The 48,014-nt window shown below is 68.4% G+C and carries 53 protein-coding genes, 1 tRNA gene, 1 pseudogene and 1 riboswitch (1 of these 56 cut by a window edge); of the genes and pseudogenes, 26 read left to right on the top strand and 29 right to left on the bottom strand.

Annotated features, from left to right (window positions below):
• Window positions 1–137: 137 nt before the first annotated feature.
• Window positions 138–374: a hypothetical protein gene (locus AC07DS_RS32270; protein ID WP_479151026.1), complete on the bottom strand. Its 237-nt coding sequence runs from the start codon at window positions 372–374 to the stop codon at window positions 138–140.
• A gap of 364 nt (window positions 375–738) precedes the next feature.
• Between AC07DS_RS32270 and AC07DS_RS32265 the strand changes: the two genes are divergently transcribed.
• Together AC07DS_RS32265 and AC07DS_RS32260 are read left to right on the top strand one after the other, a co-directional pair.
• A complete protein-coding gene (locus tag AC07DS_RS32265; protein ID WP_479151024.1) occupies window positions 739–3,093 on the top strand; it encodes an immune inhibitor A domain-containing protein in 2,355 nt (784 codons plus the stop codon).
• 121 nt (window positions 3,094–3,214) lie between these two features.
• Complete coding sequence (locus AC07DS_RS32260) at window positions 3,215–3,553, top strand: hypothetical protein (protein WP_479151021.1); 339 nt, start codon at window positions 3,215–3,217, stop codon at window positions 3,551–3,553.
• A gap of 72 nt (window positions 3,554–3,625) precedes the next feature.
• Here the strand turns inward: AC07DS_RS32260 and AC07DS_RS32255 are convergent, their stop codons facing one another.
• On the bottom strand, window positions 3,626–4,219 hold the full coding sequence (locus tag AC07DS_RS32255; RefSeq protein ID WP_479151019.1) for a nicotinamidase: 594 nt from the start codon (window positions 4,217–4,219) through the stop codon (window positions 3,626–3,628).
• Window positions 4,220–4,317: 98 nt separating this feature from the next.
• Window positions 4,318–5,664, bottom strand: coding sequence for a nicotinate phosphoribosyltransferase (locus AC07DS_RS32250; RefSeq protein ID WP_479151017.1), 1,347 nt, complete (start codon window positions 5,662–5,664; stop codon window positions 4,318–4,320).
• A gap of 57 nt (window positions 5,665–5,721) precedes the next feature.
• On the opposite strand from AC07DS_RS32250, the gene clpS reads away from it, so the two are divergent.
• The 9 genes from clpS (at window position 5,722) to AC07DS_RS32205 (ending at window position 13,457) form a co-directional block, all read left to right on the top strand.
• A complete protein-coding gene (clpS, locus tag AC07DS_RS32245) occupies window positions 5,722–6,039 on the top strand; it encodes an ATP-dependent Clp protease adapter ClpS (RefSeq protein ID WP_145882532.1) in 318 nt (105 codons plus the stop codon).
• Window positions 6,040–6,051: 12 nt separating this feature from the next.
• Complete coding sequence (locus AC07DS_RS32240) at window positions 6,052–6,657, top strand: DUF2017 domain-containing protein (RefSeq protein WP_479151015.1); 606 nt, start codon at window positions 6,052–6,054, stop codon at window positions 6,655–6,657.
• 353 nt (window positions 6,658–7,010) lie between these two features.
• Window positions 7,011–8,429, top strand: a complete 1,419-nt coding sequence (locus AC07DS_RS32235) for an amino acid permease (RefSeq protein WP_479151013.1) — start codon at window positions 7,011–7,013, stop codon at window positions 8,427–8,429.
• Between the two features lie 144 nt (window positions 8,430–8,573).
• Window positions 8,574–8,996 (top strand): M67 family metallopeptidase, encoded by a 423-nt coding sequence (locus AC07DS_RS32230; protein WP_386580925.1) that lies wholly within the window; start codon window positions 8,574–8,576, stop codon window positions 8,994–8,996.
• A 79-nt stretch (window positions 8,997–9,075) separates the two neighbouring features.
• Entirely contained in the window at window positions 9,076–9,171 is a 96-nt protein-coding gene (locus AC07DS_RS32225) for a putative leader peptide (RefSeq protein WP_315903834.1), read from the top strand.
• 119 nt (window positions 9,172–9,290) lie between these two features.
• The gene (locus tag AC07DS_RS32220) at window positions 9,291–9,569 is read left to right on the top strand and encodes a MoaD/ThiS family protein (RefSeq protein ID WP_145882527.1); all 279 of its coding nucleotides are present in this window, start codon (window positions 9,291–9,293) and stop codon (window positions 9,567–9,569) included.
• Window positions 9,570–9,576: 7 nt separating this feature from the next.
• A complete protein-coding gene (locus AC07DS_RS32215) occupies window positions 9,577–10,527 on the top strand; it encodes a PLP-dependent cysteine synthase family protein (RefSeq protein WP_145882526.1) in 951 nt (316 codons plus the stop codon).
• 261 nt (window positions 10,528–10,788) lie between these two features.
• Window positions 10,789–12,861: a putative Ig domain-containing protein gene (locus AC07DS_RS32210; RefSeq protein WP_479151008.1), complete on the top strand. Its 2,073-nt coding sequence runs from the start codon at window positions 10,789–10,791 to the stop codon at window positions 12,859–12,861.
• A gap of 131 nt (window positions 12,862–12,992) precedes the next feature.
• On the top strand, window positions 12,993–13,457 hold the full coding sequence (locus AC07DS_RS32205; RefSeq protein ID WP_479151006.1) for a hypothetical protein: 465 nt from the start codon (window positions 12,993–12,995) through the stop codon (window positions 13,455–13,457).
• Between the two features lie 7 nt (window positions 13,458–13,464).
• On the opposite strand, the gene AC07DS_RS32200 is transcribed toward AC07DS_RS32205, so the two are convergent.
• Window positions 13,465–13,923: a type II toxin-antitoxin system PemK/MazF family toxin gene (locus AC07DS_RS32200; protein WP_479151004.1), complete on the bottom strand. Its 459-nt coding sequence runs from the start codon at window positions 13,921–13,923 to the stop codon at window positions 13,465–13,467.
• 241 nt (window positions 13,924–14,164) lie between these two features.
• Here AC07DS_RS32200 and AC07DS_RS32195 point away from each other — a divergent pair, with 241 nt between their 5' ends.
• Entirely contained in the window at window positions 14,165–14,917 is a 753-nt protein-coding gene (locus AC07DS_RS32195) for an MBL fold metallo-hydrolase (protein WP_479151002.1), read from the top strand.
• Window positions 14,918–14,990: 73 nt separating this feature from the next.
• Here the strand turns inward: AC07DS_RS32195 and AC07DS_RS32190 are convergent, their stop codons facing one another.
• Together AC07DS_RS32190 and AC07DS_RS32185 are read right to left on the bottom strand one after the other, a co-directional pair.
• On the bottom strand, window positions 14,991–16,256 hold the full coding sequence (locus AC07DS_RS32190; protein ID WP_479150998.1) for a PTS transporter subunit EIIC: 1,266 nt from the start codon (window positions 16,254–16,256) through the stop codon (window positions 14,991–14,993).
• Window positions 16,257–16,487: 231 nt separating this feature from the next.
• A complete protein-coding gene (locus AC07DS_RS32185) occupies window positions 16,488–17,777 on the bottom strand; it encodes a PTS transporter subunit EIIC (RefSeq protein ID WP_479150996.1) in 1,290 nt (429 codons plus the stop codon).
• A 186-nt stretch (window positions 17,778–17,963) separates the two neighbouring features.
• On the opposite strand from AC07DS_RS32185, the gene AC07DS_RS32180 reads away from it, so the two are divergent.
• The 3 genes from AC07DS_RS32180 to AC07DS_RS32170 all read left to right on the top strand — a co-directional run bounded on the left by AC07DS_RS32180 (window position 17,964) and on the right by AC07DS_RS32170 (window position 19,546).
• Window positions 17,964–18,197, top strand: a complete 234-nt coding sequence (locus AC07DS_RS32180; protein WP_328427381.1) for a PTS sugar transporter subunit IIB — start codon at window positions 17,964–17,966, stop codon at window positions 18,195–18,197.
• A gap of 86 nt (window positions 18,198–18,283) precedes the next feature.
• Window positions 18,284–19,021, top strand: coding sequence for a ribonuclease PH (gene rph, locus AC07DS_RS32175; RefSeq protein ID WP_479150993.1), 738 nt, complete (start codon window positions 18,284–18,286; stop codon window positions 19,019–19,021).
• 123 nt (window positions 19,022–19,144) lie between these two features.
• On the top strand, window positions 19,145–19,546 hold the full coding sequence (locus AC07DS_RS32170) for a hypothetical protein (protein ID WP_145882518.1): 402 nt from the start codon (window positions 19,145–19,147) through the stop codon (window positions 19,544–19,546).
• 78 nt (window positions 19,547–19,624) lie between these two features.
• Here the strand turns inward: AC07DS_RS32170 and AC07DS_RS32165 are convergent, their stop codons facing one another.
• The 4 genes from AC07DS_RS32165 to AC07DS_RS32150 all read right to left on the bottom strand — a co-directional run bounded on the left by AC07DS_RS32165 (window position 19,625) and on the right by AC07DS_RS32150 (window position 22,977).
• On the bottom strand, window positions 19,625–20,320 hold the full coding sequence (locus AC07DS_RS32165) for a DUF1707 SHOCT-like domain-containing protein (protein WP_479150990.1): 696 nt from the start codon (window positions 20,318–20,320) through the stop codon (window positions 19,625–19,627).
• Window positions 20,321–20,394: 74 nt separating this feature from the next.
• Window positions 20,395–21,402, bottom strand: a complete 1,008-nt coding sequence (locus AC07DS_RS32160) for an ABC transporter ATP-binding protein (RefSeq protein WP_479151041.1) — start codon at window positions 21,400–21,402, stop codon at window positions 20,395–20,397.
• The gene (locus AC07DS_RS32155; RefSeq protein WP_479151039.1) at window positions 21,360–22,127 is read right to left on the bottom strand and encodes an ABC transporter permease; all 768 of its coding nucleotides are present in this window, start codon (window positions 22,125–22,127) and stop codon (window positions 21,360–21,362) included. Before AC07DS_RS32155 ends, AC07DS_RS32160 begins: the two co-directional genes overlap by 43 nt.
• A gap of 49 nt (window positions 22,128–22,176) precedes the next feature.
• Window positions 22,177–22,977, bottom strand: coding sequence for an ABC transporter permease (locus AC07DS_RS32150; RefSeq protein ID WP_479150988.1), 801 nt, complete (start codon window positions 22,975–22,977; stop codon window positions 22,177–22,179).
• Window positions 22,978–23,908: 931 nt separating this feature from the next.
• Between AC07DS_RS32150 and AC07DS_RS32145 the strand changes: the two genes are divergently transcribed.
• Entirely contained in the window at window positions 23,909–26,740 is a 2,832-nt protein-coding gene (locus AC07DS_RS32145) for a transglycosylase domain-containing protein (RefSeq protein WP_479151036.1), read from the top strand.
• Between the two features lie 9 nt (window positions 26,741–26,749).
• On the opposite strand, the gene AC07DS_RS32140 is transcribed toward AC07DS_RS32145, so the two are convergent.
• From AC07DS_RS32140 to AC07DS_RS32130, 3 genes are all read right to left on the bottom strand, one after another.
• On the bottom strand, window positions 26,750–27,070 hold the full coding sequence (locus tag AC07DS_RS32140; RefSeq protein WP_381656435.1) for a DMT family transporter: 321 nt from the start codon (window positions 27,068–27,070) through the stop codon (window positions 26,750–26,752).
• 37 nt (window positions 27,071–27,107) lie between these two features.
• Window positions 27,108–27,178: riboswitch (guanidine-III (ykkC-III) riboswitch) on the bottom strand.
• A gap of 79 nt (window positions 27,179–27,257) precedes the next feature.
• Entirely contained in the window at window positions 27,258–27,560 is a 303-nt protein-coding gene (locus tag AC07DS_RS32135) for a GroES family chaperonin (protein ID WP_385165896.1), read from the bottom strand.
• A 123-nt stretch (window positions 27,561–27,683) separates the two neighbouring features.
• A complete protein-coding gene (locus AC07DS_RS32130; RefSeq protein ID WP_145882511.1) occupies window positions 27,684–28,013 on the bottom strand; it encodes a DUF3618 domain-containing protein in 330 nt (109 codons plus the stop codon).
• A 92-nt stretch (window positions 28,014–28,105) separates the two neighbouring features.
• Here AC07DS_RS32130 and bcp point away from each other — a divergent pair, with 92 nt between their 5' ends.
• The 4 genes from bcp to AC07DS_RS32110 all read left to right on the top strand — a co-directional run bounded on the left by bcp (window position 28,106) and on the right by AC07DS_RS32110 (window position 30,135).
• Complete coding sequence (gene bcp / locus AC07DS_RS32125; RefSeq protein ID WP_479150986.1) at window positions 28,106–28,573, top strand: thioredoxin-dependent thiol peroxidase; 468 nt, start codon at window positions 28,106–28,108, stop codon at window positions 28,571–28,573.
• Window positions 28,574–28,717: 144 nt separating this feature from the next.
• Complete coding sequence (locus AC07DS_RS32120; protein ID WP_479150984.1) at window positions 28,718–29,371, top strand: HNH endonuclease signature motif containing protein; 654 nt, start codon at window positions 28,718–28,720, stop codon at window positions 29,369–29,371.
• Entirely contained in the window at window positions 29,368–30,039 is a 672-nt protein-coding gene (locus AC07DS_RS32115) for an HNH endonuclease (protein ID WP_479150982.1), read from the top strand. The genes AC07DS_RS32120 and AC07DS_RS32115 overlap by 4 nt, the downstream gene beginning before the upstream one ends.
• 13 nt (window positions 30,040–30,052) lie before the next feature.
• Window positions 30,053–30,135: transfer RNA gene (locus AC07DS_RS32110), tRNA-Leu, on the top strand.
• Between the two features lie 44 nt (window positions 30,136–30,179).
• Here AC07DS_RS32110 and rdgB read toward each other — a convergent pair.
• Together rdgB and AC07DS_RS32100 are read right to left on the bottom strand one after the other, a co-directional pair.
• Window positions 30,180–30,782 carry an RdgB/HAM1 family non-canonical purine NTP pyrophosphatase gene (gene rdgB / locus AC07DS_RS32105; RefSeq protein WP_479150980.1) on the bottom strand — a complete coding sequence of 201 codons (603 nt, stop codon included), beginning with the start codon at window positions 30,780–30,782 and terminating at the stop codon, window positions 30,180–30,182.
• Window positions 30,783–30,824: 42 nt separating this feature from the next.
• The gene (locus AC07DS_RS32100; RefSeq protein WP_479150978.1) at window positions 30,825–32,138 is read right to left on the bottom strand and encodes a DUF445 domain-containing protein; all 1,314 of its coding nucleotides are present in this window, start codon (window positions 32,136–32,138) and stop codon (window positions 30,825–30,827) included.
• Between the two features lie 198 nt (window positions 32,139–32,336).
• On the opposite strand from AC07DS_RS32100, the gene AC07DS_RS32095 reads away from it, so the two are divergent.
• Complete coding sequence (locus tag AC07DS_RS32095) at window positions 32,337–33,671, top strand: SGNH/GDSL hydrolase family protein (RefSeq protein WP_479150976.1); 1,335 nt, start codon at window positions 32,337–32,339, stop codon at window positions 33,669–33,671.
• A gap of 59 nt (window positions 33,672–33,730) precedes the next feature.
• Here AC07DS_RS32095 and AC07DS_RS32090 read toward each other — a convergent pair whose 3' ends face one another.
• Window positions 33,731–34,180 carry a DUF2269 family protein gene (locus AC07DS_RS32090; RefSeq protein ID WP_479150974.1) on the bottom strand — a complete coding sequence of 150 codons (450 nt, stop codon included), beginning with the start codon at window positions 34,178–34,180 and terminating at the stop codon, window positions 33,731–33,733.
• Between the two features lie 153 nt (window positions 34,181–34,333).
• Here AC07DS_RS32090 and AC07DS_RS32085 point away from each other — a divergent pair, with 153 nt between their 5' ends.
• Window positions 34,334–35,296, top strand: a complete 963-nt coding sequence (locus AC07DS_RS32085) for a GlxA family transcriptional regulator (RefSeq protein WP_479150972.1) — start codon at window positions 34,334–34,336, stop codon at window positions 35,294–35,296.
• 111 nt (window positions 35,297–35,407) lie between these two features.
• On the opposite strand, the gene AC07DS_RS32080 is transcribed toward AC07DS_RS32085, so the two are convergent.
• The gene (locus AC07DS_RS32080) at window positions 35,408–35,710 is read right to left on the bottom strand and encodes a hypothetical protein (RefSeq protein ID WP_403963046.1); all 303 of its coding nucleotides are present in this window, start codon (window positions 35,708–35,710) and stop codon (window positions 35,408–35,410) included.
• 116 nt (window positions 35,711–35,826) lie between these two features.
• Window positions 35,827–36,315 carry a carboxymuconolactone decarboxylase family protein gene (locus tag AC07DS_RS32075; RefSeq protein WP_145882501.1) on the bottom strand — a complete coding sequence of 163 codons (489 nt, stop codon included), beginning with the start codon at window positions 36,313–36,315 and terminating at the stop codon, window positions 35,827–35,829.
• Between the two features lie 330 nt (window positions 36,316–36,645).
• On the opposite strand from AC07DS_RS32075, the gene AC07DS_RS32070 reads away from it, so the two are divergent.
• Window positions 36,646–36,939: a hypothetical protein gene (locus AC07DS_RS32070; protein ID WP_479150969.1), complete on the top strand. Its 294-nt coding sequence runs from the start codon at window positions 36,646–36,648 to the stop codon at window positions 36,937–36,939.
• An 11-nt stretch (window positions 36,940–36,950) separates the two neighbouring features.
• Here the strand turns inward: AC07DS_RS32070 and AC07DS_RS32065 are convergent, their stop codons facing one another.
• A complete protein-coding gene (locus AC07DS_RS32065) occupies window positions 36,951–37,493 on the bottom strand; it encodes an MOSC domain-containing protein (RefSeq protein WP_479150967.1) in 543 nt (180 codons plus the stop codon).
• Between the two features lie 191 nt (window positions 37,494–37,684).
• Here AC07DS_RS32065 and AC07DS_RS32060 point away from each other — a divergent pair, with 191 nt between their 5' ends.
• The gene (locus tag AC07DS_RS32060; protein WP_479150965.1) at window positions 37,685–38,530 is read left to right on the top strand and encodes an inositol monophosphatase family protein; all 846 of its coding nucleotides are present in this window, start codon (window positions 37,685–37,687) and stop codon (window positions 38,528–38,530) included.
• A 21-nt stretch (window positions 38,531–38,551) separates the two neighbouring features.
• On the opposite strand, the gene AC07DS_RS32055 is transcribed toward AC07DS_RS32060, so the two are convergent.
• From AC07DS_RS32055 to AC07DS_RS32015, 9 genes and pseudogenes are all read right to left on the bottom strand, one after another.
• The gene (locus AC07DS_RS32055) at window positions 38,552–39,157 is read right to left on the bottom strand and encodes a DUF5753 domain-containing protein (protein WP_479150963.1); all 606 of its coding nucleotides are present in this window, start codon (window positions 39,155–39,157) and stop codon (window positions 38,552–38,554) included.
• Entirely contained in the window at window positions 39,154–39,636 is a 483-nt protein-coding gene (locus AC07DS_RS32050) for a hypothetical protein (RefSeq protein ID WP_479150961.1), read from the bottom strand. Before AC07DS_RS32050 ends, AC07DS_RS32055 begins: the two co-directional genes overlap by 4 nt.
• A gap of 83 nt (window positions 39,637–39,719) precedes the next feature.
• On the bottom strand, window positions 39,720–39,944 hold the full coding sequence (locus AC07DS_RS32045) for a DUF397 domain-containing protein (protein ID WP_479150959.1): 225 nt from the start codon (window positions 39,942–39,944) through the stop codon (window positions 39,720–39,722).
• 417 nt (window positions 39,945–40,361) lie between these two features.
• The gene (locus AC07DS_RS32040; RefSeq protein ID WP_479150957.1) at window positions 40,362–41,192 is read right to left on the bottom strand and encodes a helix-turn-helix domain-containing protein; all 831 of its coding nucleotides are present in this window, start codon (window positions 41,190–41,192) and stop codon (window positions 40,362–40,364) included.
• On the bottom strand, window positions 41,182–41,700 hold the full coding sequence (locus AC07DS_RS32035) for a DUF6879 family protein (RefSeq protein ID WP_479150955.1): 519 nt from the start codon (window positions 41,698–41,700) through the stop codon (window positions 41,182–41,184). Before AC07DS_RS32035 ends, AC07DS_RS32040 begins: the two co-directional genes overlap by 11 nt.
• Window positions 41,684–41,896 carry a hypothetical protein gene (locus AC07DS_RS32030; protein WP_479151033.1) on the bottom strand — a complete coding sequence of 71 codons (213 nt, stop codon included), beginning with the start codon at window positions 41,894–41,896 and terminating at the stop codon, window positions 41,684–41,686. Before AC07DS_RS32030 ends, AC07DS_RS32035 begins: the two co-directional genes overlap by 17 nt.
• A gap of 242 nt (window positions 41,897–42,138) precedes the next feature.
• Window positions 42,139–42,292, bottom strand: a pseudogene (locus AC07DS_RS32025) (haloacid dehalogenase); the annotation flags it as partial.
• A gap of 35 nt (window positions 42,293–42,327) precedes the next feature.
• Window positions 42,328–42,570, bottom strand: a complete 243-nt coding sequence (locus AC07DS_RS32020; protein ID WP_479150953.1) for a DUF397 domain-containing protein — start codon at window positions 42,568–42,570, stop codon at window positions 42,328–42,330.
• Entirely contained in the window at window positions 42,570–43,415 is an 846-nt protein-coding gene (locus AC07DS_RS32015; RefSeq protein WP_479150951.1) for a helix-turn-helix domain-containing protein, read from the bottom strand. The genes AC07DS_RS32020 and AC07DS_RS32015 overlap by 1 nt, the downstream gene beginning before the upstream one ends.
• A 202-nt stretch (window positions 43,416–43,617) precedes the next feature.
• On the opposite strand from AC07DS_RS32015, the gene AC07DS_RS32010 reads away from it, so the two are divergent.
• Window positions 43,618–44,280 (top strand): ATP-binding protein, encoded by a 663-nt coding sequence (locus tag AC07DS_RS32010; protein ID WP_479150949.1) that lies wholly within the window; start codon window positions 43,618–43,620, stop codon window positions 44,278–44,280.
• A 4-nt stretch (window positions 44,281–44,284) separates the two neighbouring features.
• On the opposite strand, the gene AC07DS_RS32005 is transcribed toward AC07DS_RS32010, so the two are convergent.
• Window positions 44,285–47,449: a DEAD/DEAH box helicase gene (locus AC07DS_RS32005; RefSeq protein ID WP_479150947.1), complete on the bottom strand. Its 3,165-nt coding sequence runs from the start codon at window positions 47,447–47,449 to the stop codon at window positions 44,285–44,287.
• Between the two features lie 155 nt (window positions 47,450–47,604).
• Between AC07DS_RS32005 and AC07DS_RS32000 the strand changes: the two genes are divergently transcribed.
• Window positions 47,605–48,014, top strand: the beginning of a protein-coding gene (locus AC07DS_RS32000) for an MrcB family domain-containing protein (RefSeq protein ID WP_479150945.1). It continues 703 nt past the right edge of the window; only the first 410 of its 1,113 coding nucleotides appear in the window; its start codon is at window positions 47,605–47,607; its stop codon lies off the right edge, out of view.

The raw sequence follows: 48,014 nt of genomic DNA, 5'->3' as shown, positions 1-48,014 counted from the left end.
AGAAGGAAGAGCGGGGGGGAAAGAAGGAGGGGGGGGAAGGGGGGGAAAAAGAGGGACAACCAAAAAAAAAAAAAAGACAACCCGGCCCACCCCCCCACGCCCCCCCCCCTCTCGTGTGCGCCGTGCGGGCGCGTCGTTCACAACCTGGTCGGGACCCGCTCGCTCTCGTGCGCGGTCTCGGCCGGCGGCGCGATCGTGCGCGGCCTGGGCAGTGGCACCGTCATCGCGACGAGCAGCCCGAGCCCGAGCGCGGCCAGGGCGATCACGGTGACCCCGAGGCCCGAACTCGTCTGGGACAGCAGCAGCATGGCGAGCGTCGAGAAGATCACGGTGCACGAACCGTAGGCGAGCTGTGCGGCGGTCGGACGAGGCATGGCAATCGTGTCCTCGGAAGAAAGGTGGGGGCGCCATTCGACTCTCATCGCGTGCATGCCCGAGCCGGACGCGTGGTAAGCGTGACCTAACCCACGGTACCGGTGCACGGGGGGCGCACGGAGTCATGGGGTCCGGGAAGTGGACGGGTGCGCGCGCCCGTTGACCGACAGGTACGCACGTTCGTAAAGCGAACGCACGCTCCGCATAGTGCACTTGTCCTGCTCAAGTCAAGGTCTGTCTTTTCTTCTAAACCTCTAGTCAAATGTCGTCACTTGATTACACGCGTTGATCGTGCGCGCACGGACCCCTTCCCATGACCGAGGACCCCCCTGTCCGTGCGTGCGGCGCGGGGGAGGAACTCAAGTGACCAGCAGACCCTGGATGTTCAGAGCTGCCGCCATCGGTGTGGCGCTCGCCACGGCCTCCGCCACCTTCGCGACGTTCGCCGTCGCAGAGGCGAGCACCACGGCCCGCCCGGCTGCCGCGAACCGGCACGACCCGGCCCCGGTGAAGCAGCAGTCGCACGACCTCGACGGCCCCATGAGCAAGACGCAGAAGGCCCAGCGCCAGGAGGCCCTGAACCAGCTCATATCGGGCAAGGTCAAGGCCAAGGACCGCAACGGCTCGAAGGTCGTCCAGCTCAAGAGCAAGAAGGGCGACAGCAAGTACGTCGAGCTGAGCCGCGAGAAGACCGACAAGATCTTCACCATCCTGGTGGAGTTCGGGGACCAGACCGACCCGAAGTTCGGCGGCACCCGCGGCCCGCTGCACAACACGATCGCCGCGCCGGACCGCAAGAAGGACAACTCGACGGCCTGGCAGAAGGACTACAACCAGAAGCACTACCAGAACCTCTACTTCGGCACCGGCAAGAAGACCGAGTCGCTGAAGAAGTACTACGAGAAGCAGTCCTCGGGCCGCTACTCGGTCGCCGGTGAGGTCGCCGACTGGGTCAAGGTGCCCTACAACGAGGCCCGTTACGGCAACAACGCCTGCGGCTCCACCAACTGCCCGAGCGTGTGGAACGTCGTCAGCGACGGTCTGAACGCCTGGGTCGCCCAGCAGAAGGCGGCCGGCAAGACCGACGCCGCCATCAAGGCGGACCTGGCCAAGTACGACCAGTGGGACCGCTACGACTACGACGGCGACGGCAACTTCAACGAGCCCGACGGCTACGTCGACCACTTCCAGATCGTGCACGCCGGCGAGGACGAGTCCGCGGGCGGCGGCGCGCAGGGCAAGGACGCGATCTGGGCCCACCGCTGGTACGCCTTCGGCACCGACGCCGGCGCCACCGGCCCCGACAACAACAAGCTCGGCGGTGCGCAGGTCGGCGACACCGGCGTCTGGGTCGGCGACTACACCATCCAGCCGGAGAACGGCGGCCTCGGTGTCTTCGCCCACGAGTACGGCCACGACCTCGGCCTGCCCGACGAGTACGACACCAGCGGCGGCGACAACTCCACCGGCTTCTGGACGCTGATGTCCTCCGGCTCCTGGCTGGGCACCGGCAAGGAGTCCATCGGCAACCTGCCCGGCGACATGAACGCCTGGGACAAGCTGCAGCTGGGCTGGCTGAACTACGACAGCGCCAAGGCCGGCGTCTCCTCCTGGCACAAGCTGGGCGTCGCCGAGTACAACACCAAGTACCGCCAGGCTCTGGTCGTCACGCTGCCCACCAAGGCGGTCAAGACCGAGATCGTCACCCCGGCGCAGGGCGCGACCCAGTGGTGGAGCGGCAGCGGTGACAACCTCAAGAACACGCTGACGCGTTCGGTGGACCTCACCGGGAAGACCTCGGCCGCGCTCACCCTCGACGGCTGGTACGACATCGAGAACGGCTACGACTACCTCTACACCGAGGTGTCGACCGACGGTGGCGCCAACTGGACCGCGGTGGACGGCACGGTGGACGGCCAGGCCATCCCGCGCGACGGCTCGGGCAAGCCGACCCTGACCGGCACGGTCGACGGCTACAAGAAGCTGTCGTACTCGCTGGACGCCTACGCGGGCAAGAAGATCGATGTCCGCTTCCGCTACCAGACCGACGGCGGTGTGGCCCAGAAGGGCTTCGCGGCCGACGAGATCTCGGTGACCGCGGACGGTACGGCGCTGTTCTCCGACAACGCCGAGACGGCGGACGCCGGTTGGACCGCGGCCGGGTTCTCCCGCATCGGCGCGTCCTTCACCAAGGACTACAAGCAGTACTACCTCGCCGAGAACCGCCAGTACGTGTCGTACGACAAGACCCTGAAGGTCGGCCCGTACAACTTCGGCTTCACGTCGCGTCCGGACTGGGTGGAGCACTACCCGTACCAGAACGGTCTGTTGATCTGGAAGTGGGACACCTCCCAGGCGGACAACAACACCAACGCCAGTGAGCACCCGGGCACCGGTCTGATCCTGCCGGTCGACGCGCACTGGAAGGCGCTGAAGTACTCCGACGGCACGCTGCTGCGCAACCGCATCCAGGCCTTCGACTCGCCGTTCGGCCTCGACGCCACGGACGCCTTCACGCTGCACAAGGCGGACAAGGCCACCAAGATCAAGTCGCAGAAGGGTGTCTCGGTCTTCAACGACCACACGAGCACCTACTACGACGGGTCGAACCCGACCGGCGGTGTCAAGATCACTGACACCAACACCAAGATCAAGATCACGAAGCAGGCCAAGAACGGCTCGACGATCGAGCTGGAAGTCGGCCCCGCGGTGAAGTAGCGGATATTTCCGCAGGTCAGAAGCGTATCGGCGGTGACCCCCTGGCGGGTCGCCGCCGATCGTGTTTAGGTGCGTCCTGTGGCTCGCTTATTGACACCGACCGAAACGGGGATGTGACCGCATGGCCGCAGGAGGCTTCTGCAAGCTGCCGAACGGCACCGTGGTGGTGGCACTGAATCTGCCCAGCCCCGGCCCCGCCGGCGGCTCGACCGCGGTGCGTGTCCTGGTCCACGCCCAGAACCGCGCCCGGGCCCTGACCCGCCTGCGCAACCTGGGCCTGCGCGCCGTCTACCTCCGGGGCAACGCCGCGCCCCCGAGCCCGGACGAGATCACCGCGGTCCTGCACCACCCCGACGGCCTGATATGGCGTACGGCACCCGACAACGGTGTCATCGTGACGGAGCTGTGGCATCCCATCCGAGCGTTGCTTCGCAGGTCGGCGGTGGTGCAGCAGGGCTGAGGGCGGCTCCGCCGGGCGGGCGACGGCAGGTCCTGCGCGGCTCGCCCGGCGTGGCCCCTTCCCGGGCGCCTGCTAGCCGCTGACGACCGGCTTGCCCGTGAGTTCCACGCCGGCCTCGCGCAGCGCCTCCAGGGCCCGGTCGGTCGTCTCCTGGGCCACCCCTGCGGTCAGGTCCAGGAGGACCTGGGTGCGGAAGCCCTCCCGGGCGGCGTCCAGGGCCGTGGCGCGTACGCAGTGGTCCGTCGCTATGCCCACCACGTCGACCTCGTCGATGTGGCGGTCCCGGAGCCACTCGGCGAGCCGGACACCGTTCTCGTCGGTGCCCTCGAAGCCGCTGTAGGCCGCCGAGTACGCGCCCTTCTCGAAGACCGCGTCCACCGCCCCGGAGGCGACCGCCGGGGCGAAGTTCGGGTGGAAGCCCACCCCCTCCGTGCCCGCGACGCAGTGCGCGGGCCAGGAGCGGACGAAGTCGGGGTTGTCCGCGAAGTGGCCGCCGGGCGCGATGTGGTGGTCCCGGGTGGCGACCACGTGGCGGTAGCCGGTACCGGCCGCCTGGCCGATCAGCTCGGTGATCGCGGCGGCCACGTCGGCGCCCCCAGAGACCCCGAGGCTGCCCCCTTCGCAGAAGTCGTTCTGCACATCTACGACGATCAACGCGCGACGCATGATGGGTGTCCTTCGACCGAGGGTTAAGTAACTGAGCCTAGAGACTTTGCGGCCTGTTCGGGAGGGGGCATTGACAGGGAGCGGACGGCGGTCGCGCTCTAGCTACCCGAGCGCCCCTGGACATACTCCGTCGGAATGACGGGTTCCCCGCGGGAGAGCTGTGTAGCGGACAACGGCAGGTTGGCCCGCGCCGCGATGTGCCGCGCACGCGGCACGTCGAGCGGCTCGCGGGCGACCACCTCACCGCTCTTGACCAGCTGCACCAGCAGCTGCCGGCCGGCCAGCCCGTCCGGCACCGGTCCGGTGCCGATCACCTCGGCCTCGGCCACCCCCTCGTCGTCCAGCCGCCGTGCCGCCCACTTGCGTCCGCCGACGGAGGTCTTGCCCCCGGTGGACTTCTTCGCGACCGGCACCAGCGGCGCCGCCGGGTCGGCGGACTCGGCGCGGGCGACCAGCTTGTAGACCATCGAGCAGGTCGGATGCCCGGATCCGGTCACCAGCTGGGTGCCGACGCCGTACGCGTCCACCGGCGCCGCGGCCAGCGATGCGATGGCGTACTCGTCCAGGTCGGAGGTCACGACGATCTTCGTGGCGGTCGCCCCCAGCTCGTCCAGCTGATGACGTACCCGGTGGGCCACCAGGAGCAGGTCGCCGGAGTCGATGCGCACCGCGCCGAGACCGGGCCCGGCCACCTCCACCGCCGTACGGACCGCCTCGGCGACGTCGTAGGTGTCGACCAGCAGGGTGGTGCCCCGGCCGAGGGAGGCCACCTGGGCCCGGAAGGCGTCCCGCTCGTGGTCGTGCAGCAGGGTGAAGGCGTGTGCGGAGGTGCCGACGGTCGGGATCCCGTACCGGAAGCCGGCCGCGAGGTCGGAGGTGGTGGTGAAGCCGCCGACGTACGCCGCCCGGGCCGCGGCCACCGCCGCCAGCTCGTGGGTGCGGCGGGCGCCCATCTCGATCAGCGGGCGGTCACCCGCGGCGGAGACCATCCGGGAGGCCGCGGCCGCGATCGCCGAGTCGTGGTTGAGGATGGAGAGGATCACGGTCTCCAGCAGCACACACTCGGCGAAGGTGCCCTCGACCCGGACGATCGGCGAGCCGGGGAAGTACACCTCGCCCTCGGGGTAGCCCCAGATGTCACCGCTGAAGCGGTAGCCGGCGAGCCACTCCAGGGTCTCCTCGTCCACGATCTCCCGCTCCCGCAGGAAGCCGATGACGTCCTCGTCGAAGCGGAAGTTCTCGACCGCGTCCAGGACACGCCCGGTGCCCGCCACCACGCCGTAGCGGCGCCCGTCCGGCAGCCGCCGGGTGAAGACCTCGAACACGCTGCGCCGCTCGGCCGTACCGGCCCGCAGCGCTGCCTGCAGCATCGTCAGCTCGTACTGGTCCGTGAAGAGTGCCGTCGAGGGAACGTCCACCGGCAGCCCAAGGTCCGCTGTGTTCATGGCAATGGATCGTACCCCCATTTCGTCAGTGTGACGATTTGTGGGGCGCGTGGCAGCATGGAGTGTGTGACGTCACCCGCGCCCGTAGAGATCGAACGCACCGAGTCGGCGGAGGAGGTCTTCGCCGTACCCGAGCCCGACGTCCCCTGGGTCACGATCGTCCACAACGACCCGGTCAACCTCATGAGCTATGTGACGTACGTCTTCCAGGCGTACTTCGGCTATCCGAAGGACAAGGCCACCAAGCTCATGCTCGACGTCCACCACAAGGGCCGGGCGGTCGTCTCCAGCGGTACTCGCGAGGAGATGGAGCGCGACGTGCAGGCGATGCACGGCTACGGACTGTGGGCCACCCTCCAGCAGGACCGGAAGTAGCGAATCCTCTTCATGTCCGGACACTTCGAACACATCCCAGGCGGCGGCGCGGCCGTCGCACTCGACGGCGTCGAGATCTCCATCATCCGGTCGCTGGCCGTCCAGCTCCTGGAGCTGATCGGCCCGGGACCCGCGGCGGACGCCCCCGCCGACCCGCTGGCCGAGCTGTTCGCCGAGGGCCCCAGCGAGCCGCCCAGCGACCCCGTCCTGCGCAGACTCTTCCCCGACGCCTACAGCGACCCGGAGCAGGCGCCCGACTCCCCGGCCGAGGCCGAGGAGCGCCTGGCTCACTCGGCCGAGTTCCGCCGCTACACGGAGAACGACCTCAGGGCCGGCAAGCGGGAGAACGCCCTCACGGTGATCCGCAGCCTGGACGCGCTGTCCCCGGTGGACGAGAGCGGGGGTGTCCTCAAGCTGTCACCGGAGGAGTCGAGGTACTGGCTCGGTGCCCTCAACGACCTGCGCCTGGCGATCGGTGCCCGGCTGGAGATCGCCGACGAGGACGACGCCGATCTGCTCTACCGGCTCCCCGACGAGGACCCTCGCAAGCCGATGGTGATGGCGTATCTGTGGCTCGGCGGCCTCCAGGAGACGCTCGTCACCACTCTTATGCCGTAACTTGTCCCGATTTTGAGCGGACTTCGCGTTCGCTCAGGGGACGCTCAAATCCGGATAACGATCACGTCACCGTTGCGGCCCGGTTTGCCGCTTTAGAGCGTTCTTTGTCCGCTTTTCCCTGTGCGGTGCGCCACATCGTGCTTCTGTGATCAATATTGCGGCCGTGATAAATCTTCACGACCGCCCGGCCGACACCACCCATGTCCGGCCGGGTGCGCCACCGAGCCGGCGACCGTCGGCCAGGCACGAGCGGGCTCGCGAAACCCGCTCAGCTCCATCAATCCGGGGGGATCGAAACCCGATCCGAGGCCGACGAAAGGCCTGGGTCGGCATGGAGAAAGGCGCACCACGACATGACCTCTGAGAGGGTCACCGAAGCCCCTGAGGAGGGCTACGAGCGCGGGCTCGGCAGCCGCCAGGTCCAGATGATCGCGATCGGCGGCGCCATCGGCGTCGGTCTGTTCCTCAAGGCCGGGGCCAACATCGAGAAGGCGGGCCCCAGCCTCATCCTGATGTACGCCCTCGCAGGCGTGATCATCTTCTTCATCATGCGAGCCCTGGGCGAGCTTCTGCTCTACCGCCCGGTCTCCGGCTCGTTCGCGGACTACTCCCGCGAGTTCCTCGGCCCGTTCTTCGGCTACTTCACGGCCTGGACGTACTGGCTGATGTGGGTGGTCACCGGCATGGCCGAGCTGACGGCCGCCGCGATCTACATCAACTACTGGTTCCCGTCCGTCCCGCAGTGGGTGACGGCACTCGTCTTCCTGGTGATCCTCTTCGGGGTGAACCTGATCTCCGTGAAGCTCTTCGGTGAGCTGGAGTTCTGGTTCTCGATGGTCAAGGTCACCGCCCTGATCGGCATGATCGTGATCGGTCTCGGTGTGCTCACCTTCGGCTTCAGCGCCGCCGGTGACACCGCGTCCGTCTCCAACCTGTGGCAGTTCGACGGCTTCTTCCCCAAGGGCATCGGCTCCTCGCTGATGACCCTGCAGGGCGTGATGTTCGCCTACCTCGCCGTCGAGCTGGTCGGCGTCACCGCGGGCGAGTCCGAGAACCCGGAGAAGACCCTCCCGAAGGCCATCAACACGCTGCCCTGGCGCATCGGCCTGTTCTACGTCGGTGCCCTCACCGTCATCCTGTGCGTGGTGAAGTGGACCGAGTTCACCGAGGGCGTCAGCCCCTTCGTGAAGGCCTTCGCCATGATCGGCATCCCGGCCGGCGCCGGCATCGTCAACTTCGTGGTGCTCACCGCGGCCCTGTCGTCCTGCAACTCGGGCATGTACTCCACCGGCCGCATGCTGCGCACCCTGGCCGACAACGGCGAGGCCCCGCGGGCCTTCTCGAAGCTGTCGGCGTCCAAGACCCCGGCGCTCGGCATCACCGTCTCGGTGCTGTTCATGGGCATCGGCGTGGTGCTGAACTACGTCGTCCCGGAGAAGGCGTTCGGCTACGTCACCTCCGTCGCCACCGCGGCCGGCATCTGGACCTGGCTGATGATCCTGGTCAGCCACGTCCTGTACCGCCGCGCGGTCGACGCGGGCCGACTGCCCGCCTCGTCCTTCCCGGCGCCGGGCGGTGCGGTCTGCTCGTACATCGCCATCGCGTTCCTGCTCTTCGTCACCGGCCTGATCGCCTACGACGCCGACTCCCGCGTCTGCCTGTACGTGATGGCGGTCTGGGCGGTCGCGCTCGGCATCGGCTGGCTGTTCCTGAAGAACCGCACGCCGGAGATCGCCGACCGGCGTGAGCCGGAGCTGGAGCAGGTGGGCTGACCACCGGGGAGACCATCCCCAGGACGTCCGGCCGCCGGGAGTACTCGTGGCACTCCCGGAGGCTGCCGCTCAGGACGTCCATCATGCGGGCCGTCCCGTACCACACCTCGGTACGGGACGGCCCCTCTGCTTATCCTGGCGGACATGCTGACCATCACCCAGGCCCTCGTCGACCAGATCGTCGCGCACGCGCGCAAGGACCACCCCGACGAGGCGTGCGGCGTCGTCGCGGGCCCGGCCGGTTCGGACCGCCCCGAGCGCTTCGTCCCGATGCTGAACGCGGCCATGTCGCCGACGTTCTACGAGTTCGACTCCGGCGACCTCCTCAAGCTCTACCGCGAGCTGGACGACCGGGACGAGGAGCCGGTGGTGATCTACCACTCGCACACGGCGACCGAGGCGTACCCGTCCCGCACCGACATCTCGTACGCGAACGAGCCCGGCGCCCACTACGTCCTGGTGTCCACCGCCGACACCGACGGACTCGGCGACTTCCAGTTCCGCTCCTACCGCATCGTGGAAGGTGAGGTCACGGAGGAGGAGGTCAAGGTCGTGGAGGCCTACTGATCCCGCGATTCGGTCAGAATTCATCCACCATCTGAGATCACACTCCGGGAGCGGGACCGGGAATCGATACGATGAGCCCATGGTTCTGAACGACGTGAGCGAGATGACGCCGGGCATTCTGCTCGTGGCGCGGCTGCACGTCGACCTGTGCAGGCTGAACAGCGCCATCTGTTGACGTTCCCCGCCGCCGTACGGCCGTGCCGCGGCGCTCACCCAGTGCCGAACGCCTGGGGGGATCCAGGCGCGCCCACACCGATTCGACGAACCGACCCTTTCCGACAGGAGCCCGCAACCATGGCCATCGAGGTCCGCATCCCGACCATCCTCCGCCAGTACACCGACGGTCAGAAGGCGGTGGAGGGCAGCGGTGAGACCCTCGCCGACCTGTTCACCGACCTCGAGACCCGGCACGCGGGCATCCAGGCCCGCATCGTGGACAACGGCCAGCTGCGCCGCTTCGTCAACGTGTACCTGAACGACGAGGACGTCCGCTTCGTCGACGGCATCGACACCAAGCTGACCGACGGCGACACCGTGACGATCCTGCCGGCCGTGGCCGGCGGCATGGCCTGAGACCGGCATGCGCTACGACTCCCCGCTGGCCGCGGTGGGCAACACCCCCTTGGTGCGCCTGCCGCGGCTGTCGCCGTCCCCGGACGTCCGTATCTGGGCCAAGCTGGAGGACCGCAACCCGACCGGCTCGGTCAAGGACCGCCCGGCCCTGCACATGATCGAGCAGGCGGAGAAGGACGGCCGGCTCACCCCGGGCTGCACGATCCTGGAGCCGACCTCCGGCAACACGGGCATCTCCCTGGCCATGGCGGCGAAGCTCAAGGGCTACCGCATGGTGTGCGTGATGCCCGAGAACACCTCGCAGGAACGCCGGGACCTGCTCGGCATGTGGGGCGCCGAGATCATCTCCTCGCCGGCCGCGGGCGGCTCCAACACCGCCGTGCGCGTGGCCAAGGAGCTGGCCGCCGAGCACCCCGACTGGGTGATGCTCTACCAGTACGGCAACCCGGACAACGCGGGCGCCCACTACGCGACGACGGGGCCGGAGATCCTCGCCGACCTGCCCTCCATCACCCACTTCGTCGCGGGCCTCGGCACCACCGGCACCCTCATGGGCGTCGGCCGCTACCTGCGCGAGCACAAGCCGGACGTGAAGATCGTCGCCGCCGAACCGCGCTACGACGACCTGGTCTACGGCCTGCGCAACCTCGACGAGGGCTTCGTGCCGGAGCTGTACGACGCCTCCGTGCTCACCACCCGCTTCTCGGTCGGCTCGGCCGACGCGGTCACCCGCACCCGTGAACTCCTGCAGCAGGAGGGCATCTTCGCGGGCGTCTCCACCGGTGCCGCACTGCACGCGGCGATCGGTGTCGGCAGGAAGGCGGTGCAGGCCGGCGAGAGCGCCGACATCGTCTTCATCGTGGCCGACGGCGGCTGGAAGTACCTCTCCACCGGGGTCTACACGGCGGCCACCACCGAGGAGGCCATCGAGACGCTCCAGGGCCAGCTCTGGGCGTAGCACGCCTCAAGCGCACGCCAGCCCCCTCCTATGAGGGGGCCAATCCCATCCTATGGAGGGGCAAAGAATTACCTCCGGTACTGCCGGTGGCTCTTCGGCCGGGGCTACGGTCCTCCCGCACCCTGTCATGTCACGCTCACTCGGCATGCGGGGCGTCTGAAGTGTCATGCTCATGACTGCGCGGTACTGCCGCCGCTACGCGCGTCAAGGGCCTGCCCAACCAGTGCGAGAAACCCCACTTCCCCATGGAGGCAGTACCCCATGCGTGAGTCACGCCCGAGCGGGCGGACACGGAGTCTTCGAAGACTCGTCTCCGTCGCCCTCCCCACCCTCGCCCTGACCGTCGCCGGACTGGCCGCGGCGCCGGTGGCCGGGGCCCTGGCCGCCGCCGCTCCCGCGCCCCACATCTCCCGGGCCGCGCAGAACACCAAGGCTCTGACCGCACCCGAGCGGCAGATCTTCCACTCGACCGGCAAGGCCGGGCAGAAGGTCCCGACGACCCATCTGTGCGCCACCGCCGAGCCGGGCCACGCGTCCTGCTTCGCCCAGCGGCGCACCGACATCAAGCAGCGGCTCGCCTCGGCGCTCGCCGCCGCCGCGCCCTCCGGCCTCTCCCCGGCCAATCTGCACAGCGCCTACAACCTGCCCTCGACGGGCGGCTCCGGCCTGACCGTTGCCATCGTCGACGCCTACAACGACCCCAACGCCGAGTCGGACCTGGCCACTTACCGCTCCACCTACGGCCTGTCCGCGTGCACCAAGGCCAACGGCTGCTTCAAGCAGGTCAGCCAGACCGGCTCCACCACCTCGCTGCCGACCAACGACACCGGCTGGGCCGGTGAAGAGGCGCTCGACCTCGACATGGTCAGCGCGGTCTGCCCGAACTGCAGCATCGACCTGGTCGAGGCGAACTCCGCGAACGACACCGACCTCGGCATCGCCGAGAACGAGGCCGTCACGCTGGGCGCCAAGGTCGTCTCCAACAGCTGGGGCGGCTCCGAGTCCTCCTCCCAGACCAGCGAGGACACCCAGTACTTCAAGCACCCGGGCGTCGCCATCACCGTCTCCTCCGGTGACTCCGCCTACGGCGCCGAGTTCCCGGCGACCTCCCAGTACGTGACCGCCGTCGGCGGCACCGCGCTGTCCACCGCCTCCAACTCCCGTGGCTGGAGCGAGTCGGTGTGGCACACCAGCTCCACCGAGGGCACCGGCTCCGGCTGCTCGGCGTACGACCCGAAGCCGAGCTGGCAGACCGACAGCGGCTGCTCCAAGCGCATGGAGGCCGACGTCTCCGCGGTCGCCGACCCGGCCACCGGCGTGGCGGTCTACGACACCTACGGCGGCTCCGGCTGGGCGGTCTACGGCGGCACCAGCGCCTCCGCCCCGATCGTCGCCGGTGTCTACGCCCTCGCGGGCACCCCGGGTTCCGGTGACTACCCGGCGAAGTACCCGTACTCCCACACGAGCAACCTGTACGACGTGACCAGCGGCAGCAACGGCTCCTGCTCCACCTCGTACTTCTGCACCGCGGGCACCGGCTACGACGGCCCGACCGGCTGGGGCACCCCGAACGGCACCACCGCCTTCACCGCCGGCACCAGCACCGGCAACACGGTCTCCGTCACCAACCCGGGCAGCCAGTCGACCACCACCGGCGGCTCGGCCGGCCTGCAGATCCACGCCACCGACAGCGCGGGCGCGACCCTGACCTACAGCGCCTCCGGTCTGCCGACCGGTCTGTCCATCAACAGCTCCTCCGGCCTGATCTCCGGTACGGCGTCCACCGCGGGCACCTACCAGGTCACGGTCACCGCGACCGACTCCACCGGCGCCTCCGGCTCGACCTCCTTCACCTGGACGGTCGGCTCCTCCGGCGGCACCTGCACCTCGGCCCAGCTGCTCGGCAACGCGGGCTTCGAGTCGGGCAACACCACCTGGACCGCGAGCAGCGGCGTCATCACCAACGACTCCGGTGAGGCCGCGCACGGCGGTTCCTACAAGGCCTGGCTCGACGGTTACGGCTCCTCGCACACCGACACGCTGTCCCAGTCGGTGACCGTCCCGGCCGGCTGCAAGGCCAGCTTCACCTTCTACCTGCACATCGACACCGCGGAGACCACCAGCAGCACGGCGTACGACAAGCTGACGGTGACCGCCGGTTCGACGACCCTGGCGACGTACTCGAACCTCAACGCCGCCTCCGGGTACGCGCAGAAGACCTTCGACCTGTCCTCGTTCGCGGGTCAGACGGTCACCCTGAAGTTCAGCGGGGTGGAGGACTCCTCCCTGCAGACCAGCTTCGTCGTGGACGACACCGCCCTGACGACCGGCTGATCCTTACGGCAATCGGATCCCGTACCCGGAAGAAAGCGTTCCGGGTGCGGGATCCGTCCGTGCCGGTGGTACGTCTCATCTGCACCAGGCGACCGGCAGGCCGGCCGGTCACGGCAGAAAGGCGGACCCCCATGCGCCGTACGACGACCGTCGCCCTCGCGGCGGCAGCGCTGCTGCTCGCGGGCTGCGGCTCCCAGAGCGGCGGGGACACCGGCAGCGGCAGCGGCGACAACGGCAAGGTGTCGCCCTCGGCGTCGGCCCCTTCGTCCGGCAGCGGCTGCGTCACCCACGTGGAGCTGACCGCCGCCGACAACGGCCGTACCGTCTGCCTGGCCAAGGGCGGCGAGCTGCGGCTCACCCTCGACGGGACCAGGAGCCGCCCCTGGAAGCCGGTCGCGGCGAGCGGCACCGCCCTGAAGGCGATCAACGCGGGCTTCGTCCTCCAGCCGGGCGACGCGAGCGCCGCCTACCAGGCGGTGGCGGCCGGAAAGACCGAGCTGACGTCCTCCCGCCCGCTGTGCCCCGAGCCCACGGCCTCCGGCCAGGTCTCCTGCAAGGGCATCGAGGAGTGGAAGGCCACCGTGACGGTGGGCTAGCGGGCGGCTAGCCGGCGAGGTGTCTGACCTGGTCCCACAGGACCGGGTCGACCACGCCCACCCGGCGGCGGAAGTCCCACACCGGGACCTCCCGCAGCTCGTCCGTCTGCAGGAAGCTGGGCCGGCCGTGGGCGTCGCCGACGGCGCCGGGCGGCAGCGGGATCACCCCGGCGCGCTCGTCGTGGTACTTGCTGGTGATCTTCGCGACCGTGGCCCGGTTGCCGCGCACGGCCAGCACCAGACAGGGCCGGTCCTTCACCTCGGCGCGGTCCTCGTAGGGCACGTTCGCCCACCAGATGTCCCCCGGGTGCGGACGTGTCGTCACCCGGGCCCGGCCGCCGGGGCGCCCGGGCGGCCGCAGCCGGCGCCCGCCGGGACGGCGGCTCCGGCCCCAGCCGTCGACGAGCGTGGCGACCAGAGCGAGCAGCACCACCGCCGCGAGCGCCAGCCACCATGACGTGTCCATACGGACGACGTTACCGGCGTGCGCTCAGCGGCGCGCGCCCTCTTGTGAGCTACCTGCGCCCCCGGTCCAGCCGAACCGGTGACAGCACAGGTGAGTTCGCCCACAACGGCCCCTGGCGGAGGAGCGACCGGCCCTTTTGCGCCTTACGCTCGACAAACCGCACGACCCCCCTCTGCCCCCTTCCCGACCCCTCTCCCCGCACCCCGCCCATCGGTTTCCCGCCTACGGAGGTTTCTGCTTCATGAAGCTCACCGTCGTCGGCTGCTCGGGGTCGTTCCCGTCCGCGGAATCGGCCTGCTCGAGCTACCTCGTAGAGGCCGACGGCTTCCGGCTGCTCCTCGACATGGGCAATGGCGCCCTCGGAGAGTTGCAGCGCCACTGCGGTCTCTACGACCTCGACGCCATCTTCCTGAGTCATCTGCATGCCGATCACTGCATCGACATGTGCGCGTACTTCGTCGCGCGCTACTACCGTCACGACGGCGGCCGCTGCGACCCGATCCCGGTCTACGGCCCCGAGGGCACCGAACACCGTCTGACCACGGCGTACGCCGACACCCCCTCCGCCTCCTCCATGAGCGAGGTCTTCGACTTCCACACGGTCAAGCCGTCCACGTTCGAGATCGGCCCGTTCACCGTGCACACCGAGCGGGTCCGGCACCCCGTGGAGGCGTACGCCATCCGCATCGAACACGGCGGCAAGTCCCTGACGTACTCCGGCGACACGGGCGTCAGCGAGGCGCTGGACGAGCTGGCCCGGGACACCGACCTGTTCCTGTGCGAGGCGGCGTTCACGCACGGCAAGGAGAACATCCCCGACCTGCACCTCAACGGCCGTGAGGCGGGCGAGGCGGGGGCCCGCGCGGGCGCCCGCCGGCTGGTCCTCACCCACATCCCGCCGTGGACGGACCCGCAGGTCAACCTCGCGGACGCGCGCGAGGTCTTCGCGGGGCCGGTGGAGCTGGCCGCGCCGCGGGTCACGTACGAGATCTGACCCGCCCCCGGACAACGCGAAGGCCCCCGAAGCCAGTACGGCTCCGGGGGCCTTCACGTTGTGCGGGGCCGGCCTACTTGGCCTCGGCCTTCTGCAGTTCGGCGAGTTCCTCGTCGGACTCGCGGCCCGGCGTGGGCAGGTTGAACTTGATGATCGCGAAGCGGAAGACCGCGTAGTAGACCACCGCGAAGCACAGGCCGACCACGACCAGCCCCAGCGGGTTGCTCGCGATGCCGAAGTTCAGACCGAAGTCGACCGCGCCGGCCGAGAACCCGAAGCCGTCCCGCATGCCCAGCGACCAGGTCAGCGCCATGGAGACGCCGGTGAGGACCGCGTGGATGGCGTACAGGACCGGCGCGATGAACATGAAGGTGAACTCGATCGGCTCGGTGACGCCGGTGACGAAGCTGGTCAGCGCGAGCGAGAACATCATGCCGCCGACCACCTTGCGGCGCTCCGGGCGGGCGCAGTGCACGATGGCGAGGCAGGCGGCCGGGAGACCGAACATCATGATCGGGAAGAAGCCCGTCATGAACTGGCCCGCGTGCGGGTCACCGGCCAGGAAGCGCGCGATGTCGCCGCTCTTGCCGTGGTACTCGCCCGCCTGGAACCACGGGAAGGAGTTCAGCAGGTGGTGCATGCCGATCGGGATCAGCGCACGGTTGGCGACACCGAAGATGCCCGCGCCGACGGCGCCCGAGCCCACCAGCCACTCGCCGAAGTTGTGCAGGCCCGTGCCGAGGACCGGCCAGACGTAGCCGAAGACGATGCCGATGAGCAGACCCGCGAAGGCGGACAGGATCGGGACGAGGCGGCGGCCGCCGAAGAAGCCCGCCCAGTCGGGCAGCTTGGTGCGGTAGAAGCGCTGGTACAGCAGGGCCACGACGATGCCCATCACCACGCCGCCGAGGACCTTGGCGTCGACCGGGGCGTTCACCATCTGGACCTTGCCGTCGACGACCGTCGCGATCTTCGGCAGGTTCTTGTCGGTGAACGTGCCGAGCACGTTCTTGAAGACCAGGTAGCCGACCACCGCGGCGAGCGCGGTCGAGCCGTCCGACTTCTTCGCGAAGCCGATCGCGATGCCCACGGCGAACAGCAGCGCCATGTTGTCGAGGATCGCGTTGCCGCCGGCCGCCATGAAGGAGGCGATCTTCGTCAGGAACGCCGGGTAGTTCGGGTCGCCCAGCATGTCCGTGTTGCCCAGACGCACCAGGAGGGCGGCGGCGGGGAGCACCGCCACCGGCAGCATCAGGGAGCGGCCGATGCGCTGCAGCACAGCCATCGCCCCGGCGCCCTTCTTCTTCTCCGCCGCGGGAGCGGCGCTGGCCGTGGTCACAAGTTCCTCCAGGAGGGCAAGGCGCCGCCCGGGAACCATGGAAGGGGACGGCAGCGTCTCTGGTCTACACCACTTAGTGGTGTAGACCTGTTGTACACGATGAAGGCGGCATAAGGAACCCGTGAATCCGCTGTCGTGGGATTACCCGCTGTGCTGGTCGCCGGGCCCGTCTGCGGGGACGCCGAAAGGCCCCCGGACCAGCGGTTCCGGGGGCCTTTCTCGGACGGGGCGTCAGACCTTCGTGACGTCCTCGACCTGGTCCTCGGGTTCGCGGCCGGGTGTTCTGAGGTCGAACTTCGTGATGGCGAACCGGAAGACGGCGTAGTAGACGGCCGCGAAGCACAGGCCGATCGGGATGATCAGCCACGGCTTGGTGGCCAGGTTCCAGTTGATGACGTAGTCGATGAGACCGGCCGAGAAGCTGAAGCCGTCGTGCACCCCGAGCCCCCAGGTCACCGCCATCGAGACCCCGGTGAGCACCGCGTGGACCACGTACAGCAGGGGCGCGATGAACATGAACGAGTACTCGATCGGCTCGGTGATGCCGGTCACGAACGAGGTCAGCGCCACCGAGAGCATCAGACCGCCCACCTCCTTGCGGCGGTTCGGCCGCGCGCAGTGGGTCATCGCCAGTGCGGCCGCCGGCAGCGCGAACATCATGATCGGGAAGAAGCCCGAGGTGAACTGGCCCGCGTTCGGGTCGCCCGCCAGGAACATGTTGATGTCGCCGTGCACGACCTTCCCGTCGGGTGTCGTGTAACTGCCGAACTGGAACCAGATGGGCACGTTCAGGAACTGGTGCAGGCCGATGACGAGCAGCCCCCGGTTCGCGACGCCGAAGACGCCCGCGCCCCACGACCCCGCGTCCCGCAGCCAGTGGCTGAAGCTCTCCAGGGCGTCGCCGACCGGCGGCCAGACCCACAGGCACACCGCCGCGAAGGCGATGGCGACGAACGACATGATGATCGGGACCAGCCGGCGGCCGTTGAAGAAGCCCAGCCAGTCCACCAGTCTGGTGCGGTGGAAGCGAGCCCAGAAGAACGCGGCCAGCAGCCCCAGGACGATGCCGCCGAAGACACCCGGGTTCTGGAACGTGAAGGTGGACACCGTCCCTGCCTGGACCTGGCAGCCGACGTCCGGGATCGTCTTCGAGCCGGCCGGGCACTGCTCCGGGAACTGGTGCAGCACGCCGTAGTAGACGAGGAAGCCCGCCACCGCCGCGAGGGCCGTCGAGCCGTCCGACTTGCGGGCCATGCCGATCGCGACGCCCACGCAGAACAGCAGCGGAAGGCCGATCGAGCTGTCCAGCAGCGCGCCGCCCGCCCCCTTCATCACCTTCGACAGGTCCGTCCAGCCCAGGCCGTCGGACCCGAACACGTCCGGCTGGCCCAGCCGGTTCAGGATGCCCGCCGCCGGCAGCACCGCGATCGGCAACTGGAGGCTGCGGCCCATCTTCTGCAGGCCCTGGAAGAGGTTGTGCCAGCGGGCGCGCGCGGGGCTGACCGTGCTGTCGGCGCTCATGGACGTCCTCCCGGGCCGCTCGACTCGGACGCGGTTTGTCGACCGTACCGGCTGTGGTGTAGACCAGTTGGCGGACGGTTCCGCTGTCGTGATCGCCATCCTTCGGCACGCACGGCATGACCGCTCGCAAAGATGGGCCAACTGTGGGTTACTGCGACAAAGCGGTTCGGATCAGGGAGAAGGAACATGGCCAGCAAGGCTGAGAAGATCGTCGCCGGCCTCGGCGGAATCGACAACATCGAGGAGATCGAGGGCTGCATCACCCGGCTGCGCACCGAGGTCTCGGACCCCTCGCTGGTCAACGAGACCGCCCTGAAGGCCGCCGGCGCCCACGGCGTCGTCAAGATGGGCACCGCCATCCAGGTCGTCATCGGCACCGACGCCGACCCGATCGCCGCGGAGATCGAAGACATGATGTGAGACCCCGTTCGAGCCGGGGTCACCTGTAAGGGGTTCTTCCCACCGTGGGAGGAGCCCCTTCCGTCACTCCGGATAGGCTCGTGGCCATGTCTCGAATCGACGGCCGCACTCCCGAACAGCTCCGCCCGGTCACCATCGAACGCGGCTGGAGCAAGCACGCCGAGGGCTCCGTCCTCGTCTCCTTCGGCGACACCAAGGTCTTCTGCACCGCCTCGGTCACCGAAGGCGTCCCGCGCTGGCGCAAGGGCAGCGGCGAGGGCTGGGTCACCGCGGAGTACGCCATGCTGCCCCGCGCCACCAACACCCGCGGCGACCGAGAGTCCGTCAAGGGCAAGATCGGTGGCCGCACCCACGAGATCTCCCGCCTCATCGGCCGCTCCCTGCGCGCCGTCATCGACTACAAGGCGCTCGGCGAGAACACCGTCGTCCTCGACTGCGACGTCCTCCAGGCCGACGGCGGCACGCGCACGGCGGCCATCACCGGCGCCTACGTCGCCCTCGCCGACGCGATCTCCTGGGCCCAGGGCAGGAAGCTCGTCAAGGCCGGCCGCCAGCCCCTGACCGGCACGGTGTCGGCCGTCTCCGTCGGCATCGTCGGCGGCGTGCCCCTCCTCGACCTCTGCTACGAGGAGGACGTGCGCGCCGAGACCGACATGAACGTCGTCTGCACCGGCGACGGCCGCTTCGTCGAGGTCCAGGGCACCGCCGAGGCCGAGCCCTTCGCCCGCGAGGAACTGAACGCCCTGCTCGACCTCGCCGTCACCGGCTGCACCGAGCTGACCGCGATCCAGAAGGCCGCGCTGGCCGCCACGCTCGAAAAGTAAAGGACGTACCAACACTCGGGGGTGCGGCAGGGCAACCCCCGCCCGCTCCCCGACGTCCGTATGGGTACGGGCGTACGACCACCACCGTGCGCCCGGCCAGCCACCAGGGGAGGGAACACCACCATGGCCGCCAGCCGACGCCGAGGCCGTCTCACCGCCGTCGCCGCCGTCATAGCGACCGCCGCGCTCACCGCCGGCCTCACCACCGGCTGCGACGCCGTGAACAAGGCCCTCGACTGCGTGCAGACCGCCGACTCCATCGCCGACAGCGTCACCGATCTCCAGCAGGCCGTGGAGAACGCCTCGAACGACCCGACGCAGCTCGACCAGTCCCTCGCCTCGATCGACAAGAACCTCGACAAGATCGGCGACAAGACCGACAACGCCGACGTCAACAAGGCGGTCGACAACCTGAACAAGGCCGTGGACAACGTCCGTACGGCGATCAAGAACGGCGACAACACGCCGGACGTCAGCCCGGTGACGGACGCGGCGGGCGAACTGACGAAGGTCTGCACGTCGTAGGCGCCTTCCCGGGGGCGGGGCGCGGACGAGGCCCGGGGCGGAGCCCCGGGGACGTCAGCCCCCACCCCCGGGGACGCATCACCCCTCGAGCCCGCGCCGCTCCTTGCGGTCCAGCCGCTCCTGGCGCCGCTGCTCCTTCAGCCGCTGCCGCTCCGCCCGGGTCACCTTGCGCTCCACGCCGACCCCGCCCCAGAAGGCGAAGCCGCCGATGACCACCCGCGGCGCGCCCGGCCCGGCCTGCTCGTCGCCCCGGGGGTGCTCGAAACCACCCATGACACCGATCCCGCGGACGACGACCTCGACACCCGGCGGGACGGTCACCTGCACCCCACCCATGATCGCCACACAGTTGATGTGGACCTCGCGGTCCGCGAAGTCCGCCTCCCGCAGATCGATCTCGCCGCCGCCCCAGAAGGCGAAGGCGGTGAACTTCTTCGGCACCGTCCAGCGGCCCTTGCGCTGGAAGCCGGACATGACGGCCACCGCCCCCGTGGACGAGCCCTCACCCCCGACGATCCGGCCCGCCCAACTCCCGCTCTCCACCGGCTCCTTGGTGAAGGAGACCGGGGCGGGCGCCACGGCCCCGCCGGCCGGCAGGTCACGGGTGATCGGCGTCAGCTCGGCGTACGTACGCGCCTTGTACGTCGCCTCCAGCCGCTCCTCGAACTCCTCCATGTCCAGCCGCCCCTCGGCGAGGGCGTCCCGCAGGACCTCGGAGACCCGCTCACGGTCGGCGTCGGAGGCACGGAGTTCCGGCACTGCGTCGTCGGTCATGGCAGAAGACTACGAGAAGATGCCCGCGAAGAGATGCCCACGAGATGCCCAGGAGATGCCCGGCGAGAAGACGCCTAAGAGACCGCCTTCTCGGCGTACATCTTCGCGATGACGGCCTCGATGTCCGGCTCCCGCACCGACAGGTCGACCAGCGGATACTCGGCCGCGACCGCCGCCACCAGCGGCGCCGCCGACTGCCCCGCCGGGAACGCCAGCCACTGCCGCGGCCCCTCCACCCGCACCACCCGGCACGACGGCACCTCGATCGGCGGCAGCTCCCGCTCCAGGTCCACCACCAGCGTCCGCTCGCCCTCTCCGGCCTCGTGCAGCCCGGCGAGCGGACCGTCGTACATCAGCCGCCCGTGGTCGATCACCATGACCCGCGAGCACACCTGCTCGATGTCCTGCAGATCGTGCGTCGTCAGCAGCACCGTCGTACCGTGCTCGGCGTTCAGCTCCCGCAGGAAGCCCCGCACCTTCGCCTTCGACACCACGTCCAGGCCGATCGTCGGCTCGTCCAGGTACAGCACCTCCGGATCGTGCAGCAGGGCCGCCGCGATGTCCCCGCGCATCCGCTGCCCCAGCGACAGCTGCCGCACCGGCACGTCCAACAGGGGCTCCAGCTCCAGCAGTTCCACGCAGCGGTCCAGATTCTCCCGGTAACGGGCGTCCGGGATGCGGTACATGCGGTGCGCCAGCCGGTAGGAGTCGATCAGCGGCAGGTCCCACCACAGTGTCGTCCGCTGCCCGAACACCACCCCGATCCGGTGCGCCAGCCGCGTGCGCTCCCGCGAGGGATCGATACCCGCCACCCGCAGCCGGCCCGCGCTCGGCATCAGGATGCCGGTCAGCATCTTGATCGTCGTCGACTTGCCGGCGCCGTTCGGGCCGATGTAGCCGACCATCTCACCGCGCGCCACGGTGAAGGAGATCGAGTCCACCGCCCGCACCTGCCGCCGCTCCCGCTTCAGGAACCCGGTCCTCCTGCGCACCTCGAAGACCTTCTCGACCCCGGCCACCTCGATGAACGCGTCCACCGCTAACTCCCTGTACTCCGATACGACCGAAGGCCCACCCGCCACGCCAGCCCCGCCGCCGCGCAGCACACCGCCGCCACCAGCGGCGGCGCGAACGCCGCCCACTGCGGCACGCCGTCCAGCGGATAGGGCTGCCCCAGCACATAGGCCGCCGGCACCCAGTTGACGAAGGCCAGCGGGAGTATGAACGTCACCCCGCGCACCAACTCCTTGCCGAACACCGTCGGCGGGTACTGCAACAGTGTCTGGCCGCCGTACGTGAACGCGCTCTGCACCTCGGACGCGTCCTGCGCCACGAACTGGAAGGCCGCCCCCGCCACGAGCACCGCGGAGAAGATCACCCCGCCGCAGACCAGCATCCCCGGCACCATCAGCACCTTGACCGGCGTCCAGCCGATGTCCGACGCGACCAGCGCATAGCCCAGCACCAGCGTCCCCTGCATGATCCGGCTGATCCGGCGCAGCGCGAACCGGTCGGCGGCGACCTGCGCCAGCACCGGCGCGGGCCGCACCAGCAGGGTGTCGAGCGTGCCGTCGCGCACCCGGGTGCCCAGCCGGCCCGCCGAACCGATCACCAGGTCCGCGAGCCCGAACGAGGTCGCCGACAGCCCGTACAGGAAAGCGATCTCGGGCAGCGACCAGCCGCCGAGCGCGTCGACCCGCGAGAACATCAGCAGGATCGACACGAAGTCGAGACCGGTCACCAGCAGACCGCCGACCACGGTCATCACGAAGGACACCCGGTAGGTCAGCGTGGAGCGGATCCACATCCCGGAGATCAGCCGGTAGGCGCGCAGCCCCTCGGCCAGGGCGTTGTACTCAGCCACCCTGCACCACCACCCGTCGCGCCGCCGCCGTCTGCACCAGCCGCCCGGCCGCCAGCAGCACCACCGCCCACGCCGCCTGGAAGACGAAGGCCGGCAGCGGGTCCGCCTCGCCCATCAGCACGTCCGCGGGCACCTGGAGCTGCGCCGCCCACGGCAGCACCCGTACGACCTCACCGAGCGTCCCCGGGAAGGCGTTCAGCGGGAGAGTCATCCCCGAGCAGAAAATACCGAGGACCATCAGCGCCTGAAGCGCCCCCGTGCCGTCCAGCAGCCAGAACCCGGTCAGCGCCACCAGGTAGCGGATCCCGAAACTGACGATCATCGCGAGCGCCACGGAGACCAGGAAGGCCAGCCACCTGCCCGGATCGTCCGGGAGCGCCGTCGGGAACACGAGCGCCCCGAAGGCGAACGGAACCACCCCACGCCCGAGCAGCTGGAACAGCGCCCGGCCCAAATCGTTCGCGAGCCACCACACTTGCAGATCCGCCGGCCGGTACAGATCGATCGCGACCTCACCCGTACGGATGCGTTCCATGAACTCGGTCTCGAAGCCGCCCCCCTGAATCGCCAGCGTCGCGTACAGTGCCTGCCCCAGCCACACGAAGGTGACCGCCTGCGCCTGGTCATAGCCTCCGAGGTGCGGTTTCTCGTCCCACAGAGCCAGGTAGGTGTAGACGAGAATCAGTCCGAAGACCGTGTTGGTGAACACCCCTGCCGCAGTGGCCGTCCGATACGTCGCGTACCGTCTGAATCCCCCCGCCGCGACGGCCACGTACAACCGTCCCGCGCCCACGCCAGTCGACCTCCCTGGACCGCTCGACACCGAAGCGCAGGAGCCTAGTCCGGAGGCCCGGTGACCGGCCACGCATTTTCCGCCCCGGATGCGTGCCGGAATCCGGGAACGGAACGCCAGGTGCGAGAGTCTTCAAACCGGGGGCGCAGAAGGCGTACGAGGCGTACGGGAAACGTACGACGCGAAACAGGAGTCCGTGCACGAGATGAGCGACGAGCCGCAGCCGCAGCAGCACACCAAGGGCGGGGCACCGGACGAACCGCTGCCGGCTGAAGGGTCCGGAGAGCCGGGGTCCACCACCCGCGGCCGCGAGGAGCGGACTCCGAAGACGCCCGACAGCGATACCGCCACCGAGAAGGACGGCTCCGGGGAGAACCGTCCCGATCCGGCCGCCGGGTCGGTTCGGGGTGCCGGTGCCGGTGCCGGTGCCGGTGCCGGTGCCGGTGCCGGTGCCGGTGCCGTTTCCGACCAGGCCGCGCGGGCTCGCCGGGCGGCTCAGGCGAGCCGTGCGGGGAGGACGGAAGGCCGGGGACTCCAGGTGGGTGCGGAGGCCGAGGAGTCCCAGCAGCCTCAGAAGCCCCAGTCGTCCGTGGAACAGCAGGGCTCCGACGGGTCCCGTCGGCCGGAGAGGCCCGAGGTGTCCGACAGGTCGCAGGCACCCGGGAAGACCCAGGGTGCCGAGAAGCCCCAGGGTTCTGCCGAGTTCCGCCCCTTCGACAGGGCCCAGGGCTCCCAGGCGTCCGCGGGGTCGCGGCTCCCGGGGCAGTCGCAGGGCCCGGCGAAGCCCGGCGAGCCCCAGAAGCAGGGCGACTCTGCCACGACGTCCCAGCGGGCCTCAGTGCCCCAGCAGTCCGGGCGGACCCAGGCGGGCGACGGTTCGCACGAGTCCGAGCAGCCCAACGCAGCGGAGAGCACCCAGGTCCTCCGGCGTATCAAGGCACCCCGGGCTTCCCAGGAGGGGAACCAGGCGGCCGCCGCCTCCCAGGCCTCCGGCGAGGCTCCGGCTCCCGCCGAGACCACTCAGGTCCTCCGCCGCGTCAAGGCTCCCGGCAAGGCCGAGTCGACCCAGCAGAGCCAGCAGAGCCAGCAGAGCCAGCAGAGCCGGCAGAGCCGGCAGAGTCGGTCGACCCAGCAGAGCCAGTCGCCCCGGCCGAACCGGCCGACCCAGTCGAACCGGCCCGGCAAGGGGAGCGCCGCCGCCGCCGCGGCCGCCGCCGCGAGCGGTGCCGCCATGGCCGCCGGTACCTCCGCCGCTGCCGCCCCGAAGTCCCCGGCCGCCGCGGCCGGAGCCGCAGCCGGCGCTGCATCTGCGGCCGGCGCCCGCGCCACCTCCACCACCCGGACCCCCGACGAGCCCCCCACCCCCCTCGCCGACAGCGGCGTCCCCGGCGTCCCCGGCGGCCCGGGAGGTCCCGACGGCCCCGGCGGCGGCAAGGGCAAGAAGCCCAAGCGGCCCAAGCGGACCGGATGGCGGCGGATCATCCCCACCTGGCGGATGGTGCTCAGCACCTTCGTGATCGGCGTCCTGCTGATCATCGGCCTCTTCTTCCTCGGCTACTCGCTCGTGAAGATCCCGCCGGCCAACGCCCTCGCCACCAAGCAGAGCAACGTCTACCTCTACGCCGACGGCTCCCAGCTCGCCCGCGACGGCACGATCAACCGCGAGAACGTCGACCTCTCCCAGGTCTCCAAGGACGCCCAGCACGCCGTCCTGGCAGCCGAGGACCGCGACTTCTACACCGAGTCCGCCGTCGACCCCAAGGCCATGCTCCGCGCCGCCTGGAACACCGCCACCGGCAAGGGCAGGCAGTCCGGCTCGACGATCACCCAGCAGTACGTGAAGAACTACTACCTGGCCCAGGAGCAGACGGTCACCCGTAAGGCCAAGGAGTTCTTCATCTCGATGAAGCTGGACCGCAACAAGTCCAAGGCCGACATCCTCGAGGGCTACCTCAACACCAGCTACTTCGGCCGCAACGCCTACGGCATCCAGGCCGCCGCCCAGGCCTACTACGGCCGGGACGCCGCCGAGCTCGACCCGGCCCGTGCCGCCTACCTCGCCGCCCTCGTCAACGCGCCGAGCGAGTACGACGTCGTGGCCCACCCCGAGAACAAGTCCGCCGCCCTCGCACGCTGGAACTACGTCCTGGACGGAATGGTCACGAAGGGCTGGCTCAGCGAGACCGAGCGCGCCGGTATGAAGTTCCCCATGCCGAAGGAGCAGACCATCTCCACCGGCCTCTCCGGCCAGCGCGGCTACCTCGTAGAGGCGGTCAAGCACTACCTGACCACCAACAACATCATCGACCCCGACAAGCTGGCCCTGGGCGGCTACCGCATCACCACCACCATCCAGAAGGACAAGCAGGACGCCTTCGTCAAGGCCGTCGACGACCAGCTGATGTCCAAGCTGGACAAGAAGAACAACAAGGTCGACAACGCCGTCCGTGCCGGCGGCGCCTCCGTCGACCCCAAGACCGGCAAGGTCGTCGCCATGTACGGCGGCGTCGACTACGTGAAGCAGTACACCAACGGCGCCACCCGCGGTGACTTCCAGGTCGGCTCCACCTTCAAGCCGTTCGTGTTCACCTCCGCGGTCCAGAACGGCTCGACCACCCAGGACGGCCAGACCATCACCCCGAACACCTACTACGACGGCACCAACAAGCGGCCCGTCCAGGGCTGGAGCGGCGGCCCCTACGCCCCCGAGAACGAGGACTCCAAGTCCTACGGCGACATCACCGTCCGCAAGGCCACCGACCTGTCGGTGAACTCCGTGTACGCGCAGATGGCCGTCGACGTCGGCCCGTCCAAGGTCAAGCAGACCGCCGTGGCCCTCGGCGTCCCCGCCGACACCAAGGACCTCCAGCCCTACCCGTCCATCGCCCTCGGCACCGCCACCGCCAGCGTCCTGGACATGGCGGAGTCGTACGCGACCCTCGCCAACCACGGCAAGCACGGCACGTACACGATGATCGAGAAGATCACCAAGGCCGGCACCGACGAGGTCACGCTCCCCGACAAGTCCGTCAAGCAGGCCGTCAGCCGCGAGGCCGCCGACACCACCACCTCCATCCTGCAGAGCGTGGTCCAGTCCGGCACCGCCACCGCCGCCCAGGCCGCCGGCCGCCCCGCCGCCGGCAAGACCGGCACCGCCGAGGAGGACACCGCCGCCTGGTTCGCGGGCTACACCCCCGACCTCGCCACCGTCGTCTCCGTCATGGGCCAGGACCCGGTCACCGCGGCCCACAAGCCGCTGTACGGCGCCATGGGCCTGCCGCGCATCAACGGCGGCGGCGCGCCCACCCAGATCTGGGCCCAGTTCACCAAGGACGCCCTCAAGGGCAAGCCGGCCACCGACTTCGACCTCCAGCTGCAGCAGGGCGCCGACGTCCAGGCACCCGGCACGCAGGCCCCGACCAACAGTGCCACCACCACCGGCGGCCAGGACACCGGCGGCGCCACCACCACCGGCGGCCACGACAACGGCGGCCCGACCGGCACCCCCACCAACGGCACCACCACCGGCGGCCAGGACACCGGCGGCCAGGACACCGGAGGCACCCCCGGCGGCGGCACCACCACGGACGGCGGCGGTACGACCACCACCGGCGGCGACACCACAGGGGGCGACACGGCCGGCGGCACCACGGCCGGTGACACGACCACCGGCGGAGGCACACCCGCCGGCGGCACGACCACCGGCGGCGGCACACCCGGTGGCACCACAGGCACCACCGGCGACGCCGGAGGCCAACCCTAGGAAGCGGCGTCAGTGACCGCTGGTCGCCTTCAGCCCCACGACGGCGACCAGCAGCAGACAGACGAAGAAGATCCGGGCGGCGGTGACCGGCTCACCCAGCACCACCATGCCGAGCACCGCCGCCCCGGCCGCCCCGATCCCCACCCACACGCCGTAGGCGGTACCGATCGGAAGCGACTTGGCGGCGTAGGACAGCAGCACCATGCTGGCGACGATCCCGGCACCGGTGAGCACACTGGGCACGACCCGCGTGAACCCGTCGGTGTACTTCATCCCGATCGACCAGCCGACCTCGAGCAGACCGGCCACGACAAGCAGCACCCAGGCCACGACAACACACCTCCGAGACGAACGGACGACTCTCTGCGGTGCGTCGTCTTTGCCTGCATCCCGGTACGGCGCGTCTCGTCGGGCTCCTTCGAACATAGCAAAGCAACGACAAAGGGGCTGGTGACAACCGTCACCAGCCCCTTCTCGGCTTCCGGCCAGAGATACTTCCGGCCAGAGATGCCTCTGATCAGAGATACAGGCCCGTGGAGTCCTCGCCGCCCTCGAACCGGTCGGCGGCCACCGCGTGCAGATCACGCTCCCGCATGAGCACGTACGCCACACCCCGCACCTCGACCTCGGCCCGGTCCTCCGGATCGAACAGAACCCGGTCACCGGGCTCCACGGTCCGTACGTTCTGACCCACCGCGACGACCTCCGCCCAGGCCAGCCGCCGCCCGACCGCCGCGGTCGCGGGAATCAGGATGCCGCCGCCCGACCGCCGCTCGCCCTCACCGGCGTCCTGCCGCACGAGAACCCGGTCGTGCAGCATCCGGATGGGCAGCTTGTCGTGCTGAGGGTTGCTGTGCTCGTTTCTGTTGGCGCTCACGCCTCGAACCTACCTGCCTCGGACGGACTCGTACGACCCCGGGCCACCCACTCGTCTCCGCCCTGGTCAGCGCTTACGCCGCCGCGAGCCCACCGCGAGCAGGCCCACGACCCCGACGACGACCAGCGCGACGGGCACGACCCGCTCGAGCCGCGGCGCGCCCTCCTCGTCCACGAACTGTGCCCGCACCTCACTCACCACCCGGTTGACCTGGACGTAGGCCCGCCCGACCGTGTGATCGATATTGGCGACGACCTTGGCCTTGGCGTCCGCGACGATCGTCTGCGGATGCACCCGCACCCCGATCTCGTCGAGCGTCTCGGCCAGCACGTCGCGACGGCGCTTGATGTCCGCCTCGATCTGCGCCGGGGTTCTGGTGTCCGACGTGTCCGCCACCGTACGGCCTCCGAAGTCTCCTGATGCTGTCCCGGACAGTCTGTCAGCTCCGGCCGCCACCGCGCCGCAACGCCCCCCGTTACGCTGGACCGATGAGCGAGCGACTCCAGCCCGGTGACGTGGCCCCCGCCTTCACCCTCCCCGACGCCGACGGCAACGAGGTGTCCCTGTCGGACCACAAGGGCCGCAAGGTCATCGTCTACTTCTACCCCGCGGCCCTGACTCCGGGCTGCACCAAGCAGGCCTGCGACTTCACGGACAACCTCGAGGTCCTGGCCTCCGCCGGCTACGACGTCATCGGTGTCTCCCCCGACAAGCCCGAGAAGCTGGCCAAGTTCCGCGAGAAGGAGTCCCTGAAGGTCACGCTGGTGGGCGACCCCGACAAGAAGGTCCTGGAGGCCTACGGCGCTTTCGGCGAGAAGAAGCTCTACGGCAAGACCGTCGTCGGCGTCATCCGCTCCACGGTGGTCGTCGACGAGGAGGGCAAGGTCGAACGAGCCCTCTACAACGTCAAGGCCACCGGCCACGTCGCCAAGATCATCAAGGACCTGGGGATCTGACTCCCCGCGGCACCCTTCTCGTGCCAGACGGCCCGCACCGGAATACCCCGGCGCGGGCCGTTCCCATTCCGTGCGTGACTGTCCGATAAACGGTTCGTTACTCCGTACGAGCTGCGAACGCGCAGCCGGGACGGAGGGGGCTCGATGGGGGCCAGTGCGTACAGCAAGGAGCGGCTGGAGGAGGCGGCTCGGGGGGCGCGGACGTTGTCGGAGGCGCTGGAGCGGCTGGGGGTGGATCCGAAGAGTTCGAAGCGGCGGTATGTGCTCGGGCGGATGAGGAAGCTGGGAGTGGATGTCTCGCACTTCGAGCGGGAGGGGGTGAAGTGGACGCGGGAGGTGCTTGAGCAGGCGGTGGCCGCCTCCACGAACATGTGCGAGGTGCTCCGACGGCTCGGGCTGGAGGTGGTCGGTGGTCACCACACGCACATCAGCCGGCGGATCAAGGCGTACGGGATCGATACCTCGCACTTCCAGGTGCCTACCCGGCGCGGCGAGGCGCGACGGCCCCGGACGCCCGATCGCTTGCTCGTCGAGCAGCCGCCCGAACACGGCCGACGCATCCAGAGCGACCGCCTCAAGTGGGCGATGACGACCTTGGGCGTACCGGAGCGATGCGCCCTCTGCGGCACGGAGGCGATCTGGCGAGGTCGTCCGCTTCCGCTGGAGGTCGACCATATCGACGGCAACTGGCGGGACAACCGCATCGAGAACCTGCGCTTCCTCTGCCCCAACTGCCACTCGGTGACGGACGATTACCGGGGGCGTGGGAAGGGGCGTCCCATGGGCGGGGCAGCATGAGCAGCGGCGTGCAGTACACACGCGAGCGACTGGCCGCAGCCGCCGCTCAGTGTTCCGACATCGACGAGGTCATCGCCTTCTTCGGTACCAAGCCTTATGGCAACCTTCGGTGCCACCTCTTCCGGCGCTTCGACCACTTCGGGATCGACGTCTCCCACATGCCCCGGCAGAGGCGAGCGAGTACGGTACCGGCCAAACCAGCCGCCGACGTGTTGCGCCGTGCGGTCGAGGAGGCGACCTCCATCGCGGATACGCTCCGCGCTCTGGGAATGGAGCCTTACAACAGCAGACTGCGCACCCTGATCCTTCACTGGGTGACGGAGGACGATCTCGACACCTCTCACTTCCTAGGGCAGGCGCATCAGCGAGGGCGTCCAGGCCCTGTGCCACGCAGGCGTGCTGCGGACATCCTGATCCAGCATGACGGCACCCGTCGGACGAGAACCCATCTCCTGCGCAGGGCGCTCGCGGAAGTCGGCGAGCCGGAGGCATGCGCCGAATGCGGGGTCGGCCCCGAGTGGCTCGGCAGGCCTATGACGCTAGAGGTCGACCACATCAGCGGGGACTGGAGCGACGATCGGCGGGGGAACCTGCGGTTGTTGTGTCCTAACTGCCACGCGATCACCAATACCTGGTGCAGAGGCGGGAGTCGCGCGCATCCCCGGTAGCATGGTCAGCCACGCGGCCGTTGCTGAATGGTATAAGCAGAGGTTTTAGGTGCCTCGGGGCATTTGCCCATGTGGGTTCGACTCCCATCGGCCGCACACACGCCGAGGGGCCGTCCGTCTGGACGGCCCCTCGGCACGTCTTAGCCCAACAACTCCCGAACCACCGGCACCAACCCCCGGAACGCCTTCCCCCGATGGCTGATCGCGTTCTTCTCCTCGGGGCTCAGCTCCGCGCAGGTGCGGCTCTCGCCCTCCGGCTGCAGGATCGGGTCGTAGCCGAAGCCGTTCGTGCCCGACGGGGCGTACCGCAGGACACCCAGCAGCCGGCCCTCGACGACGCGCTCACGCCCGTCCGGCAGGGCCAGCGCCGCCGCGCAGGCGAAGTGGGCGCCGCGGTGTTCGTCCGCGATGTCGGAGAGCTGGGCCAGGAGCAGGTCCAGGTTGGCCTTGTCGTCGCCGTGGCGGCCGGCCCAGCGGGCGGAGAAGATGCCGGGGGCGCCGTTCAGGACGTCGACGCAGAGGCCCGAGTCGTCGGCGACGGCGGGCAGGCCGGTGGCCCGGGCCAGGGCGTGGGCCTTGAGGAGGGCGTTCTCGGCGAAGGTGACGCCGGTTTCCTTGACGTCGGGGATGTCGGGGTAGGCGTCCGCGCCGACGAGTTCGTGGGGGAGTCCGGCTTCGGCGAGGATGGCCCTCAGCTCGGTGATCTTTCCGGCGTTGCGGGTGGCGAGGATCAGGCGGGTCATGGGGTCAGTATTCCTGGGCGGCGGGGGACCGGGGGGCGCGGGTCAGCCTCCGAGGCTGCGTGAGATCACGTAGATCAGCAGGCCGGCGAGCGAGCCGACCACGGTGCCGTTGATCCGGATGAACTGCAGGTCGCGGCCGATGTGGGCCTCGATCTTGCGGGTGGTGTGCTCGGCGTCCCAGCCGGCCACGGTGTCGGTGATCAGGGAGGTGATCTCCTTGCGGTAGGTCGTGACGATGTGCACGGCCACGCCCTCGACCCAGCTGTCGACCTTCTCCTGGACCTTGGGTTCGGCGGCCATCCGGGAGCCCAGGGAGAGCAGGGCGGCCCGTACCCGCAGTCGCAGCTGGCTGCGTTCGTCGTCGGCCGCGGCGACGATCATGGATCGTACGGCCGTCCAGGCGGAGGCGATCAGGTCCTGTACCTCGCCGCGGCCCAGCACCTCGCCCTTGAGCCGTTCGACCCGCGCGCGGGTGTCCGTGTCGGACTGGAGGTCGGAGGCGAAGTCGGTGAGGAAGCGGTCGAGGGCGCCGCGTGCGGGGTGGGAGGGCATGTCGCGCATTTCGGTGACGAAGCGCAGCAGCTCCTTGTAGACGCGTTCGCCGACCTTGCGGTCCACGAATCGCGGGGTCCAGCCGGGTGCGCCGCCCTCCACGGCGACCATGACGTCGTCGCGGTGCATGACCAGCCAGTCGTGGGCGCGGGTGACCACGAGGTCGACCACCCGTTTGTGGCCGCCGTCGGCGACGATCTTCTCCAGCATCTTGCCGATGCCGGGTGCGATCTCCTGGGCGTCGGCGCGCCGGGTGATGGCCTCTCCGACGACCGCCTGTACGTCGGAGTCGCGGAGCACGGTCAGGGCGCCTCTGACGGCGGTGGCGAGTTCCGTGGTGACGCGGTCGGCGTGGGCGGGTTCGGCGAGCCAGGCGCCGAGCCGGCTGCCGATGCCGACGGCGCGCAGCCGCTGTCGTACGACGTCCTCGGAGAGGAAGTTCTCGCCGACGAACTCGCCGAGGGAGACGCCGAGCTGGTCCTTCTTGGTCGGGATGATCGCGGTGTGCGGGATGGGCAGTCCGAGTGGGTGCCGGAAGAGGGCGGTGACCGCGAACCAGTCGGCCAGGGCGCCGACCATGCCGGCTTCCGCGGCTGCGGCCACGTAGCCCGCCCAGGGGCCGGCGCCCTGGTGCGTGGCCCAGGTGGCCAGGACGTAGACGACCGCGACGAACAGCAGCAGTCCGGTCGCCGTCAGTTTCATGCGCCGTACCCCGCGCCGGCGCTCCTCGTCGGCCGGGGTGAAGGCGGTCATGGTCCGGTACGACGTGGTCCGGGTCGGTGTTTTCGTCTCCGTACGTTCCATCAGCTCCACCCGTTCGGTGATCCCGCGCACAATTGTCCCTTCCTGACCGACTCCCGGAACGGAACAGGAGTTCCCGGCGTCTGTCTGGACGGGGGGTTTTGGGCAGGGCCCTGTCAGCTCTTCCCGGCCCATGAGCGATCATGGCTTCTTCAGACCGGAGCCTCGGGCTCCCATTTTCCGGGGGAGAAAAGCAGCAGCGTGACCAAGCGTCGTGGTTATGCCGTTCTCAGCGCGCTCGTCGCGCTGGTCGTGGTCGTGTGTGCCGCCATCTACGTCACCGTGGCGACCGACGACGGCACCCCTCGCGGCAGCTTCGCGGGCGGCCGTCCGCACCACGACTCGTCCGTCGCTCCCGCCTCGACCGGCACCTGGGTCGGTGCGTGGGCCACGGCGCCGATGGGCGGTGAGCCGGGCACGGAGACCCAGGGTCTGGCCGGCCGCTCGGTGCGGAACGTGGTGCACGCGAGCACCGGGGGTACGAGCGCCCGGATCACGCTGTCCAACCTGTACGGCCAGTCCCCGCTGGCCATCACGCATGCCTCCCTCGCCCTCTCGGCGGGCGACGGCACCGCAGCGGCCGACGCGGAAACGATGCGGCGCCTCACCTTCAACGGCAGCGCCGGCGTCGTCATACCGGCCGGTGGGCAGGTGCTCAGCGACGCGGTGCGGCTGGCGATCGCGCACGGTACGGACGTTCTGGTCACCACGTACTCACCCACCCCGTCGGGCCCGGTGACGTACCACCCGCACGCGCGGCAGCTGTCGTACGTCGCCCAGGGCGACCGCACCGAGGACGCGACCGGCACCCCGTACACCGAACAGACCCCGTACTGGCGTTATCTGACGGCTCTCGACGTCCTGAGCAACGAGGCCACCGGCACGGTCGTCGTGTTCGGCGACTCCATCACCGACGGCATAACCTCCACCGTCGGCGCCAACCACCGCTGGACCGACGTCCTCTCGGGCCGGCTGCGCACGGCCGTCGAGAGCGGCGACGCGCTGCCCCGCTACGGCGTCGTCAACGAGGGCATCAGCGGCAACCAGGTCCTCGCCGACGGCCTCGGGAGGCCCGCCGAGAACCAGAGCGGCCTGGGCCGCTTCGGCCGGGACGCGCTCTCCCGGACCGACGCCAAGGTCGTCGTCATCGACCTCGGCATCAACGACATCCTGCGCAACCCGGTCCTCGCCGACCCGAACCGGATCGCCGACGGCCTGCGCACCCTGGTCCGCCAGGCCCATGCCCGTGGCCTGAAGGTGGTCGGCGCAACCCTCATGCCGTTCAAGGGCCACCAAGGCTGGACCCCGGCCCGCGAGGTGGTGCGTCAGCAGGTCAACGCCCAGATCCGGGCGGGCCGCGTGTACGACGCCGTCGTCGACTTCGACAAGTCCCTCAAGGACCCCTACGACCCGCGCCGCCTGCGCTCCGAGTACGACTCCGGGGACCATCTGCACCCCAGCGACCTGGGCTTCGCCAAGATGGGCGAGGTCTTCGACCTGAACGCGCTCAAGGGCGCGGGGCAGGCGGAACTGTAGGCACTGCCGGCGCTGTTCCGAGCGCCGGGCGGTCGTGACCCGCCGCCGACAACAGGGACTCAGGCTCCGGTCGTCGACCCCGGCCGCACGATCATCAGGATCGTCACGGCTGCCCACAGCAGGTTGAACACCCCGGTGAACATGGCCAGTCGTACGGTCTTCTCGCGTGTCCCCTCGCCCTCCACGAGCGCGGTCTGGGCGGGCAGCACCAGCGCGGCGAGCACGAGGGCGGCCAGCGCCGTGAGCCCTATGGACACGATCAGCCAGGCGCTGCCGAGCACGCCCATGTTGCTCGCGGTGGCGAACCCGAAGACCGGGACGACGACACCGGCGACGGCGTAGACCTTGCAGATCCGGTGCAGCAGCCGCACCGTCTCCGCGGCCCGGGCGTCGTCCGGGGCGGCCAGGGCCCGGCGGGCGGCGGGCGGGAACATGCTGGCGGCGACGGTGACGGGCCCGATGGCGACGATCGCGGCGAGGACGTGGACGGCGAGGAGGAACTTGGTCACGGGGCGAGGTTAGGCGGGCGGCGGATCCCGGGAGAAGTGGCGGGATTGCCACCGGACAACGGATTCTCGCCAGCTCTCTGTCCGCGGGGAACAGGGGAGACGGGCCTGCAGGGCCAGGTTGGCGACAATCTGTCGTGCAGCTAGTTTCCTGCCATGCACACCGTGGCCGTCCTGGCGCTGGACCAGGTGATCCCGTTCGACCTGTCCGTCCCGATCGACGCCTTCGGCTGGGCCCGGCTGCCGGACGGGCGGCCCGCCTACCGGGTGCGGGTCTGCTCCCCGGCGGGGGAGGTGAGCGCGGGCGCGGGGGTCTTCACGGTGCGGGCGCCGTACGGCCTGGAGGCGCTGGCGGAGGCGGACACGATCATGCTGCCGGGCGTCGCCGACCCGACCGCGCCGCTGCCGCCCGGGGTCGCGCAGGCGGTGTGCGCGGCGGCGGCGAACGGGACGCGCATCGCGTCGATCTGCGTGGGCGCGTTCGTGTTCGCGGCGACGGGGTTGCTGGACGGGTGGCGGGCGACGACGCACTGGAGGGCAGCCGGGGACCTCGCCGCGATGTACCCGAAGATCACCGTCGACCCGAACGTCCTCTACGTCGACAACGGCCAGTTCCTCACCTCGGCGGGCGCGGCTGCGGCCATGGACATGTGCCTGTACATGATCCGCAGGGACCATGGCTCGGCGGTCGCCGCGCATGCGGCACGGTCGGCCGTGATGCCGCTGGAACGGGAGGGCGGGCAGGCCCAGTTCATCGTCCACGACCTGCCTCCGGCCCCGGCCGGCGCGACCCTGGAGCCGCTCCTGGCCTGGCTGGAGGACAACTGCGATCGCGACCTCACCCTGGACGAGATCGCGGTACAGGCCCGCATGAGCAGCCGTACCCTCAACCGCCGCTTCCGCGAGCAGACCGGTACGACTCCGCTGCAGTGGCTGCACCGGGCGCGGGTGCGGCGGGCGCAGTACCTGCTGGAGACGACGCCGTACCCGGTGGAACGGATCGCGGCCCAGGCGGGCTTCGGGTCGCCGACGGCTTTCCGGGAGCGGTTCCGCCGGGTGGTGGGGACGAGTCCGCAGGCTTACCGGCGGTCGTTCCGGTCGGCGAACGGGGTGGGGTGACCCGGCTACGGCGGTCCGGTCGGCGAGCCGGGGTGGGCTGATTCGGATGTGGGCCGACTCAGCCCCGGCGGTCGGCGAACGGCGTCGGGATGTTTACGGCGTGGGGATGCCTCAGCCCCGGCGGTCGGCGACGGCCCAGGAGGCCAGGGCCACGGCGCCCGCGACACCGAAGACCGACGGCCAGGCGCCGACCTTCTTCGCCAGCGGGTGGGATCCGGCGAACGCGGCGACGTACGCGGCGGTCAGCGCACCAGCGGCCCTGCCGCCCGCCTGCTGGCGCCACTGCTGCGCGGCGGCGGCACCGGCGACGGCCAGGACGGCCCCGCCGAGCTGCCGCTTCTTGGTCCAACGGGCGACGCCGTAGCCACCGACGAGCCCGGTCGCGGCGATCACCGAGCTGGGAACCTTCGCCATGTCTGCCTCCCTTTGTCTGTGCCCCGAGGCTAACGCCGGGGTCGGCGGACGAGCTGAACCTGAGTCGGGGCTTGTCAAGTTTCCGCCTGCCGCGATTCGGGCCCCGGGGCTACTGGTCAGTCCCACTGCTCGGCCGCGAGGGAGCTGACCGGCTGCGGCTTGCCGATGACGGCCAGGGCGATGAAGAAGTTGATCTGGCCGATCGCGATGGTGAGGGTGGCCAGCGCCTTCTGGTCGTAGTGCTTCGCCACCTCCGCGTACAGCTCGTCGGAGACCCGCTCCTGCCCGTGCGGGGCCGGCTGGAGGGTGGCCTCCACCAGGGCGAGGGCGGCGCGCTCGGCGTCGGTGAAGTACGGGGCGTCCATCCAGGAGGAGACGGCCGTGATGCGCTCCTCGGACTCCCCGGCCTTGCGCAGGAAACCGGTGTTCAGGACCGTCAGGTAGGTGTTGCCGACGATCTGCCCGGCGCGCAGGTGGACGAGGCTCATCGTGCTGCGCGGCACCGAGCGGTTGCCCGTGGCCCGGAAGAGGGCGGCGCTGATGTCGTTCAGCTCGGGGACGAACTCGGCCGGGTTGGGCATACGGGAGATCGAGGTGTTCGTCATGGCTGCTCTCCTTGGTGAGTGCCTGATCGGCGTCTACACAGCACTGACGGATGGGTGCGCGGAGATGTGACAGGAATCGGGGAGAGATTTTTTCGGACGTGGTCCGAGCTTGCTTCGGGCATGCTCGGGGCTTGCTCCGGGACTGGTGGCAGCCCTGCTTGCCTCAACTTCGCTCGTAGAAAGAGCCGTTGATGAAGCCCGTACCCGTACGCGGACGGCAGTGGCACGGCACCCTCACCGCGGCCTCGTTGGGCCCGACGGGTGCTCCGGCCCCTTCAACGTCGAGGCGTATGACGGGCACGACGGTCGAGCCGTGGAAGGATCGGCGCCATGGGTGGCACCGAGAAGCACTGGGTGTACCGGGTCGACGAACCGCACGGTTCGGAGGGCTGGCGCCCTTATGGCGGCCACCCGGAGCGCCGGCGGGGGACCGTCACCACCGACGACCCGGCCCACGGCGCGAGGTACGTCGCCGCGCTCGTCGTCACCGACCTGGTGACCGAGTGGGAGTTGCGCGGCATCGGGGAGCGGCATGTGCGCGTGATCGTCTGGGAGGACGAGGAAGGCGTCGGCCCCGAGGACGCGGTTTTCACCCTGGAGATCCAGCCCGACTTCGGCTCCTGAGCGGGCGCCTCTCAGACCCGCTCGAGCGGCCGATGCGGGCTGTCGGGCAGCTCCACGGCGATGGTGTCACCGGGCTGCACGACGCCCCCCGCCCTCACCACACCCATGACCCCGGACTTGTACACGACGCGCCCGTCCTCACCGCGCCCCACGACCTCCTTCAGGAGCCCCTTCTGAAAGGTGTCGATCTGAGCACAGGGATTGCGCAGCCCGGTCACCTCGACGACGGCGTCGTCCCCGATCCGCAGCAACGCCCCGGTGGGCAGCCCCAGCAGATCGATCCCCCGTGTGGTGATGTTTTCCCCGAGCTCCCCGGCCGCCACCCGGAACCCGTTCCCCGAGACCTCCTCGAAGAGCTCCTCGTGAATGAGGTGCACCTGGCGCAGGTTGGGCTGAGTCGGATCCTGGGCAATGCGGAACCGGTGCTTGACGGTGACGCCGGCATGGACGTCCCCCTCGACCCCGAGCCCGGCAAGCAGCGTGATGCTCTCCCGATTCGGCTTGGTGAAGGAGTACTCCCCGTTGCTGCTCACGGCAGTGACAGTCCCACCCATGTCGCAACCCCCGCTTCCGCTCATCCGCTCGTCCGCTCTCGGCTCCAAGATCAGCGGAGAGCCTAACCCGAGGCAGGGGGGCGGGTACTCGCCCGACGCCTGAATCCGCCCGCGAGCACCGGAAGGTAAGGCGACGCAGTACATGGCATCCTGCCGGGGACCGTCCCTGACCCGACCGGCGGTGAACCCCAGTGAACGACCACGCCCCTGCCCCCGACCCCGACCACGACCACGTCCTGGACCTGGACCTGGACCTGGACCTCGACCGGGCTCTGGCGGTCGCGACCGACCTGGCAGCCTGGGCGTCGGAGGTGATCCGCCGCCCGCGTGACGGCGGGGTGCGGGAGAAGGCGAGCCCGGCGGACATCGTCACGCAGACGGACGAGACCATCGAGGCCCACGTCCGCTCGGTCCTGCGGTCGGCCTTCCCGGCCCACGGCATCGAGGGCGAGGAGTACGGCACCGACGAGCCGGCGACCCCGAACGCCCCGTACTGGGTGGTGGACCCGGTGGACGGCACGACGAACTACGCCCACGGCATCGGCTGGTGCTCCTTCTCCCTGGGCCTGGCGGCCTCCGACGGCACCCCACTGCTCGGCCTGGTGGCCGACCCATGGCGAGGCGAGACCTTCACGGCGATCAGAGGTCGGGGCGCCTACTTGAACGGCACCCCGACCCGCGCAGCCACCCACACCACCCTCACCGGCCACCTCTTCCTGACGGAATGGGCAGCCCACGCCCATTGGCCGGGCCTGGACGCTCTCCTCACCGCCCTGTCCGCCCGCCACTGCACGGCAAGGGTGATGGGCTCGACGGCACTGTCCCTGGTTCAGGTGGCAGCAGGCCGAGCCTCCGCGGCAGCCGTCGGCGAGTTCCATGCGGTGGACGGGCTTCCGGCGTACCTGATCGCGAGGGAGGCGGGGGCGGTGGCGCTGCCGCAGGCGCCTGCGTATGACGAGCCGTTGCTGCTGATGGCACCTGGTGTGGTGGGGGAGATGTCGGAGCTGTGGCGCACCATCCAGGCCGGAGAGGCGTAGACGGGCGCCGCTTACGGGTCGTTACCCCTTGCTCCAGAAGGAAAGGGCTTTGCTGATCAGGCTGGTGGCGGCATCTCCATAGCTGGCCGCGCTGCTCAGGGCATCGAATGCCTTGTCGTGGAGTGCGAGTTCGTCGGCGTCGGTGATGTCCACACCCGACGACACGAGTTCGTAGTGGACCCGCCCGCTGCCGTACATGTTGAAGCCGGGCATGGGGATCACACCCACCTCGGCGGTGGCGGGCAGGATGCCGAGAGTGAGCGAGGGCAGATCGATGTCGCGGAGCAGCCGCTCCATCTGCCGGCGCATGACCTCCGGCCCACCGACATTGGTGTACAGGGCCTGCTCGCCAAGGATCACGTCGTAGTGATGCTCCCCGTCGTACAGGACCTGCTGACGCTCCATGCGTTTGGCCACACCAGCCGCCACGTCGTCCGGCACACCGAGAAACTCGACGACCTTTCGCAGGATCACGCTCGCGTAGGCCTCGGTCTGGAGCGTGCCCCAGATCATCTCCGGGACGTACGCCTTGCCGTTCCGCGTCTGCTGATACCAGTGGATGACCTCGTCCTGGATGTCTTCCGTGCCGGTGGACAGCCGCTGCTGCCAGGGAATCAAGCTGGTCACACTGACTCTCCTTGCTTGACGGGACACGTCAGTTCAGGCTTCGAACGGTTCGGAGAACACGTCACCACCGCAAGTGACAGGTACGAGGGGTGCTCGAGGTAGAACCCGAGCGATACGTCAGCCCCCGAACCCAGCCTCACAGCAGTGGATTCGACTAGCAAGCCCAGATAGGTGGTGTCACGGTCCCGTCCGGAGGTGAACCGGGGCACGTATTCGGCCACGCGCTCCTCGATCCAGCCTGCCGCTTCCTTGGCCTCGTCCCATGTGCCGCGAATCAGGGACCGCGTCTTGATGAGCCAGTACGCCGTCTCCAGGGGCGGCAGATCCGCAGTAGGGAACGCCGCTGCCACCTCGCGATAGCGCTGGAGCAGCTCCGGCTTGCTTCCGGCAGGCGGCGGCTCGGGATGCGGAGGCCGTCGGAGGGCCTCCTGGTCGAAGCGTTCTTTCGCGCCAACCCATAGATAGCCGTGGTGATGCACGAGTCGTTCCCGTCGGGCGTCGAAGACCGAGAAGGGACCGGTCCCGGTTCCACGCAGGAGCCGGGACCGGCCGAGGGGGAGGGTCAGACACGCAGTCCGAAGCGCGCCGGATCGATGCCGGCCGAGTCCAACTCCTCCGTGGTGAACCGAAGCGGCTCCACATCCGGCCGCTTGCTGTCACCCAGCGCCCAGGCGTCGTCGCCGATCCGGGCCAGGGTCACGCACCCTTCCGTGCAGGGACCTCCGCAGGCCTTCACGAAGGAGGCCCCGCTGATGTCGAGCCCGTACAGCTTGGTTCCGTCCAGCATCACTGCACCTTCCTGCTCAGCTGACGCGGCCGTCAGTGACCGCCGCCCTTGATGGGCGGGAGTTGATGGAGGGGGAGGCAAACCGCCTTCAGCGGTCGGAGGCCGTACCGAGTTGAGCGCAGCGCGGGCAATGGCAAGGCGGCCATTCTGAAGTAACCAAGGGGGCCAAGCCGTGGCTCTCGAATACGGCTCGCTTGGGTCCCCAGGTCTGCCCGGAGTCGTGAGAGACGCGCAGAGTCATCAGGGGCCGTTCAGTAAAGAGACCCGGCGCTTCCTTCGGTTCTGGAGGCAGTTCCGCAGATGTGTTCCTCTGATTTTTCTGCGTTCCTGCCATCAATCCTCCCCGGCTTCTCGATGCATCCATGATTCACCGGCCGGGCAGGAGAGCCGAGCATTATTCTTGTTCCCTACTAAAGATCAACGGTAGAGGCTCGCCCATTCTTGAAGAAGGGCTCTTGCCGCCTCCCCGAACTGGGCCCTCTGGGCGTACTCCTTGAAAACTGCCAGGTGTTCAGTGATGTCGCGTGAGTCGCGGAAGACTGTCCGTCCGGTGAAGGTCTCGACAGTGGCCAGCCTGTCGTCGTACACGGTGAATGTGTTCATGGGGCCGCGGCTTATGATCGTGCCAATGGGTATGAGGCCTATCCGCACATTCGGGAGATGGGACAACGAGGCCAGACGATCGATCTGCACAGCCATGGCAGGCGGGGGGATCGCAGCCCACCTGACTGCCTGCTCCGTGAGCAGGAAAGTGAACTGTTTCGTGGTGTCGTAGAGCACTGCTTGCCGCTCCAGCTTTCGGGCCACCGTCTTGGAGACATCTCCCGGTGAATATTCGAGGCTGGCTCGGATGTACTCGGGAGTGGCCAACAAGCCCGTGATCATCGCAGGAAGGAAGTAGCGAAGCTCCTTGGCTTCAGCCTCCAGGCCGGCCAGCTCCGACTGGCGCTTCTCCAGGCCGCGCCGCCACGATGAGCGGATGGGCTGCCACTCGGTATTTGCCAGCCGCGCCAGAGCCGTGACTTCGGCCACCAATTGCTGAGGGGCTTCAAGTGCGCGCAGAATGAGTTCGACGTCGACCAGACTCGGCGTGATATCGGCGGTCTCGATCTTACTGATCTTGGATTGAGACACATTGCAACGCTTGGCGAGCCGGACTTGGGACAGTCCGGCTCGCTTGCGAAGTTCCCTCAGTGTCTCAGCCAGGTCTGCTTTTGATTGCCCCAGCTGTTCAGGGTCAAGCGTCAAGGCCCTTCACGTACTCCTCAAAGGGCACCGATTCCGCGAGGGCGATGCGCTGGTATTCCCTGAACGGCTCCGAGTCGCCTTCGTGCACCTCCCGACTGATCTGGGTACCGTCCGGCTCGTAGTGCATGAGCACGATCCGTGAGCGATCGAACATCCAGAAGTCCTGGACCCCATCAAGGGGGTTGGGGCGGTTGGTCACGTCAAGGATGCGGATGCCCTCCCCGGCCGCGACGTTGTGGCGGTAGTGCTCGAACTCGAAGCGGAGGTAGTCCGAGAGAGGCTGTGTGACTATGTGTACCCGTCCGACAGTGCGGCCGTCGGCCACGTATGCCTTGACTCGATCAAACCAGGGCTGCGTCGCTTCGCGCGTGACGGGCTCGCCGGCCAGGAACCGACGGATCGCCTCTTCCTCCTGAGGCACGCGGTAGACAGGCAGAGTCTCCAGCCGCCACGCCTCCTGCTGCATGGCGTCGAATGTCCTTCGCCAGTCTTCACCAGCCAAGAACACGGACAGCCTCCCTCAGAACCGCCTCCGGGATCTCCACGAGGGCCTCCCCATCCGGCGGGTCGAAGGCGCTCGACACACTCCCCTGGACCACGAATGACCCCGAGGCGGTCCGGTACACATTGGGGCAGTCGTCGCCCCCGCACTCGCCGTTCCCGTTCCCATTGCCGGTCAGCCGGGTCAGTGCCTCACGCGTCATCATGCCCCCTCTGGACAAGGTAGAGCTGCTCCCTACCTCCCAGGCGACGCTAGGCCGGTTGCTCCATGGCCGTCCATGACGCCACGGAAATATTCCCGAAGTGGGGTAGTTGATCTTGCGGTGAGGTGCAGCAATCGATGAGGCCAGTCGGCAAGGCCTCCAGTCCCTTGAGTTCGGCGTAGGGCCCTTGCGCCCGTCCAGGTCAGTGATCGACCCAGCTAAGTAGGTCAATCCGCCATGCTCTGAAAGGTCTCCCGGTAGTCGTGTCCCTGAGCGATGACGGCCCCGAACATCGCATGAAAAGTATGCCGCGGCACACCCAGCCAGTCAGCCCAGGTTCCGTACTCCCGTGTCCACCAGGCACTCACCGACGTCGAACACGACCGCGCGAATCATGGGATGCAGGCTAGCGGGGTACCGAACGGCGCTCATTATCCAGCCGGTGGCTCAGACGACGTGGGTGTACCCCGACGTCCGAGCGCCAGTTCCCCTCGCCTCAGGGTGTGTGTAAAGGTCTGCCAGGCCTGAGCCCGGACAGTAATCACAGGCTCTCGGTCACGCTTCGAATCACGCACGAGTATGCCGTGTCTAACCCACGCGCACTCCACGCACTCAGTCCCGCTGCCGCCGCTGTAGGACGACTTGAACCACTGGTACGTCGAGGGTTCCGTCATCAGAGCTCCTTGCTTATACGGTCGACGATCTCGGCCGAGGACTCGAGGTCGAGTGCCTGCGCACTGAGGTACTCGAACGCCAACCTATAGCGCTCCAGTTCTTGTTGCTTCTCCATGAAGAGCCCACCTCCGATCAGATCTACGTACACGACGTCCAGGTCCGGCTTCGGGCCGCGCAGGACCGCGAAGCTTCCGACTGCCGCTGCATGCGCACCCGATGAGAACGGCAGCACCTGGACGGTTACAAGGGGACGCTGCGACATTGTGAGCAGGTGCTGAAGCTGTTCGCGCATGACATCGTGGCCGCCTACCTGGCGCCGTAGTGCCGCCTCATCGATGACGCACCAGAGGTGAGGCGGATCAGCTCGCTCGAGCAACTCCTGACGCTTCATGCGGATATCGACCATGTGTTGGACTTCCCTCTCGGGGCACTGCACCTCTGAGGCTCGGTGCACAGCCTCGGCGTAGGCGCGTGTCTGGAGAAGCCCGGGGATGTACATGCACGCGTAGTGGTCTTCGCGTACGACCTCGTCCTCAAGCGTGAGCATGAGATTCATGGACTCGGGGATGGGATCGGCGAGTGATCTCCACCATCCCTGGATCTTGGCGTCCTTGGCGAGCTCCACCAAAGCGCCACGTTCCTCATCTGTGGCGCCGTACTCGCGGCAAAGCGCGTCGACAGCAGGCCACTTGACCGCGCCTTCCTTCGTCTCGTAGCGGCTGAGCGTCGCCTTTGAGATGCCTACGCGCGCGCCGGCCTCTTCCAGACTCAAGCCCTTGGACTCACGGAGGCGGCGCAGGTCAGCGCCGAGCTGACGCCTTCGTGTGGTGGGGCCAAGTGGCATGGTTTCAACCCTTCGTGTCGATCGACTAGATCGTCCTGGTTGTCGGGAGGCAACGGCAAGGTTGCGTGCGCCGGGGGCGCGCGGTGCAGGTGCGTGCTCCTCTTTCCCCGTCATGAGAGTTCCAATTTGAGAGTTTCACTGCAACTCTCGGTGTGGAGTAAGTTGCAGACCGTAACTCGGCGAATCGATGGAGGGGTTGAGCATGCACTGTCTGACGAGCATCCCAAGGAAGCCATGGGCCCTGCCGTTTCTCGCGGAACCCGAAGAGGTGGCTGTTCTGCGTCGTCTTCTACGAATCCATCTGGGGGGCTGGGGGCTGCATCATCTCGCTGAGGGGGCGCAGCTCTGCGTGAGTGAGCTCGTTTCCAACGTGATCAGACATGTTGGGCAGGGCACTCCGACCACTCTTGCGGTCTCGATGAACGGCACCTTCTTGCGCATCGAGATCCACGACCCCGACACGCGCGCTCTCCCGACTCTCCTTGAAGCCGGCCTCGACTCCGAGGGCGGTCGGGGCGTGGCGCTCGTGGATGGACTGGCTGATCGCTGGGGTGTCCAACTTCGAGCGGATCGCAAGGTGACCTGGTGCGAGTTGGCCACTGGGTTATCCTCCGCGACCGGGCATTGTGGTGGTGCGCGCGTCACCAGAGTCGAGTCTCTGCTCGGGCTCCTCGGGGCCACGCGACTTCCGCAGGCGACGGTCCCGAGTGTGCTGAGCGTGGCCGTGGCGAAAGAGACGGCCATTGATGTGATTGCCGATCTACTTCACTGGCTCCGAGCGCATGGTTGCGATGCAGATGAGGCTTTGGATCGCGCCCAGATGCACTTCGAGGCCGAGTTCGATGGCGTGAGCGAGTTGCCGTGACATGTCACCCAGCTGCGATCGCCGAGTACGTCCAGACGTCCGCCGGGATCTCGTGCTTCAGCTTCCATGTGATCGCCATCGGCTTGCTCCCGGTGTGCTCCACGTACTCGGCCGGACCCAGCAGCATCCATGGCTGTGCACCGCCGACATCTGTGCTCTTGTAACGGCGGACAAAGAGCAGCACATGGCTGCCCTCGGCGGCATGCTGCTGATAGCGCAGGCCGGTGGGGGAGGTATCCGAAGTCTGGTTCTGGGACTCCCAGTGGAAGAGGGTCTCGCTCAGTGCGTAGTCGTGGTAGCGGGTCTGTGGTGAGAAGTCCTTCTCGTCCTTGTCCAGGGTGATCAGTAGGGCGTCGGTCTTGATTGATTCGCACCACTTCACCCCCTCGCGGAAGTCCCCCGGCATAAAGCCACCTACGGCTGATTGGCCAAGCGCGGGCAGGATCTCCTCGCGGGTGTAGGACGCGTGCACCGTCAGGGGGATGCCGGCGTGGCCGCCAACTCCCAGGAGCGGGATGGGAACGTGTTCGGTCTGGGCGAGGTTGTGCGTGAGTACCTGACGCAGCTCACTCCGCATCGCGTGCTGCTTGCGTAGCGTCGCGAAGCCCGCGTCGTAGTGTGCAAATCCCTTTCGTGTGATGCCGCCGAGTGGCCAGAGCTGGAAGAAGAGCATGCGGGCGTACGCCTGCCCCTGCTCGTCGAGTTCTCCGTAGGTAGGAGCGTCGTCTTCCAGCATCCGGGTGTAGGCGGCCACGCGCAGAGGATCGTCCACATGGAGGAAGGAAGAGACGCGCCTGAGAAGCGCTGCTTCACCTTCGGGCGCGTCGCCCTTGAGGAGCCCAGAGCGGCGGAGTAGCCCGGTCCAGGATTTGCCGTTGCCGCGGTAGAGCTCCTTGAGCTCGCGGCCGCTCTCGTTCAGGTAGCGGCTGAGCGTTGGCTGGGCGTAGTCAGCTACCTCGCGGGCCAGCGCTGTGACGTTGACGCCGATCTGCTCCTTGATGTTGGCGATGATGATCCTCTTCGCCTTCTCTTCAAGGATGATCTGGCAGCCGGACGGTAGCTGGGGGAAGCCGTGCTCAATGTTGTCCAGCAGGCGCTTGCGAGTCAGGTTGGTGAGCGCCCGGAACGGGTTCTCGAAGCGGAATTCCTTGCGGTGCTGCCCGATGAAGTCGAGCACGGTGAGTACGGCCTTGTCGTCCGATCGACGCAACCCCCGGCCGAGCTGCTGCAGGAACACCGTGGCACTGGAGGTTGGGCGGAGTAGGAGCAGTGTGTCTACGTCAGGGATGTCGAGCCCCTCGTTGAAGAGGTCGACCGAGAAGATCACCTGCAGGGCCCCTGACCTCAGGTCTGCCAGCGCCTGCTTGCGCTCGTCTGCGGGAGTCTCGCCGGACAGGGCGACGGCACGGAGGCCGGCCGTACAGAAGTACTTCGCCATGAATTCTGCGTGCCTCACCGATACGCAGAAGCCCAGCGCTCTCATAGCGCCCGGCTCAGCGACCTTGTCCTGGACAGCCTTTACGACCAGCTCTGCACGCCTCGTGTCCCCCGACAGCTTGTTGCTCAGCGCGCTTGGGTCATACGCCCCTCGCTTCCACTCCACCGTACTGAGGTCGGTGTTGTCGCTGATGCCGAAGTAGTGGAAGGGGCTCAGGAGATCGTTCTCCAGCGCCTCCCACAGTCGCATCTCGGCAGCGATCCGGCCGTCGAAGAACTCGTCCTGGATGTTCTTGCCGTCCATGCGCTCAGGCGTCGCAGTGAGCCCCAGCAGCTCCAGCGGCTTGAAGTGATCGAGGATCTTCCGGTAGGTCGGTGACGTCCCGTGGTGGAACTCGTCGATGACGATTACGTCGAAGTGATCAGAAGCCAGCTTGTCGAGGGCCCGTGCGTTCAGGGACTGCACGCTGGCGAACACATGCGTCCAGCGCTCCGGGATCTCACCGCTGTGGAGAGACTCGCCGAAGTTGGGGTCTACCAAGACGTCTTGGTAGGTCCGAAGCGACTGCTGCAGGATCTCCTTGCGGTGAGCGACGAACAGGAGACGCAGGTCACGGCCGTGCTTCCTGCGTAGCTGCTTGTAGTCGAGCGCCGCCATGACGGTCTTGCCAGTACCGGTCGCAGCGACGAGCAGATTCTGGTGCCTGCCGTGCACCCCCCGCTCGACCTCCAGTCGCTCCAACATGTCGCGCTGGTGCGGATACGGCCTCACTTCCAGGCCGGACAGTGTGATCCTGCGTTCGGCGGCGGTAGCCGACGATGTGCCGCCCGCGATCGTCAACGCTTCCTGGAGACGGTCGCCGTCGGCCTCGGGGTCGTATGTCTCGAATGACGGATCACTCCAGTAGGCCTCGAAGGTGGCCTCGAACTTGCGCAGTACGTCCGGTGTCGCGACGGAGGACAGCCGTACGTTCCACTCCAAGCCGTCCAGGAGCGCAGCTTTGGACAGGTTGGAACTGCCGACATAGGCGGTGTCGTAGCCGCTGTTACGGCGGAACAGCCACGCCTTGGCGTGCAACCGCGTCGACCGGGTTTCGTAGTTGACCTTGACCTGGGCGTTGAACTCCTCCACCAAGCGGTCCAACGCGCGCCGTTCGGTTGCTCCGATGTAGGTCGTCGTGATCACTCGTATCGGCACCCCTCGCTCATGGGCCGCCCTCAGCGACTGCTCGATGATCCGCAAGCCGTGCCACTTCACGAAGGCGCAGAGCAGGTCAACGCGGTCAGCGGTGGCAAGTTCGGCGCGCAACTCGAAGCCGAGGCTCGGGTCTTCGGGCGCATTGGTGATGAGCGCAGTTTCAGAGAGCGGGATGCCGGGCCGTACGGCAAAGACTCCTGGAGCCTCCTGCCGTGTGAGCGCGAGGAGTTGGCGAGGGCCGTCAGCGACGAGGTCCACCCACCCTTGTGCACCCTCCAGCGTGCTTATGGACTCGAGGATGTGGTTGGCTGCGTAGACCCGTTCCTCGGCCGGAAGATTCTGCAGTACACGCCGAACAGTGCCTGCGACATGCCGAGCCAGTACGTGCGGCACTGAATCCGACCCGACCGTGTCGCTCACAGGGTGCCAGCCAAGGCCGTCAAGCTCCTTCAACTGCTGCTCGAAGCGCGAGGTGATGAGCTGCTCGTACAGTCCGTCGGACGGGGTAGCTGAGTCGTGGTGGCTCTGAGACATCGGCTTGTACCCCCGCTGAGCATGTCGATGGACGATGAAGATGTTCTACCAGGGGGCACTGACAGGGCCCGAGATCGATCAGATTTGGCCACTGCATCTATGGATGGCGATCTTATTCGTGGGATTAAATGATCGATTCGAGTTAACTTTCGAATGTGCCTCTACGCGACCTGCTCATACACATTGCGAAGACCTACGACGCCAAGGGTGGTACGTCCAAGGGCGTTACGGCTCAGGACCTTCTCAGGGAGGTAAAGGGCAGGGCCGACCTCCCGTGGCCCTCTGGCTTCGTTGCCTCAGGACATGGTGGGCAAACGACGGCAGCCAGTACTCCTTGGATCGGGGTGTTCGACCCGGAGATTAACAAGGAGCCCCAGGAGGGGCTGTACCTCGCCTACATCTTCGACGCGGACCTCACTGCTGTGACGCTCACCTTGCAGCAGGGCGTGACGAAGCTGTCCGATGAGTACAAGCCGGCTGCTCTGAGGCGTGAGCTGAAGCGCCGAGCGAAGCATCTGCGGGCCGGAATCCAACCGGAATTGGCGGTCCAGTGGACGTACGCACC

This window comes from Streptomyces sp. NPDC044064, from assembly GCF_056434245.1.
Note: the sequence above shows the minus strand (reverse complement) of the source record. Positions and strands in the feature narration are given on the sequence as shown.

Coding starts and splice junctions, on each gene's coding strand:
- AC07DS_RS32270 (WP_479151026.1), bottom strand. CDS start 374: ATGCCTCGTCCGACCGCCGCACAGCTCGCCTACGGTTCGTGCACCGTG.
- AC07DS_RS32260 (WP_479151021.1), top strand. CDS start 3,215: ATGGCCGCAGGAGGCTTCTGCAAGCTGCCGAACGGCACCGTGGTGGTG.
- AC07DS_RS32255 (WP_479151019.1), bottom strand. CDS start 4,219: ATGCGTCGCGCGTTGATCGTCGTAGATGTGCAGAACGACTTCTGCGAA.
- AC07DS_RS32250 (WP_479151017.1), bottom strand. CDS start 5,664: ATGAACACAGCGGACCTTGGGCTGCCGGTGGACGTTCCCTCGACGGCA.
- clpS (WP_145882532.1), top strand. CDS start 5,722: ATGGAGTGTGTGACGTCACCCGCGCCCGTAGAGATCGAACGCACCGAG.
- AC07DS_RS32240 (WP_479151015.1), top strand. CDS start 6,052: ATGTCCGGACACTTCGAACACATCCCAGGCGGCGGCGCGGCCGTCGCA.
- AC07DS_RS32235 (WP_479151013.1), top strand. CDS start 7,011: ATGACCTCTGAGAGGGTCACCGAAGCCCCTGAGGAGGGCTACGAGCGC.
- AC07DS_RS32230 (WP_386580925.1), top strand. CDS start 8,574: ATGCTGACCATCACCCAGGCCCTCGTCGACCAGATCGTCGCGCACGCG.
- AC07DS_RS32225 (WP_315903834.1), top strand. CDS start 9,076: ATGGTTCTGAACGACGTGAGCGAGATGACGCCGGGCATTCTGCTCGTG.
- AC07DS_RS32220 (WP_145882527.1), top strand. CDS start 9,291: ATGGCCATCGAGGTCCGCATCCCGACCATCCTCCGCCAGTACACCGAC.
- AC07DS_RS32215 (WP_145882526.1), top strand. CDS start 9,577: ATGCGCTACGACTCCCCGCTGGCCGCGGTGGGCAACACCCCCTTGGTG.
- AC07DS_RS32210 (WP_479151008.1), top strand. CDS start 10,789: ATGCGTGAGTCACGCCCGAGCGGGCGGACACGGAGTCTTCGAAGACTC.
- AC07DS_RS32205 (WP_479151006.1), top strand. CDS start 12,993: ATGCGCCGTACGACGACCGTCGCCCTCGCGGCGGCAGCGCTGCTGCTC.
- AC07DS_RS32200 (WP_479151004.1), bottom strand. CDS start 13,923: ATGGACACGTCATGGTGGCTGGCGCTCGCGGCGGTGGTGCTGCTCGCT.
- AC07DS_RS32195 (WP_479151002.1), top strand. CDS start 14,165: ATGAAGCTCACCGTCGTCGGCTGCTCGGGGTCGTTCCCGTCCGCGGAA.
- AC07DS_RS32185 (WP_479150996.1), bottom strand. CDS start 17,777: ATGAGCGCCGACAGCACGGTCAGCCCCGCGCGCGCCCGCTGGCACAAC.
- AC07DS_RS32180 (WP_328427381.1), top strand. CDS start 17,964: ATGGCCAGCAAGGCTGAGAAGATCGTCGCCGGCCTCGGCGGAATCGAC.
- rph (WP_479150993.1), top strand. CDS start 18,284: ATGTCTCGAATCGACGGCCGCACTCCCGAACAGCTCCGCCCGGTCACC.
- AC07DS_RS32170 (WP_145882518.1), top strand. CDS start 19,145: ATGGCCGCCAGCCGACGCCGAGGCCGTCTCACCGCCGTCGCCGCCGTC.
- AC07DS_RS32165 (WP_479150990.1), bottom strand. CDS start 20,320: ATGACCGACGACGCAGTGCCGGAACTCCGTGCCTCCGACGCCGACCGT.
- AC07DS_RS32155 (WP_479151039.1), bottom strand. CDS start 22,127: ATGTGGATCCGCTCCACGCTGACCTACCGGGTGTCCTTCGTGATGACC.
- AC07DS_RS32135 (WP_385165896.1), bottom strand. CDS start 27,560: ATGCTGCACGACCGGGTTCTCGTGCGGCAGGACGCCGGTGAGGGCGAG.
- bcp (WP_479150986.1), top strand. CDS start 28,106: ATGAGCGAGCGACTCCAGCCCGGTGACGTGGCCCCCGCCTTCACCCTC.
- AC07DS_RS32120 (WP_479150984.1), top strand. CDS start 28,718: ATGGGGGCCAGTGCGTACAGCAAGGAGCGGCTGGAGGAGGCGGCTCGG.
- AC07DS_RS32115 (WP_479150982.1), top strand. CDS start 29,368: ATGAGCAGCGGCGTGCAGTACACACGCGAGCGACTGGCCGCAGCCGCC.
- rdgB (WP_479150980.1), bottom strand. CDS start 30,782: ATGACCCGCCTGATCCTCGCCACCCGCAACGCCGGAAAGATCACCGAG.
- AC07DS_RS32100 (WP_479150978.1), bottom strand. CDS start 32,138: ATGGAACGTACGGAGACGAAAACACCGACCCGGACCACGTCGTACCGG.
- AC07DS_RS32085 (WP_479150972.1), top strand. CDS start 34,334: ATGCACACCGTGGCCGTCCTGGCGCTGGACCAGGTGATCCCGTTCGAC.
- AC07DS_RS32080 (WP_403963046.1), bottom strand. CDS start 35,710: ATGGCGAAGGTTCCCAGCTCGGTGATCGCCGCGACCGGGCTCGTCGGT.
- AC07DS_RS32075 (WP_145882501.1), bottom strand. CDS start 36,315: ATGACGAACACCTCGATCTCCCGTATGCCCAACCCGGCCGAGTTCGTC.
- AC07DS_RS32070 (WP_479150969.1), top strand. CDS start 36,646: ATGGGTGGCACCGAGAAGCACTGGGTGTACCGGGTCGACGAACCGCAC.
- AC07DS_RS32065 (WP_479150967.1), bottom strand. CDS start 37,493: ATGGGTGGGACTGTCACTGCCGTGAGCAGCAACGGGGAGTACTCCTTC.
- AC07DS_RS32045 (WP_479150959.1), bottom strand. CDS start 39,944: ATGCTGGACGGAACCAAGCTGTACGGGCTCGACATCAGCGGGGCCTCC.
- AC07DS_RS32030 (WP_479151033.1), bottom strand. CDS start 41,896: ATGACGCGTGAGGCACTGACCCGGCTGACCGGCAATGGGAACGGGAAC.
- AC07DS_RS32020 (WP_479150953.1), bottom strand. CDS start 42,570: ATGACGGAACCCTCGACGTACCAGTGGTTCAAGTCGTCCTACAGCGGC.
- AC07DS_RS32015 (WP_479150951.1), bottom strand. CDS start 43,415: ATGCCACTTGGCCCCACCACACGAAGGCGTCAGCTCGGCGCTGACCTG.
- AC07DS_RS32010 (WP_479150949.1), top strand. CDS start 43,618: ATGCACTGTCTGACGAGCATCCCAAGGAAGCCATGGGCCCTGCCGTTT.
- AC07DS_RS32005 (WP_479150947.1), bottom strand. CDS start 47,449: ATGTCTCAGAGCCACCACGACTCAGCTACCCCGTCCGACGGACTGTAC.